The following is a 57,671-nucleotide window of genomic DNA, read 5'->3' as shown; positions in this document are numbered from 1 at the left end:
AAATAGATTAGGAATATCTCGAAGATAATGTTCGCAGAAATCCCTAAAATTCCCATTAATGAATTCCATTGTCCAAATGAAATTCCTATAATGATCATTATGGCAATGAGCTTGCCCCATTTCAGGTGCTTTTTAAAAGCGTACAAGGCTGTTTCCCCAGTAACCAGTGCAAAATTGCCATAAGCAAACATCAAGATTCCTGAGAACACACAACTTAAAAGCAAAACCCATAACAATTGCATACCGTAAGTGCTTCCTGCAACGATCATGGAGGTTACACTCCCCGTGCCAATAGTATAACCAATGGCAAATATTCCTGGGCCAAAGGCCAATACTAGTGCCAATATCTTTTTTAGAAACGATTTTTTTGAGGTCGGGGATTCCATACCTTTAGTTTCTTAGTTTTATAATAGAGACCAAGGTTTCGCGAACGGTATTTTCCAATCCTACAAAATCTTTTTTGTTCAATATATCCTTGCTGATAAGCTGGGAGCCCAGCCCTACGCAGGTTACGCCGGCATCAAACCACCCCTTCAGGTTGGAGGCTTCTGTACTTACTCCTCCAGTGGGCATAATACTTGTCCAAGGTTGTGGTCCTTTAATGGCCTTTACAAAAGAAGGGCCATAGGTAGATCCAGGAAATAATTTTACGATTTCGCATCCCATTTCCTCGGCTCTGTTAATTTCGGTCAGGGAACCGCAGCCCGGTGACCAAAGTACTTTTCTTCGGTTACAGGCAATGGCAATATCCTCCCTTAGGGAAGGGGTTACAATAAAATTGGCACCCATCTGCATATATAGTGATGCCGCTGCAGCATCTGTTATGGAACCAACTCCCATAATCATGCCCGGCAGTTCTTTAATGGCAAATTTGTTCATTTCAGAAAAGACTTCGTATGCGAAGTCGCCCCGTGCTGTAAATTCCATCAATCTGGCACCACCGTCGTAGCAGGCTTGCAACACTTTTTTACCAAGTTCTATATCCGGATCGTAGAATAAGGGCACCATACCTGATTCCTTCATTGCCGTTGCTACTTCTATTCTTGAATATTGTGCCATTCGCTTTTTATACTTTGTTTAATATCTTGTTGAAATCATAATCCGATGGATTATCCAAATAAACCTTTGCACGGTCATAATCTTTTTCCTCCAAATAATGTAGATTCTGAAAACAAAGTCGGATAAATTCGGAATCGATATCAACCAATCTAGGTGCTATTTTTCCATCCTTATCCTGTAGATCCGTCAAAAATAGTGGAGATACTTCTCCTCTAGAATTGGCAGTGACAATGCATCCGCTAAGGCCTTCATCGAATAATTTCTTGACTCCCAGACCCAAAAGAGTACATAATGTTAGGTCAAAGCCAATTGGTCTGCAACATCGGAGTTCATAGCCCAGTTCAACGGGCCTACTTTTAATATGTATATCCAGTTCTTTCAATTTCCTTTGCACCAGCATGTTAAAAATGTGGGATTTACTAACATTGCCCAGTTCGGGATGACCGTGATCGTCGTATGTAAAATTTATTCCACAATGTTTAATTTCTGAATCTGGCATGATATGGAATATGCCTTCACTGACAAGGGCAACGCCATAATTTATATTTTCTATTTTTCTTTTGACCATCGAGGAGATAATCATTCGGACTACCTTATCGAAGGTAATAATGGTTTTGTTGAACATTTCAGGAATAACCATCATTGGAAAATGACAGCTAGCTGCAATTCCAAGAGCTAAATGTCCAGCAGACCTTCCCATGGTGGACATTACGAACCAGTTTTCACTGGTACGTGCGTCTTCATAGGTAGTAGTGCCAATTCTTACTCCCTCATCTTTTGCGGAATGAAAACCAAAGGTGGGATTCCTGTCCGGTAAAGGAAGATCGTTGTCTATGGTCTTGGGAACATGAATGTTGGATATGACTATGTTTTCTTTCTTCAAATAACCCGTAATTCTATTGGCAGTAGAGGCTGTGTCATCACCACCAATACTCACCAATAGTTTTACATTGTTTTCGGAAAAAAGGGCAGTATTCAATTTTTCATTGCCGGGTTTGAACCGACTCATGATCAAGGTGGATCCACCTCTGCTAAAAATTCGATCGGCATGGGGGAAATCGAATTCTTTTATTTTGGGATGTTCTGAAAAGATTCCTTTAAAGCCCTCATGTAATCCAATGACCCTATAACCATCCTTTAAAAAAATTTTTGCCACTGTGCCTATTACAGCATTGATGCCGGGCGCAGGACCTCCTCCGCAAATAATTAATATGGATTTTTTTTTGGCCATTTTTATCTTTTTAGAACATCACTTGAATTACAGAGCCATTTTCACCCCACAATTTATTAAAATTGATACTACCCTTTTTAATCTGTTTAATGAGTTAAGTGTTGGCTAAATACTAGCCCATCATTATTATCATTATTGCTTAATGTCGGGAATGAAACCTTATCAGAATCAAGCTATGCTTCCAAGTCTACAACTTCCGTTGCACTGCCATATCTTAATAGGAGGGGCGGCAGCCACTTAGATGTTTGTTAAATCATCATGAAACTTGGAGGCAATCATTCCCATTTATTCTTTCTTTAAATTCCTAAACCTTGTCCTCCACCAATTTGGATAGTTTCGGCTGTAAGGAATGCAGCATCTTTGCCTGCCAAAAATGAAATTACAGAAGCTACCTCTTCAGGTTGCCCCAATCTTCCCAACAAAATATTGTTTTTCCAAGAAGCGAAAACTTCAGGCTTGGTAGATTTAATTTCAGTATGGAACGGCGTGTCAATGGTACCGGGGGATACTGCGTTTACTCTAATCCCATATTCAGCAAGATCTTTTGCCAATGCCCTGGTTATTGCATGAACACCCGCTTTGGATGTACCATAAATTCCAGCTCCAGGTCCTCCAGCATTCCAACCAGCAATGGACGTATAGTTAATTATAGTAGGTAGGTCTCCCTTTTTAAGATAAGGTATGGCAGCTCTTGAAGCGAAAAACACTGAATCAAGGTTTAATGCCATTACAAATCTGTAAAAATCCGTTGTCATTTCTTCAAACCTAGATCTTCCTCCCAGTCCACCTGCATTATTTACAAGAACATCAATCTTTCCATACTTTTTACCGATTTTGTTGATGTTTGCAGTTACTTCTTCTTCTTTTGTAACGTCAAATCCATAATATTCAGCGGTGATGCCTTCCGCGGTAAGCTCTTTTAATCTTTTGGCTCCTCCTTCATCATCGATACCGTTTAAAACCACGGTATATCCGTCTTTACCCAATCTCTTTGCTACTTCGAAACCAATTCCACCGGTAGCTCCGGTTATTACTGCTACTTTTCCGTTTGAATTACTCATATCTCTAATTGTTATTATATTTTGTTTAAATTATTCTACTGATTTTATATTTTTTGCGAAATAATAGATAGATCCTATTCCTAGCGGAACAAAAATGGCTATGGCTATAAAGATTGGTGTGTATGAAACCTTTGCAATTACGGGAACTAAAAAGTTCATAATAATTACAGAAAATACACCAACCATCCCACCTAAACCAGCCAGTGACCCTACAGATTTACCGCTAAAAAAGTCGCTTGGCAGTGTTTGGATATTACCAATGGCAAATTGAAATCCGAATAAAACTATGAATACGATCGCTACGAATTTTTCTGGTGTGTCCGCAAATAAGATTGTTGCAATTAGACCCAGCACCATAATGATTCCACCTATGAAAATAGTGGTTTTCCTACCTTTATTTATTGAATTGGTTTTTGAAATAATGACTCCAGAAACATAGCCGCCCGCAATACTCCCAATAGCTGCACCTACGTAGGGAACCCAAGCAAACATTCCCACTTCTTTTACATTAAAGCCATACACATCAAATAAATATATGGGCATCCAGCCTACAAATAGCCACCAGATAGGTTCTAAGAAAAATCTACTTGCAACAATGGCCCAAGATTCCTTATGGGAAAGTATTTCTTTAAGGCTAAGTCCTTTTTGGTCTTCAGTGGCATTTTGATCGGCGATACTTTGTCCTTCAGAAATAAATTTTTGCTCTTCTTCTGTTATCCAGGGATGCTTTTTTGGCCCTGCCTTATTAATTAAAAGCCAAGGAATAATCCACAAAAGTCCAATGGCTCCTACGATTATAAACGTAACCTCCCAACCATAGGCCACAAAAAGGAGGGCTATTAACGGTGGCGCTATAACAGATCCAATTGAAGCACCGGCATTAAACAACCCTTGGGCTATGGCACGTTCCTTTATCGGAAACCATTCTGCGTTACTTTTAACGGCACCTGGCCAGTTTCCTGCTTCGGATAAACCTAAAGTTGTTCTAAAAAAGGCCAATGATAAAAAACCTCTAACGGTTGAGTGTAATAAAGTAGATAAACTCCAAATACCTATGCTTATTACATATCCAATCCTAGTACCAACTTTGTCGAATAATTTACCTGAGAATAATTGTCCCAAGGCATACGCTACCATGAAAATGTTTAATATATAGCTGTAGTGATCTTTGGTTAAGCCCAATGAATGCGATATAGAACCTTCAACATTTTCATTACCCCACATAATGGAAAGAGCACTTCTGTCTATATAATTAATAACAGTTGCTAAAAAGATAAGACCGATAATGAACCAACGTAATCCTTTAATTTTCATAGTATTTTGCTTTGGTATGTTATTATTGTTGCTATGTTGTGTATTGGCAATAAAAAGTAAGCAGACGAAATGCCTGTGCTTATCCAGATACTTGAATTATAGCTAAAATTTCCGGGGGTATTTAATGGGGTATTTTAAATACGACGTAATTTTATATTATTATTCTAAGTATTATTTCCCTTCAGTTATGCGTCGAAAGCGATAAAACTGTGCAATTTTATCCCCTGCTAATTTTCTATTAATCATTAATGTTGTAACAATATTGGTATAACATTTTAAAATGAATTTTCATTTTTTCCTTGGCCAATTGAGGGTCCTGTTTTTTTATGGCCTCATAAATATCCCTATGTTCTTGTATGCCGATAAATGCAATATTCTTATCACAAACATGATATTTGGTGAAATTGGTGATGATCTCTGGAGTTATAATCAACATAAATGTATTTATGGTACTATTGCCACATGCCTTGGCTATGGCCAAGTGGAACAATAAATCTTCCTGTACGGCATCTTCCCCATTTTTTACCTTTTCGGCATAGGCCTCCAAAGCCTCCTCTATTTGTTTCAAATCTTCTTTGGTCCTTCTCATTGCTGCCAACCTTACCGTTTTCAATTCCAATAGTATCCTTGTCTCTACCAATGATTTGAAATCGGATTTTTCCAGCCTCAAAATATCCGAGATCATACCATTCATTGCTACGGGACCGATATCGGCAATAAAAGTACCGCTTTGCGGCTTTGATATTAGGAGTCCATAAAACACCAAGGTCTCAATAGCTTCCCTTACATTGCCCCGACTCACCTCAAATTTTTCAGAAAGTTTTCTTTCCGAGGGTAATTTGTCTCCAGGCTCCAGGTTCTTGTAATTAATATAATCCCTGATTTTGGAAATAATCTCTTTCTGTATTGTGTCGCTTTCGTTTTTGGGGATAATTTCTATTTTCATGCTAATCTTGTTTGCCTTAAATTGGTTAACCAAATTGGTTAGTCAAATCTACATAAAATCAATAACTGAACGAAATTTAAATAGTATACGATTCCAATATATAAGTTTAAGTATTTCAGTTTTAAGAAATTTACCGGCCAGACCTTGAGCCGGTAAATTCCAATTAAAAAACTAACTATCACTACTCGTATTTAAAATCTCTCTGATTTTTAGTAACCATCATTTTGTGTAATTATTCCATCACTCGCAAGAATTTCTGAGTTTGGTATAGGAAACACATTATAATTGCTGCTTATCGTTTCCCCCATTTCCACATCTACGGTACCCGTTCTCACCAAATCAAACCATCTATGTCCTTCAAGGGCCAACTCCACTCTTCTTTCATTTGCAATTGCTTGTCTAACGTCAGCTTGTGAACTTACTGTTCCAGTTAAACTAGTTAATCCCGCTCTGGTTCTTATGGGATCTAATAAGGGAAGCACAGTTGATGCAGGAGCGCTATTTTCATTAAGTGCTTCTGCGTACATTAGAATAACATCGGATAACCTCAGTTCTATATAGTCCTGTTCCAGAGCTCCAGTATATTTCTTACTTCCATTCATATTATCCGTATCAATGGTAAGCGCCTTTCTTAAATCCGTACCTCCACCACCAGCACTACTGGCGTCAAAAGCGGCAATTAAGCGTGGATCTAAAGGCGTAAGGGCTTTTGTGTCTGCCCCGGTAAACCATCCTACAAACGTGGTGGCCGATCCATATGCGTTTGGAACTGAAGTTGATAATTGGGTTGCAAAAAGGATTTCTGAATTACCGTCGACTACTACGTTGGCAAAGTCGCTTTCCAAACTAATCCCTGCTGCAGCAGCACCGCTTACAACAGCTCCAAGCATTGTTGCAGCTTCAGAAAAATTACCTCTATACAGATATACTTTTCCTAGAAAACCCTGAGCCGCAATTTTGGAAGCTCGCCCACTTGCCAATCCAGAATTGTCTAAAACTGCTATTGCCGCTTGAAAGTCTGGAATGATTACGTTGTTGTACACATCGGCGGCCGGATGTCTTTTTAAAATGGACAAATCCGATGGGCTGGGCGAAGGAGATAAATTCACAGTGACATCACCAAAAACCATCACCAATTTAAAGTAGGACAATGCTCTTAAAAATTTGGCCTCAGCTATCTCAGTGGGCTTCGTTGAATTTTCAATGACATTATTGGCACTTAAGATTGCCTTGTACAAATTGCTGTAGAAGGGTCGAAAAAATTGCTCTACCAAATCCAGACCAGCTAAATCTGCATTGTAGGTGTCAAATGCCGTATATGGGCTTTCCAGCATCAACATATTGTCAGCTCTAAAGTCGCCCATCGCACCTAGAGGTGTTGAACCACCGGTCTGATAGTAATACGCCGCATTTAAAACGGGTCCAAATTCCTCCAAACCACTGGATTCAAGTAACAAAGGTGGCGTTTGATCCAGGTCGTTATCACATGCTGCTACTAACAACAAGGATACTATTACTAAATATATAGATTTCATTTTTTTCATGATTTCTTTATTAAAAATTAACATTTACACCCAAAGTAAAACTTCTTACAATTGGGCTCGCACCTTCTTGGTATCCGTAGGTGGTTGGACCCGCATAGCCTGAATTTTCGATCTCTACACCTTCGGGGTTAAATGAGGTATAATTATCTGCCATTATGTACAATAAATTGGTAGCTGCAACATATACCCTCATAGAACCTATGCCAATTTTATCCGTTAAATCAGGATTAAGGGTATACCCTAAGGTTATGTTTCTTAAAGCGGTAAAGGAAGCATCTTGAATCCCCGAACCATGTGCATTTCTGGTCTCCTGATAAAACTTGCCACTGGCATCGGCAATACCGTCATTATTGGCGTCAAAACTGGATTTTAATCTACCGCCAAATTGTGATTTCCAGTAGATGGGGTCAATATTGTAAAGTTCTGCACCTTGAGATCCTTGGAACTGGAACGAAAAATCAAAATTCTTTATGTTCATGGAACTAGAAAGTCCCCAATAGAAATCCGGTGTTGCGGATCCCAACTTCACATAATCTCCTTCATAGGTAATTTCACCGTCACCGTTTTGATCTACAACATACCATTCTCCGGCACCAAATCCAACGCCTCTAGAAGGATCAGACATATGTATAGTTTCAACCTCTCCGGTTACTTCATACCCCCACATTTCACCAATTTCACCTCCTACATAGTTTCTAAACTCAGGACCTCTACCACTCGGTCCACCGTAAATTTGCCTGGGCAGTTCGGTCAATTCACCTAGATTGGTAATTTCTGATTTAGCAGTTGATAAATTGGCGTTGATATTCCAAGAGAAGTTTTGTTCTGTAATTATTTTTGTATTAAGTTCAAACTCCAAACCGGAACTGGTCACATCACCGCGATTAAGTTTTATAGCAGGTGTCCCAAGAACTTCAGAAACACTTTGATTGATCAACATGTCTTGAACATCGGACGTATAGTAATCTACACTCAATCTAAAACGGTTATTTATAAACCCTGTATCAACACCGTAGTTTGTCTCTTTATTGGTTTGCCAAGTTAAATCTGGGTTTGCTATATCCTCAGGAATTAGAAATCCTGTCCCGAAAGCGGTCGGCGAGGTACCCAAAATGCTTAATGAGTTGTATGAACCTAAGAAAGAAGCGGTTCCTAAAGACCCGGTACTAAACCTAAGTTTAAATAGGCTAAACGCATCGGCATTTCCGAAAAAAGATTCATTATGAATATTCCAGCCTAAGGATAGTGCAGGGAATACTGCGTATTTTTCATTGGCTCCAAATCGTGAATCACCATCCCTTCTAATGGATGCCGATAATAGATAACGATCATCAAAGGCGTAGGCAATTCTTCCAAAAAAACCATTTCTCGACTGGGTCTCATCTATCTCGTTGGTAATCACATCTGCGGGGTCAAAAAAATCATAATTTAAAGGCAGACCAAATGGCACGTTGGATCCATTGTTTACAATTCCCTTATAATAGGTATTAACAAACTCCATTCCAGCCACAGCGGAAATGTCGTGCTTATCAGCAAACACTTTTGCATAATTTAAAGTGGTTGTACTTAGAACGGTAGATTTTTTTATATTGGATATATCCAACTCTGTTTGATTGGAACGTTGTTGGCCATCAGACAATATTCCATGATATTCGTAGGTCTGTGTGTCTTCAAGATCTGCTCCGAAAACGGTTTTTATATTTAAACCCTCTATGATTTCATATTGTAAATAAGAACTCACGTTCCCAAAATATGTCTTTTTCCATCTTTGGGAATTATCAAACTTCGCCGCTACACCTGCATCTCCTGTTCCTCCAATACCGTTTTGGTTTCTACCGTATTGCCAATCGTGTACTACATCACCTGGTTGCAAATCATAGATACTTGTAGGATCCAGACCTATACCTCTATAATCTTGGTCAAATGATCTACCTATGTTATTTCCAGTAAATCCGGAATTAAATAATGCCTGTCTTTTTTGATCCAACTGTTGAACGAAATCTATTGAGGCTTGCGTATGGTATATAGGACTTATACTATATGATCTCAAAAGATCTCTCATTTCCCAAGGTACAATATCTTGTTTGCCATAATATCCATTCATACTCAAGCCGGCCTTTAATTTGGTACCCAAGTTGGCATCTAGATTCATACGTCCGTTATATCTTTCATAACCTTGCCCTTTTACTATACCTTCAGTGTTCAAATAACCAAGGGAGGCAAAAGCTTTTATATTTTCAGACCCTCCGCTCACGCTGAAATCGTGGCTAGTTGAACTACCATTTTTGAATAGCCAATCTTCTATACTTACTACATCAGGAGCATTAGCGAATGCATCTAGTCTGTAAGCCAATAAACCTGGGTCGGTTTCGGAAAGATCATAAGCATCAGTTTGTAACTCACTGGCCCATTCCCCTGCAGTCTTAAGCATTTCAATGTCCTTTACATACTTGCTTGAAGTGCTTGTATATGAATTGTAATTAAAATTGACCTTTCCTGCTTTTCCTTTTTTGGTGGTTACCAAAATAACACCATTTGCACCCAAAGAACCATAAATAGCAGCTGAAGCAGCATCTTTTAATACTTCTAAACTTTCTATATCGTTTGGGTTAACGGTTGCTAAATTACCTGAAATCGGATAGCCATCCACAACAATTAACGGCCCTGAGTCACCTGAAACAGATGAAGCGGCCCTTATTTGAATCTTTGGATCCGCACCGGGTTCTCCGCTTTGATTTTGAATTCTTACTCCAGACAATTTACCCGCCAGGGCATCATCCACACGGGCCACTTGAACAGCAGCAACCTCATCTCCTCCTACTTTTGCTACCGCTCCGGTAAGATGTGATTTTTTTATAGTACCATATCCAACTACAACAACCTCATCAAGTTGGCTTGCATCTTCTTGTAAGATGATATTCAGTTGTTTTTGGTTTGTAATTGGAATCGATTGGGTTACAAAACCCAAAGACGAGAACTGTAGTACATCCCCGTTTTTTACCTCAATTTGGTAATTTCCATCAAAGTCTGTTGCTGTTCCTGTAGTAGTTTTGGCAATAATAACATTTACTCCTGGCACTGGGACGTTTGCAGCGTCCGTTACCGTTCCGGAAAGCATAAAGCCATCTTGGGCGAACAGGGCAACATTAACGAGCAGTAATGCTCCTAAAATGAGTTTCTTTTTTAAATTCATTGGTGTTTGTATTGAGTTAGAATTGTCAATTTCGATTATCGAAATCAGATTTTAAATGTGCTTGTGCATTCACATTTTTCCCACTATTTACTAAATCACGCAATCTGTATACAAGTCAATGTATTTTTTTATCTTTGCAGTAGGCGTGTTATAATAAATTATTACATGTCTAGGTTATTACTTCCCTTCAGAATGAAGTAAACTTTTTACAAAAGGATGGGTGTGCACCCGTCCTTTTTTTTGTCAAATCTTATGGTCTATTTTCAAATATTTTTCTTTTAACATGGCTGGTATTGTTATTTTTTTACTGGTAAACCAAATTGGTTAACCAGTTTGGTTTACCAAATATATGTTATTTATTCCTTAAAAAAAAGAACAAATTAAAATTTAACATTTGGAGGGTTGTTTCGCTTGAAAATGAGGCGATTAGATTCCTGTTTATAGGCCTTTGGTGACTCTCTGATGCCTAGGAAAAGGCAAGTCCGCCCGTGATATCGCTTCCTTTATAAGTCTAAGCACTTCGTATTTTTTGTCTTCCTGAAAAGGGCAGTTTTTTTTATTATGACTGCTTATCTCCAAAATAAGATACCCCTCCACCGCTTAAGAAATCTTCCCTTACAGGACTAAACGTGTCAATTAGTATCCCTTCTTCCAAACAAACTGCACTATGCAACAGATTAGGTTCAATATAAACTCCATCTCCTGCTTCTACAATTTTCTTTTCTCCATTAATTTCAAATTCGAATTTACCTGAAACACAATAGGTAGCTTGTGTGTGAAAATGTTGGTGTGGGGAACCTAATGCCTCTTTTTCAAATTTCACTTTTACCATCATGATTTGGTTATCGTAACCTAAAAACTTTCTTGATACTCCTCCTCCAAGTTCTTCCCATTTCATTTCTTTTGAGATGATGTACTTTTCACTAAATCTTTTCATTTTTTTTATGATTTTAATATGTCTTTACTCTTTTATATGAATCAATTCCATTTATTTTGGTGGTGTACCCTTACCTACTGTTGCTTCCCTAAACCATACTTCCGTATAACAGCCATTTTCATATTGTTTGGCGATATCACCTCCATAGGTTTCCGCACCTGCAAACCAAACCATGTTGGTTTCTGGACTTTTTCCATTGGTCTGGTTGTACGCGCCTTGTTTAAAATAATTCAACTCTCCGCTATAAGCAGTGGCACGTTCAGTCGCATCTTGCCCTATGGGGACAAATAAATTCTTCATCTGTACAGGAAAGTCTGATTTTTTTACATATTCAGATGAGATTAGATTTTTGGTAAATGTTTTAGTTTCGTGATCTTCACTTTTGAAGGTTAGATACATGATTCCCTTATAAACATTTACTTCATAACTGAATTCTTCACCCAATTCTATTCCATTTTTAGGCTCAGCGGGATAGTCGTTTTTACCTTTTCCAATGACAGACATATCGTGCCCCCAAACAGCATTGGAATATTCCCACCTGCCCGAATTGTCATCACCAACTGGATTGATTTCATAATTCCAAAAGACGGAACCTTTAGTGTGACCAGGAAATTTCTTGTAGAATATTTTTAGTGGTTCATTTTCATGTCCTTCACCACTGTGAATTTGCCCGACAACAGTTGAATAAGAGGCAGCAACTCTGGCATCGCCTGAAATGGAGACCTGCATTACCTTGCAGGTACCTGTTAGTTTACCACCTTCTTTAGGGAGCCATTCTCTTTTTTCGTGTAGTTCGGTTCTTGTATTACTGGAGTTTTTTGAAGTAACACCAGAATTTGGAGTTTTGTAGACTACCCATCGTCTTGTCCCGTCAATCACAGTGTAGAAGAAATCTTTGTGTTCGAACTCGGTGATATCTTCCACCTCCGTACCGTCACCCAACATTATTTTAAATTTATCCATAAAAGGAATCACCTCATTTGGATAAACCGTCTTAGTACTTAAGCCATCATTCGCTTCGAAATAACCTGCATTCGAAATGGCATCATCGCTGATGGTGATTTCTGCTGACTTAAACCAAACCTCCGCGTAATTGCCATCTGCATATTGTTTTTGTATATCACCACCATGGGTTTCGGCACCAGAACACCAAACTTTATTAACCTTAGGGTCTTTTCCGTTCGTTTGGTTGTACGTGCCCAATTTAAAAAAGAGGCCCTCACCGGCATACCCTTCTTTACGCTCGAGGCCATCCTGACCTATGGGTACGAATAAATTCTTGACTTGCTCGGGCATGTCTGAGCGATTTGCAAATTCAGACGAAATAAGATTTTTAGTGAATGTTTTGGTCTCATGCCCATCACTAGTGAATGTTAGATGCATCATGCCATCCTTAACTTCCACTTCATAACTGAACTCTTCCCCTAAAGTAATCCCATCTTCAGGTTCTGGGGGATAGGTATCTTCATCAGTACCAACAACAGAAAAGTCATAGCCCCAAACAGGAGTGGAATAATCCCATCTTTTTGAATTATCATCACCTGCCGTATTGATTTCGTAATGCCAAAAGATAGAACCTTTTTTATGGCCAGGAAATTTCTTATAAAATATTTTAAGCGGTTCATTCTCGTGCCCATCTGCACTGTGAATCTGACCAACCACTACTGAATATGTCGAAGCAACGTGCGCATCGCCCGTAGTTGACACGTTCATTACCTTTAGAGTAGCTTTCATTTTAGCTTCGGTCATTGGTGACCACTTCTTTAATTGGGCCAATTCCGTTCTTGTATTATGCGAAGTACCATGGGTATTTCCTGCATTTGGAGCTTTGAATACGACCCAATCGCCATGGTCATCACTGGCAGTAAAAAAGAAATTTTTGTTCTCATAACCAATAGCCTTGCCTACATTGGAACCATCACCTAAGATCAAATTCCAATGTTGAAAAAATGGTATGATGTCGTTTGCACTACGACCTATCGCTACATTTTCAGTTTTGTCTGTAGATTTTTGTTTCTTTTTTTCTGTACAGCCAATAAATAGAAAAATGGTACTTATCATGAATAAATAATGTACAGAAACCGAGTTGAATACTTTAAAGTTCATATTATATGGGTTATGTTTACTATAAAAACCGTATAAAGTCAATTTTTTTAACGGCTAGGATAATTTCTTCACAATCTTAATCAAACGTTTTACGAGATGGTTTTACCTGCAATTCTACGATAACGAAAGCCACTAATAAACAAAGCGAAAATATATTTGTAAAATTGGTTAACCAGATTGGTTTACCAAAAATACGCAAATATTTGGAACCACCAAATATTTAACATTTAATCGACCTATTTTATCCCTAATTAATAATAAAACGCGGGTAAAATCAATAATTCGGTAAACGTAAATTTTACTTCGGGCGAATGTTGTATTAGGGGACTTAAAAAGGAATTTATAAATAAGATACTTACTTCTTAAAATCCGCTTTCTTCAGCCATTTTTACGACACCGACTGTTAGTATCAAATTAGCGAATCGGCGCTGTTCACCTGTTTGAATAATTAAAGTGGTGGCAGGTTCTCTGATTTTGTCGTAGAAAGCCCATCGTTCCATCTCGATCCACGATACTTCACCCAGTAATTTTTTATAGGCATCATGTATTTCTGCATTTGCTTCAACAGGCTTTTCCATAACGATTGCACCTTGAACAGGGCAGACTTCCAGTATGCCTTCAAGTACTGTGAGAGCATCCAATAGTCCTGGACGAAAGTTGAGGTGTACGGTCGTCGAGTTAGGGCCATTCATAGCACCGACTGGCAAATTTCCGTCTGCAATGACAACTTGTGCAAAATGACCTGAACGCGCAAGCACCTCCATGATTGTTGGGTGTATTATCGGTGTTTTTAGCATAATATTATTTTAAAAAAATGGGTGAATAATAACCACAAATAGCCAAATAATACCTAGTGTTTTCTTTTTTATAAAAATCAATTATATATGATTCAACAGAGAACTACATATTGTAAACGCCGCCGTTAATGTCTAGTGTAGCTCCAGTAATAAAGCCATCGTATTCTGATGCCAAATACAAAACTGCTCGTGCTACGTCAGCTGCGTTCCCTGCTCGTTGAATCGGAATACCTGCTGTTGTGGCATCCGCTGATTCTTTTGTTGTATGGGTGTTGTGAAATGAAGTACCCAGAATAAGCCCTGGCGCGACCGCGTTAACTCGAGTGCCTTGAGGTCCTAATTCTGCGGACAGTGCACGCGTGAATGTTAAAATAGCACCTTTGCTGGTAGAGTAAGCTAATGACCCTGGGTGCCCACCTTTGCGCCCAGCTAGCGATGCCAAATTAACAATACTACTGTTGTCATTTTTTGCTAGGTAAGGAGCTGCGGCTCGCGTTACAAACATCATGGATGTAAGGTTAATATCCATTACCTTGTGCCAAAACTCAGCCTCCATTTCGCTAAGCATTTTACGCGCTACAAGTGAACCTGCGTTATTGATCAGTATGTCTAGTCCACCAAATGCTTCTATTATTTTTTCGACCATTGCATTTGCATCGGCTTCGTTTGTTAGGTCACCAGCTATAGTAACCGCTTTTTGCCCTTTGCTGGTCGCGTATTCAACCAATTGGTTGGCTGTATCTGCACTGGAAAAATAGTGGATGGCTACATTAGCTCCACTGTTGATAAAGTGTCTGGTAATTGATTCTCCAATTCCTTGAGCACCAGCAGTTATGAGAACATTTTTGCCAGCTATTTTGTTATTGTTTTTCATTTTTTTTCTACATTAATTTATTTAATCATTTTTAGTGAAATAGCCTTCATTCGACACGGCCTCGTCACTTACAGATTTACTTGCAGCTGTTAAATATTAGGAAAAGACAAAGGACTACGAACATTGCTACTGAGGTGATAATTTTTTTATTCAGTTTTTATAGTTTGGATTCAATTTTATTTTTGATTCAAAACTCAATTTTCTATAGGCTTTGATACTTCAACTAATAATTTATTAGGTTTTTATTATTGTTTCATTCCTTTCAATTTGAAACATTGGATATAATGTATGCTAAGCGGCCTATTATTGATAGGGAAATGGGTTTAGTACAGTAATTTCATTTCTAAATTCTCCTCAACCCTGATTTCTCCGGAATTGTTGATCTGATTGTCCGAATGTGAATTGTTTTTAGCTCCCCAAAGTAAAGCCACCAGTTTTACCGGATTGCTTTTAAAGGTATTATTGGAAATATCGACATTTACAATGCCGTGGGAGTTAATCAGAATTCCATTTTTTTCCTGAGCTCCGCAATTGGTGAAGGTGCTATTGGTGACCAGCAGATTCCCACCAATGGTAGATTCGTCATAACCTCCACGATAGTAGTCGATCACATTACTTTTTACATTGGAGAACCGGCAATTATGTATCGTTAGGTATTCAGTGTTATAATCTCCTAGATCGTTAGTTTCTTCTGATAGTTCCAGACCATTATCACAATTTGATATTGAAGTATTTTCAAAGGTGATACGTTCTGCAAAGGACTCTTTATATACCTTTAAGACATAGTTAAAATCACTGATGTCACAATCGGCAACCGTTAACCCAAAATGTGTAAACATATTTTCATTTAAACTAGCGAATGCATATTGGGAATTATTTCCTTTTAAGGTCACGTTTTTCAGATTTAAAAACCCTTTAGGTTGCAGTTCAAAAAGAGGTGAATTTTCTCCTCCAGAATAATTTAGCACAACTTTTGACTTATCAGCGGATTGAATGGTCAACCTTTTATTAATTAGCAAGGATTTCTGGATTTCATAATTTCCTACTTCCAGCGAAATGATATCTCCGTTTTCAGCTTCGTCAATTTTGGATTGAAGAATTTCTGCCTTAGAAACAATTAAGGTCTTAGGTTCTTTTTCTTCTGCTTCGGCTGAATACCAACTTGGACCATATTTGGATCTATCCAAAATATTCGGGTCTTTAAAATCGGTATTTGTGAATGCTCCAATAGAATTGTTGTCAGTCCTAGGATTTCCAACTAAATCTGTCGATATATTTTCAAATTCGAAGCCTTGGTAAGGTTCAATATCTATCTTGGATGAGGGGATAAGAATATTTTTTCCAATTTCTTCAATGCCAAAATTAACAGCCTCCAATCCTTCATAGGCTTTAAAATCCACCCCTTGATTATTGATGACGTTGCTTTTAAAAGTTACACCATCTGCCTTATCGTGTTCAATAATTGGGGAAGCATCACCTTTTTCATTGTAAATTACGTTGTTGGCAATTATTGTCCTTATGGGTCTTGCCGAACGAATTTCCGAGGGAGGCAAAACGTCTTCTTGGTTTAAATTTTGACCAACTCCGAATTGCCAGGGGGAATCGCAATTTATGTAGGTATTGTAAGCGACCACTACATCTGTAACTTGATTGTATCTGTTTAAAGGTGATTTTGGAATTCCGTTCATTACGGCCAATGCACTTCTAAAGTTCTTTCCTTTTATATTGAAGAAGTAATTGTTGGTCACCCAATGTCCTGTATTGATAATTCTGATACCTCCTATGTTTTCATTTTTACCATCTCCAATAAAGTAATTACCATCAATAGTGCAATAGTTACCGTGTCTTGTTACCAAAGAACCTTCGCTTTTATAGAAGACATTATTTCTAAACTCATTGAAATTGGTTTTACTGGAAATAATTTCAACTTCGCCATTACAGGCTTCAAATAAATTATTGGCAACCATTGTATAACTTGGAGACATTGAAGAAAAGCTATTGCCAATTTGAATGGTCTCACCGCTAGCACCACCTTTGGGGGGTCTTGGTCCAAAATGGTTATTAAGGATTTGATGGTAATTATTTATGCTCTCATTGCCCTCTAAGTCCACCCTAATTGTTGGTCCGCGATTGGTTTTTCCGGCAATATAACTGTTGCTTAGCGTATTATGTCTTCCCCAGAATTGAACCCAGAGATCCGTATCATCACGATGCATTTTATTAAAATCCTCAATAATGGAATTGGTAATAGTACAGTGATTTCCTATAGTTTTTTCGTCTATTCTAAATTCCAAAACTGCTTCACTTGGCGAATAACCATTTCTGAAGTGCAGTCCATCGACCACTAAGTACTTCCCTCCAAATTTTAAATCGGACACTCCTTCAATAACAACTTTTCCAGGTGTTTCAGCTTTAATTGTAATAGGCTGGTCTTCCGTGCCTTCACCTATAAATTTAATTCGGACATCTTTCCATATACCATTCGCCAGCACAATGTTGTCCCCAGCCTCTGCATTTTTTATAGCTACTTCCAATTCTTCCGGAGTGTTAACCATTCTGGTATTCAGATTGATCTTGTCTGCACAAGCGCTTAGAATAAATAAAATGTACAGTAACGTTACTATTCTCCTCATAATTAATAGATTTTTTAGGAACAACTTCCAATTATAAATTGGTTAACCAGATTGGTTTACCAAAAATACGTATATTTGTAAGACTAACAAATTTTTAACATAAAAACTGTACAATAATCTAATAATCAGCACTTAATATGAAGAAGAATATTTCAAATTATGATAGACGGAATTTTATGAAACTTGCAACAATGGCGGGAGCTGCCCTACCGCTGATGGCATTTGATAAAGCAATGTTCAATTCTATTACGCCTTTTAAGAATTCCTTGGAAGTAAATTTGTTTTCAAAGCATCTTCAATTTCTGGACTATAATGATATGTCCGAAGCGGCGGCGGAAATGGGTTTTGACGGATTGGATTTGACGGTAAGACCCCAAGGGCACGTGTTGCCTGAGAAAGTAGCTGATGATTTGCCCAAGGCAGTTGCTGCCATGAAAAAATATGGTCTGAATCCTAAGATGATGACCACAAACGTTCTTGATGTTGAAAATAAGGAACAAAGAACTGTATTGGAAACAGCCAGTAAGTTGGGACTTTCCCATTATCGCACTGGATGGTTGACCTATCCTGAGAATAGGGAAATTTCGGAAAGTCAGACCATCTATGGCCAACAGTTTAGAAATTTGGAGGTGTTTAATAAGAATCTGGGACTTATCGGCTGTTATCAAAATCATGCTGGGAACCATGTAGGAGCGCCCATTTGGGATTTGCCACCCATTCTGGAAGCAACCAAAAATGTACATATGGGTTGTCAATACGATATAAGGCATGCCGTAGTGGAAGGGGGCAGTTCATGGGAACTGGGGTTGCGACTCATCAGACCTTTTATTAAATCTATCGTCATCAAAGATTTTAAATGGGGCACCGTCAACGGACAATGGAAACCAATAAATACTATGCTAGGGGAGGGCATGGTAGATTTTGATCGCTACTTTGCATTGCTTAAGAAATATAAAATCAACGTGCCAATATCCCTTCATCTTGAGTATGACCTAGGTGGTGCAGAACACGGTGCGACTAAGATAACCATAGATAAAAAAGTCGTTTTTGCTCAAATGAAAAAAGACTTGAAATTCCTTAAAGAAGCTTGGCAAAGAGCTGAATAAATTAAGATAACCAAAGATGAACAATATGGGTAATAAACCAAATTCCACTAAGGATAAATTAAGAAAAATTAGTACCGCTACGATTGCTACCTGTCTTTTTAAAAGAGGATTGAAAAAGCAATTCATTCAAGATATTAAGCCTTTAAAATTGGGCAGGCCTACCATGGTTGGAGAGGCGTATACCCTGCGCTATATTCCAGCACGTGAAGATTTAAACACCATTGAAGTATTTAAAGATCCAAAACATTTGCAGCGAGTGGCCGTTGAAGGATGTCCCGAAGGGGCTATTTTGGTAATTGATAGTAGAAAGGACGCCAGAGCTGCTTCCGCCGGCTCCATATTGGTTACGCGATTAATGGTCAGAGGAGTATCGGGAATTGTAACCGATGGCGGCTTCAGGGACTCAGCCGAAATTGCAGAACTGGATTTCCCATCCTATCACAACAGACCTTCGGCACCGACCAATTTAACCTTGCACCAGGCCATAGCCATTAACGAACCCATTGGGTGTGGCGATGTTGCGGTTTATCCAGGAGATATTTTGGTGGGTGATGATGACGGAGTAATGGTCATTCCGGCCGGAATTGCCGATGAGGTAGCTGATGAATGCTTAAAAATGACCTTGTTTGAGGAATTTGTCATGGAAAAAGTAAAAAATGGTCAGTCTATTATTGGACTTTATCCTTTGGTGGATAAAAAAATCGCTGTAGAATTTGAGGCTTGGAGGGCAAATAAAACTTAAAAATAATAAAACTATAGCATTCCTGAACAGTGGTAACTAAGCCATGGAACTGTCGTAATTCTAATGGGTTTTCGTTCGATTCTGGAATTATAATCCCAATTTCGCATAATGGGGGGAACCCCCTTGTTCCTACGGCAATGTACTTCTTAGATCCACAAAATGCGATTTTAGGGCATTGCGCTGGCAACCGGATCCAAAAAAACAGGGTTGCTTATAACTAATTTAACTGCTCTGAAAAAGGAATGGATTGTATGCCCTTAAATAATGGAATAATGTTTATTAAGATTCTTGTAAAGACTTTTAGCGGTAATGCGAAATTAAGTAATTTGTACTCCTTTTCAGTTTGCTTTAAAAAGAATCGACAAAACTTGAAACTATTTCCTATGATTTTGAAGTATACACATTGTATTATTCTTTTCCTAATTTTAAGTCTAACCGTTGGTGCAAGGGGTCAATCTAAACAACGACCCAATGTAATTTTGATCATTACAGATGACCAAGGGTACGGAGATTTGGGGATTACCGGGAATCCCCATGTAAAAACACCAGTAATTGATGCCTTGGCAAAGGAAAGTGTGCGGTTCAACAATTTTTACGTTTCTCCTGTTTGTGCTCCAACTAGATCCAGTTTAATGACTGGGCGTTATTCTTTGCGCACTGGTATGAGGGACACCTATAATGGCGGTGCCATTATGGCTTCGAACGAAGTAACTATTGCCGAAATGTTGAAACAGGCGGATTATAGTACGGGAGCATTTGGTAAATGGCATTTAGGCGATAACTTTCCGAGTAGGCCAAGTGATCAGGGTTTTGATGAATCCGTAATTCATCTTTCTGGGGGTATGGGTCAGGTTGGAGATATTACCACTTATTTTAAAGGGGATAGAAGTTATTTTGATCCTGTACTATGGCATAATAACCAGCAGGAGTCTTATGACGGGTATTGTTCGGATATTTTTACCGATCAAGCCATCAATTTTATAGATAAAAATAAGGAGTCCCCTTTTTTCTGTTATTTGGCATTTAATGCACCTCATACCCCTTTGCAAGTTCCTGATTCCTATTATCAAAAATACAAGGACATAGACCCCTCTTCTGGTTTTGGTAAGGATGGAAAGCCTTTTTCCGAAATGAGCGAGAAGGATAAGGAAGATGCTAGAAAGGTATATGCCATGGTCAACAATATTGATGACAATCTAGGGAAACTCTTCAAAAAATTGAAAGACTTGAAGCTCACCGAAAACACGCTTGTAATTTTCATGACAGACAATGGCCCCCAACAAACACGATATGTTGGTGGTATGCGTGGTCTTAAAGGAGATGTATACAATGGAGGTGTTAGGGTACCTTTTTATTTGAAATATCCAGCAATTACCAAGGGTAAAAAAGATGTTGAAACCATGACCGCCCATTTGGATGTCCTTCCTACCTTATCGGAATTATGCGGTGTAGATATGCCCAAAGACAGGATAATCGATGGAAAGAGTTTGCTTCCTTTAATAAAGGGTCAGCAGGTGGATTGGGCCGATCGGTCATTGTTTTTTTATTGGTCACGTCGTTATCCAGAGTTGTACAATAATATGGCCTTACAGAAAGGGGGGTATAAATTGGTGGGGAAAACCGATTACAATGCCGGAATTGAAGATTTTGAGTTGTTTCACCTCAATAAAGATCCATATGAACAGCGTAACGTGATAAGGGAAAATAAGGGATTGGCCTTTGACCTTAAAAAGGAATTGGATATAATTTACAATGAATTGATCAATTCGGAAAACCTTATTAATCCACCAAGAATTAGGGTAGGTACCCCAAATGAAAATCCAGTAATACTTAATAGGAACGATGCCGGGGGCGAAAGGGGTATATGGAATCAGGAAGAAATTTACGGTAACTGGGATGTGGAGATTGAAGAAGGGTATTATGATATTACCTATAAGTTTGTAAAACCTGTAATGGGCAATGGGAAAATGGTTTTGGAAGCGAATACCTTGGTTAGACAGATGGAGAATAAAAATGACAATACCGATATTATTCAAATGAAGAAGGTCTATTTTCCTAAAATGATGGGTAATCTTATACCTTTTTATGCAGTTGATAATAAGAATATATTCCCTTTTTGGATGGAAATGGAAAAAGTGGATTAGCCACTTTTGTTATTAATTCAAGCTTTTTAAGTAGCTGTTTCCATTAACTTTAGGCCTTGAATTATCTTAATGCAACTGCGGCAATATTTGTTGTACGATACCTTTATTGGTGTACCTTCGCACAAAAAAAATTAATGTCCATAGAACGTAGGGTAAAAGCCGTTGAGGTGTTATTCGCTGGCTTAGATCAGGAAATCGCTACTTTTCAATCCCAAACGGGTCTGGGCTGTAAGGCTGGTTGTGGCAAGTGTTGTACCCATCCCGATATTGATGCTTCCCCCTTGGAATTTTTGCCTTGGGCTTTCAATCTTTTTTTAAGCGGGAAAGCAGAAACTACTTTGGAAGAATTAAAGGAGGGTAAAAGTTCCATCTGCCATTTATATCGTCCATTATCAGTTTTGGATAGTAATAGTGGGAAATGTGGCGATTATAAATACAGGGGACTAATATGCCGACTATTTGGATATGGGGCAAGTAGGGACAAATTGGGGGAACTCAGATTGGCCACGTGCAAGATTATCAAAGAGAATCAGGCCGAGCGCTACGAGAACTCCAAGTTGGCTATGAAAAATGGACTATATGTACCCATTTTTAGCGACTACTATATGAACCTTAATCAAATCGACTTCAGGTTGGGCAATAGTATTCTTCCAATCAATAAGGCCATGAAGGCCGCTATTGAGGAAGTCCTTCAGTATTATGCCTACCGTCCTTTTCCAGAGGGGTACAAGGTTATTGCATAATCTCTATTTTTTATTTATTTGTGGTATTCTAAGTCTTTTGTGACGGAAAAATCTATTTATATCACTCGGGACTCATTTTGTATGGTTTATTAACTGTGTTTTGTCTTTTTTACCTAGTTTTGAAAATGACATCTAAAGGGGAGATGGAATGTGTCTCTTCTTAAAAATTGGTATACATCACCTAACTAATTATTAGAAAAGATTCAAAAGACAATTGTATAAAATGAGACGAATTTTGACTGTGCTGGTAGTTCTATTTACTGTTATAAGTGCATTTGCATCACAGGTAGATACTTTATATGTCAAGAGCAAATCCATGAATAAATCCATTACCAATCTGGTAATTTTACCAGATAGTTACACCATGAAAAAGGAAGGTCTCCCAGTACTCTATTTGCTGCATGGGGCAGGAGGGAATCATAAGGATTGGGCAACAAAAGTTTCTGCTATAAAGGATTATGCTGATACCTATAATATTATTATTGTTTGCCCTGATGGAGGCAAAACAAGTTGGTATTTTGATAGTCCTATTGAAAAGGATATGCGTTACGAGACTTATGTGTCCAAAGAACTTATAGGTGCTATGGATGCTAAATACAACACCTTGGCCAAGAGGGAGTCAAGGGCCATTACTGGTTTGAGTATGGGCGGTCATGGCGCATTTTATTTAGCCTTTAGGCATCAGGATGTTTGGGGTGCTGCTGGAAGTATGAGCGGGGGTTTGGATATACGTCCTTTTCCTGAAAATTGGGACCTGTCCAAACGCTTGGGCGATTATGCCGAAAATCCTAACCATTGGGAGGATAATACGGTAATCAATATGGTGCATTTGTTAAAAGGGGAGAATTTGAAGCTTATATTTGATTGCGGGATAAATGATTTCTTTTATGACGGGAATAAAAGAATGCACCAAAAATTGATGGAAAGAAATATTCCTCATGATTATATTGAACGCCCGGGAAGTCATAATTGGGATTATTGGGCAAATGCCATTCAATACCAATTATTGTATTTTGATGCCTTTTTTAAATCTTGAATTTGGCCGTAGATTTTTATAAACCTTGCCCATTTTGATCGTTAGGAATTGAGTTAGGACGTTTAGGCCTTTAAATCTATTTCCTTTAGACTCTCAATTCGGTTGCGCACCAAGAAAGCATCAATGGTCTCGAAATGTTCTATTACCCGTTTGTCCTTGAATTCGAAGACTTTTTGCGAAAGTCCTTGTAAAAAATCCCGGTCGTGGGATACCAATATCAATGTGCCGTCAAAAGCGAGAAGTGCTTCTTTAAGTACGTCCTTGGATATTAGATCCAAATGATTGGTAGGCTCATCCAAAATTAAAAGATTTACAGGTTCCAAAAGTAATTTTACCATTGCCAATCTTGTTTTTTCTCCGCCGGAAAGTACACTCACCTTTTTTTCCAGGTCATCTCCACCAAACATAAATCGGCCTAAAATATTTTTGATCTGCGTACGCACGTCTCCTTCTGCCACTTCATCTACGGTCTGAAAGATTGTCAGTTCAGGGTCCAACAAAGAAGCCTGGTTTTGTGCAAAATAGCCAACCTTTACATTGTGTCCCAAACTACATTTGCCTTCTACCTCAATTTGACCCAAAATGGCCTTGATCATGGTAGATTTTCCTTCACCATTCCTTCCCACAAAAGAAACCTTTTCTCCGCGAGAAATAGAGAGGTTGGCATCTTTGAAAACCACATGGTCGCCATAACTTTTGGAAAGTCCTTCGGCGGTTACGGGGTAGTCACCGGAGCGTATAGAAGGAGGGAACCTCAATTTTAGTGCTGTCGTATCTATTTCATCAATTTCTATAATCTGTAATTTCTCCAACATCCTTTCCCTTGACGTTACCTGATTGGTCTTGGAATAGGTGCCTTTAAATCGATCAATGAATGCCTGGTTGTCGGCTATAAATTTTTGCTGCTCCTGATAGGCCTTTATTTGATGGCTTCGTCGGTCTTCCCTCAATTGCAGGTAATGGCTGTAGTTGGCCTTGTAGTCATAGATTCGACCCATGGTTACCTCAATGGTTCTATTGGTGATATTGTCTATAAAGGTCTTGTCATGGGAGATTACCACAACTGCCTTGGCCTTATTCAATAAGAAATCCTCCAGCCATATTACAGATTCAATATCCACGTGATTGGTGGGCTCATCCAAAAGTATTAAATCGGGCTTTTGCAATAATATTTTTGCAAGCTCTATCCTCATACGCCATCCGCCACTAAATTCGCTGGTAAGGCGATGAAAATCTTCCCGTTTAAATCCTAGGCCCCTTAGTGCCTTTTCAACCTCTGCCTCATAGTTTATTTCCTCCAAGGCATAGAATTTCTCCCCTAAATCCGAAACTTTTTCAATGATGGACATATAAGCGTCCGATTCATAATCGGTGCGGGTTTCCAATTCTTTGTTCAAGCGTTCCATTTCGTCGCGCATGCTAAAGATTTCCTTGAAAGCCTTGGAAGCTTCTTCAAAAACCGTGCAGCTATCATCCGTTAGTAGATGCTGGGGCAGATATGCTATTACGGCGTCCTTTGGAAAACGAATATGGCCACGGGTAGCTTTTTGTTCCCCCGCAATAATCTTCATCATGGTAGATTTTCCAGCCCCGTTCTTCCCCATCAAGGCGATCTTATCGTTTTCGTTGATAACGAAGGAAACGTCACTGAACAAGGTATCTCCACTAAACTCTACCGCAATTGCATCTACAGAAATCATATTTCAATTTTAAGTTTGCAAAACTATAAAAAAGCGGGATACCAAGGACATTTAATTAGCGACTTGGAAACATTGTTGTTTTGAGGCTTAGGGGTTGGATAATTTTAATTCGGTGCAATATTAAGGTATGCCCCAATGTTATTCCTTTCTTAATCATCAATAAGTCTAAGGTGTATTACTTAGGTGATTACTGGAACGGAGCTATTATGCGATAATCGGCTGAGAATACTTGGATATTGGGTTTCTAACCAAAATTAAATACTAGTGAGCGGTAAGACTTAATTCTGAATGATTATTTAGTCCTTGTCCGTTTCCTGAGTTTGGAAATTCGGTTTTTGTAGTACGACTTTAATTCATCCACAAACGTCAGTGGATTTTCGTATTCAGTCAATATTTTATAAGTGTGCCTGTTTTTGGCCAGCGATAATTCCTCCAGTACTTTTTTACGTTCCTGTAGTAAATATGCACGCCCTGAACCTTTGGTTTGTATAGGCTTGCCCAAAGGTTGTAATGAAGTGTTTCCATTAAAAATATGTGCGTGATAGGCCTTAAGGGATGCCAAATCTCCGGATTGATATATTTCTATTAGTTTTGCAGTTATTTCGGTAGCCAGGTCCAGTTTGTCCTTTTGCATTGAAAACTTGTCAGGATGCACATGTAACATGGCCTCACGGTATAAGTGCTTTTTCTGTAGTTGTTCCTTTGAGTTTTTTTCAGGAAACACTGTTCTTTTCGTTGTTTGGATGCCGGTAGATTCCTGATAGTTTTTACCAAGTTTTCTCTGGATCTGCCTTTTTTCCTTCTTTGCTTTTTTCTGTAGTTTGTATAATTGGGAAAGTTCTTGTTCCTCTATCAATTCATCTTCAATTTTTGAACGAAGAATGTTTTCGAAAGCCGAGGTTTTTTGTACAATTTCATTAACTTCAAGTCGCAGGGAATCTATCTCTTTCTGTAAAAGTTGAATTTGGGTAGGAAGTTCTATAGGGAGATATTTTTTACTCATGGTTTCCGCTGAAATTGTATTCCTTTTTTTGATGGCAATTTAAACAATAAAAAATGGCCATTGGGAGTTCTTATATTGGTATAAGCTTAAATGGTATGAGTATAAAATAGATATTGGAACTCCGTTGAAAGTGAATTATTAGTAAATTTAGAGGTCATTAAAGTTATTGTTATTTAAAAAAAATAGATAGATGGGAAATTTTAAAGGAATTATCAAGATTGGATTTTTGGTATGTACCATGCTGATGGGTTTTTCTGCCATGGCTAATGCAGATGTAAATCAATTGGATGTTGGGGTTGTTAATGATGCCAATCCTTTTGGTGAGGAAAATTTTATAGGTAATTGGAAATACTCGGCCGAAAATGTTCCTTATGAGTATGCCAGGGGAATTCTGTTTATTTCTAAAAAAGAAGGTTCACTAAAAGTACTGGTCGCCTTACCTGGTGGTGAGCGCAAGGCTGATGACGTTAAAGTGAAGGATAATACATTGACATTTTCCCTTAATCTTGAAGGGCAATTGGTCTCCGTGAGTATTACGGTAGAGGGTGATAAAATAAGTGGAAAAGCCAGTTCTGAGGACGGTATTTTTAAATTGAGTGGGGAGAGGCGATTGGACCCGGAATAAGATTTACTATTAAAAGATATTGTTGAGTGCCTGTATCGACAGGCTTGATCATAAAAAAAGCCGAAGTTCTGAACTTCGGCTTTTTTTTATTTGTAGACCAGCTTTCTTTTAAAAAGTGATAGGCAAGGAAACCCTGGTGTTTCCCCATCCAAGTACCATATGGGTGCCATTGTCTACATCCTTGTATGCAATTGAAAAAGCATCCAATGATTCGGAAGCATTGCTAACACTGGCAGGAACACGGACTACGTCATCACCTTCCTGATAGGAATAAGCGCCCCATTGATTTAAATTTTTGTTCAAAATTACTGTCCATTCCTTATCGCCCGGGATAGTGAATAGGGAATATGTACCGGCGGCAACAGATTTTCCTCCCACAGTAGCATCCTTATAAAAAATGATTTCCGGGGCTTCATTGGCTCCTGTTCTCCATACTTTTCCGGCTGGAGCAAGTTCGGATATTGACCGTCCTTTTAATTGTGGGCGACTATAAGTAATTCGAACTAATTTTTGGGAAACTTTATAATCAGTTGGATAAGAGGCAATGTCTGCAGGACTCTTGTCCAATCCACTGAATTTCTGTGCTGTTGCTTCAGAACTGAAGGCCAAAGCAATAACCATAAGTGTAATAGTAAATAAGTTTTTCATTTTTTTCATTTTTAGAGATTGTCAAATTTAAGTAGTATTCCTTTTATTCTGAATTAAAAGTCGGTAATTTTTGGACAACTTACAAAATAGTGGGTTGCTGTAAGTGAAATCCCTTATATGGTAATAGATTGTTATTATAATTGATTTTAAGGTTTCATTTTATAATTAATAATGTATTTTATATTTTATTATGTATATATAAATCTGATATTTGCTTTAAAATTGACATAAATATTATTGTATGTGTGGAATTGTATGTGCATTTGATGTAAAGGAGAGTACAGAGGTATTAAGGCCTCAATTATTGGAGATGTCTAAGAAAATTAGACATAGGGGACCTGACTGGAGTGGGATATATGCTAACGATAAGGCTATTTTGGCGCATGAACGTTTGTCTATTGTTGACCCAGCATCAGGGAAACAACCATTATTTAGTGAGGACAAAAAATTAGTACTTGCGGCAAATGGTGAAATTTATAACCATAGAGAGTTGCGCAAGCAATTTGACGGAACCTATAATTTTCAGACACAATCGGATTGTGAAGTGATTTTAGCCTTGTATCAAAAAAAAGGGGTCGACTTCTTGGATGAGATGAATGGCATCTTTGGTTTTGCTATCTATGATGCTGAAAAAGATGAGTACTTTATCGCTAGAGATCATATGGGAATCATTCCCTTATATATAGGATGGGATGTTAATGGTACTTTTTATGTGGCTTCCGAATTAAAAGCGTTGGAAGGAACATGTACCAAAATACAGTTGTTTCCTCCGGGGCATTACTTGCATAGCAAGGATGGGGAATTTAAAAGATGGTATTCACGTGATTGGATGGAATATGATGCAGTAAAGGATAACGAGACCAGTATTAAGGCTATTAAAGAGGCCTTGGAGGCTGCTGTCCACAGACAATTAATGTCAGATGTTCCTTATGGTGTTCTTCTTTCAGGGGGATTGGATTCTTCGGTTACGTCTGCCATTGCAAAGAAATACGCCCAGAAAAGAATTGAATCGGACGATACTACCGATGCTTGGTGGCCACAATTGCATTCCTTTTCGGTTGGTTTGGAAGGATCTCCCGATTTGGCAGCGGCACAAAAGGTGGCGAAACATATCGGTACGGTGCACCATGAGATAAAATTTACAATTCAAGAAGGATTGGATGCGATAAAAGATGTAGTTTATAACCTAGAAACCTATGATATAACAACAATTAGGGCCTCCACACCAATGTATCTTATGGCGAGAGTAATAAAATCCATGGGTATTAAAATGGTTTTATCAGGCGAAGGGGCGGATGAATTATTTGGGGGTTATTTGTACTTCCATAAAGCACCTAATGCCAAGGAATTCCATGAGGAAACGGTCCGTAAATTGGACAAGCTACATATGTACGATTGCCTAAGGGCCAATAAATCTTTGGCAGCTTGGGGTATAGAAGGGCGTGTACCATTTTTGGATAAGGAATTTATGGACGTGGCTATGAGAATCAATCCGCAGGATAAGATGATCAACGGTGAACGTATGGAGAAATGGGTAGTGAGAAAGGCATTTGAGGATATGTTGCCAGAAAGTGTTGCCTGGAGACAAAAGGAACAATTTTCGGATGGAGTTGGTTATAGCTGGATAGATACCTTAAAGGAGGTTGTTAAGAACGAAGTTACGGATGATCAATTGGCAAATGCCAAATACAGATTTCCTTTACAGACCCCTACCTCCAAAGAAGAATTTTATTATCGCTCAATTTTTGAGGAACATTTCCCTTCAGATGCAGCGGCACTGTGCGTGCCACAGGAGCCATCGGTTGCCTGTAGTACTAGAATTGCCCTGGAATGGGATGAGGCCTTTAAAAACATGAACGATCCCTCCGGTAGGGCTGTTTCAAAGGTTCATTCGGATGCTTACGTAAAATAATCTTTCAGGATTAGGTAGCAAGAATTCGATTAATTAAGTTTTTAGTTTATTTAGTACGTAAGAGGCACTCTTTAAGGGGTGCCTCTTTTGTTTAGGGAAATCCTAAGGTATCTTGGTAGGTATTTGGGTTATTGTGTTACTGTTAAATGCTAGAGGTAATTGAAGTTTAGTTATTTAAACCTGATTGCTGTTCCGCCGAAATATTAAATAGAGGGCAACTATGTTTAGTGTAGGGGAATTAGGGGTTCAATTATTATGTTATAACAAGCTACTTGAGCAACCCTAATTACAAGCTTTATTTTGGGTTTTTTATTTTGATTTTACTCCAATTGCTTCATAGTTTATTAGGTTGTTTAACTTTGTCCTGGCCAAATCGCCAAAGGCAGGAAGAACACTCTTGGGCAACCTATATATCGATTGGTATTTTTCCACAATTTTTGTTGATAACTTAGTGACTAATATTAGCCATCAACCCCATATTTCATGGGGTATTGCCTATATTTGTAGGATTGCTAAAATTATAATGAAATAAGTATTTATTTATGAGCGAAGAAGCAAATAAAGACGAGCAAAAAAAGAACAATTATTCCGCAGATAGTATCCAGGCACTGGAAGGAATGGAACATGTGCGCATGCGCCCATCCATGTATATTGGGGATATTGGTGTGCGAGGGTTGCATCACTTGGTTTATGAAGTGGTGGATAACTCCATCGATGAAGCTATGGGAGGCCATTGTGACGCTATTCACATTACTATTAATGAGGATAATTCGGTCACGACTAAGGATAACGGAAGGGGTATTCCAGTAGATTTACATAAAAAAGAGGGTATTTCCGCTTTAGAGGTGGTCATGACCAAAATTGGAGCAGGGGGTAAATTCGATAAGGATTCCTATAAGGTTTCCGGTGGACTCCACGGTGTTGGTGTTTCGGTAGTGAATGCACTATCCAACCATTTAAAGGCCACTGTTTATAGGGATGGAAAAATTTGGGAACAAGAGTATGAAAGAGGGAAATCGTTATACCCAGTAAAAAGTATAGGTGTTTCAGATGATCGTGGAACCGAGGTTACCTTTCATCCTGACGATACCATCTTCACCCAAACCATAGAATTTAGCTATGAGACCTTGGCAAACAGGATGCGCGAACTTTCTTTTTTGAACAAAGGGGTGACCATTTCCTTGACGGATAGACGTGTAAAGGATGAGAAGGGGGAATTTCTTTCAGAAACCTTCTATTCAGATGAGGGATTAAAAGAATTTGTCCGCTTTTTGGATGGCAATCGTGAGCAATTGATTCGCAATGTTATCTCCATGGAAGGAGAAAAGAACGATATTCCTGTGGAAGTAGCCATGACCTACAATACCAGCTATACCGAAAACTTGCATTCCTATGTAAATAATATCAATACACATGAAGGGGGTACGCATTTGTCAGGTTTCCGTAGGGGTCTGACTACTACCTTAAAAAAATATGCTGATGCATCGGGAATGCTCGATAAATTAAAATTCGAGATTCAAGGTGACGATTTTAGGGAAGGACTAACCGCGATAGTTTCTGTCAAGGTTGCCGAACCACAATTTGAAGGCCAGACGAAGACTAAATTAGGTAACAGGGAGGTTTCCGCGGCTGTAAGTCAGGCAGTTTCCGAAATGTTGACCAATTATTTGGAGGAAAATCCCGATGATGCCAAGGTTATTGTCCAAAAGGTAATTTTGGCGGCTCAAGCCCGTCATGCGGCTACCAAGGCACGTGAAATGGTTCAACGAAAAACCGTGATGAGTATTGGGGGACTGCCAGGGAAACTATCAGATTGTTCAGAACAAGATCCTAGCTTGTGCGAAGTGTTTCTTGTCGAGGGGGATTCGGCGGGAGGTACTGCTAAGCAGGGAAGGGATAGGGCTTTTCAGGCCATTCTGCCGCTTAGAGGTAAGATTCTGAATGTTGAAAAGGCCATGCCGCACCGAGTATTCGAAAATGAGGAGATCAAGAATATTTATACAGCACTTGGAGTAACTATAGGTACCGAGGACGATAGCAAGGCCTTGAACTTGGATAAATTGCGCTATCACAAAGTAGTGATTATGTGTGATGCGGATGTGGATGGTAGTCACATTGAAACCTTGATACTTACCTTTTTCTTTAGATATATGCGCGAATTGATTGAAGGTGGACATGTTTACATAGCAACGCCACCTCTTTATTTGGTAAAGAAAGGAACTAAGAAAAGATACGCATGGAGCGATAAGGAACGTGATGAAATTGCCGAGAGTTTTAATGGAAGCGTGGGTATTCAGCGCTATAAAGGTCTAGGAGAGATGAATGCGGAGCAGTTATGGGATACTACAATGAATCCGGAATTTAGGACCTTGAGACAGATAACCATTGATAATGCTACCGAGACAGATCGCGTATTCTCTATGTTGATGGGTGATGAGGTGCCACCACGAAGAGAGTTTATTGAGAAAAATGCCGTCTATGCAAACATTGATGCATAAAAAATAGTGTTTACACAACAAAAACTCGCACCACTGGTGCGAGTTTTTTAGTTTTAACCAAAATCTATTAGTTATGAAGTATTTATTTTTGACAGGTATTTTGTTTTTAAGTGCAATTGGATATTCGCAATCCAATGTGAATGAATTATTTGCAGCAGGGATTAATGATGCGGAAAAATTTTCCGATAATTATTTCGGACCTGTATCGGAAGGTGCAATCTATAGTTTGGCCAACGGTTGGTACAATTCTGCGGATTCAAAACCTTTAGGGGGTTTTGAGATTTCGGTTATAGGAAATATGACTTCGTTTAAGAATAAGGAGGATAAAAAGTCCTTTGTATTGAATACGGCCGACTATGAAAATCTTCAATTCGTAGATGGTAGCAGTTCCAAGCCAGTATCAACCGCTTTGGGGGATTTGGAAGGCATACGTGTCTTTGTGGAAGGGGAAGTTGGTCCTCTTACTACACGGGAAGAATTTGAATTGCCGACGGGACTAGCTTCTGAAAACATTAATTTTATACCTACTGCTTTTTTGCAGGTAAGTGTGGGATTAATAAAAGGGTTGGAGGTTAAGGCAAGGTTTTTGCCTAAAATAGATACGGATGATGTTGCTATTGGATTATATGGAGTAGGCCTTCAATATGATTTTTCTAAATTGTTGCCTGCCGATAAAATATTACCAGTTGCACTTTCTGGGGTTATTGGTTTTACCCAATTGAACGCTACCTACGATTTTACCAATAGTAATATTGTTGACGGTAGTGATCAGAAGATAGATGTTGATATGAATGTTTTAACATTTCAGGCAATTGCCTCCACTAAACTTCCTGTAATTAATTTTTATGGAGGTGTTGGATATGTATCCGGAAAATCTACGACAGATGTTTTAGGGACATATAGAGTGCAATCAGGTCCTTTTCAAGAAACCTATGTAGATCCTTTTTCTTTGACCAGAAAGGCAAGTGGAGTCTCGGGAACTGTGGGGGCCAAGTTAAAACTTGGATTCTTCAGGCTGCATGCCGATTATTCATTGGCCGAATTTAATAACCTTACCATAGGAGTAAATTTTGGATTTAGATAAATCCAAAATTTACCCTTTGTTTTTTATTCCCTAATTGCCAAAACGTTGCCTTCGTTGTCGGCCAGTATTATTCCGTTTTCAGACTCGGTCATAAGTACTACATCCTCTTCTTTTTCCAAACCAGGATAGGAGATAATGTATAGGCTGTCTTTCCGAACCCATTTAAAATCAGAAATAATAGTTAGCTTTTTGTTCTGATAGGTGTGGTATCTACCTAAATAGGCATCGTTAAAAATCCACTCCTGTCTAAGGGTCTGTTTTTGGGTGGTGCCACCATCTGTCGAGAGATGGGACCATATCCCAATGACCGGGTCATTGTTCTCTGTAATTCTAGTGCAATTGCTGGCAAGTAGGATGCCAAGTATTGCAAAGAATGAAAATACTTTTTTCATTTTGTAGGATTTTTCTTAAGATTTGGTACTTAGTATTGAACGCCTACCCTTAACTATCTATTGTATAAATTCGATGTATGGAACAGTATTTTAACTTTTTTCGATAAAAGGTCTTTTTATTACGTTCAGTATAAAATGGTAAAGACCACATTTGGCCATTCAATTTTGTACACCCTTAAGAAAAATTGATAAAATCTAACTTCTAATAAAAATTAGGTGGTTTCTAAGCATATGGTGGTATTGTTCTGTTAAAATTCAGTATTTTTGGGCATAAAATTTAACTTAAAATAACCTTATAATGAAAGTTACCGTTGTTGGGGCAGGTGCTGTTGGCGCAAGTTGTGCAGAGTACATTGCTATAAAGAATTTTGCATCAGAAGTAGTTGTGTTGGATATTAAGGAAGGTTTTGCTGAAGGTAAGGCCATGGATTTAATGCAAACAGCTTCATTGAATGGTTTTGATACCAAAATAACAGGAGTCACAAATGATTATAGTAAGACCGCTGGAAGCGACGTGGCTATTATTACATCAGGTATTCCTCGTAAGCCCGGAATGACGCGTGAGGAGTTGATCGGAATAAACGCGGGTATTGTAAAAACGGTATCTTCAAATTTAATTGAACATTCTCCTAATGTAATTCTTATTGTAGTTAGTAATCCAATGGATACCATGACATATTTGGTGCACAAAACTACCGATTTACCAAAGAATAGAATTATAGGTATGGGTGGTGCTTTGGATAGCGCAAGGTTTAAATACAGATTGGCCGAAGCATTGGAGGCTCCTATTTCCGATGTAGATGGTATGGTAATTGGCGGTCATAGTGATACTGGAATGGTACCTCTTACGGCCCATGCCACAAGAAATAGTATTAAGGTATCCGAATTTTTGTCGGAAGATCGATTGGCCCAAGTTTCTGAGGATACCAAAGTAGGTGGGGCTACCCTTACTAAATTGTTGGGTACAAGTGCTTGGTATGCGCCGGGTGCAGCTGTTTCTTCTATGGTACAGGCTATTGCTTGCGATCAAAAGAAGATGTTCCCATGCTCTGCTTTCCTGGAAGGTGAGTACGGTTTAAATGATATTTGTATAGGTGTTCCGGTACTTTTGGGTAAAAATGGTATCGAAAAAATTGTAAAAATAGATTTGGCCGATGCTGAAAAAGCAAAAATGAAAGAAAGTGCAGAAGGTGTAAGAAAGACAAATAGCTTATTGGCCCTATAATTCATTGGGGTTGACAAATATTTAGGGCATCCGTCCCATTTGTTTCCGAGTAACATCGGAACGGGGCGGATGCCCTCATTTTATAAAACTGATAAATATATTGTTAGTTCCTATGGGAAATAATATATTTGCACGCTATTTAAGAATACCATTTTAAAATAATATAACCAATGCAAAATAAAGGACTTATAAAGCTTTTCGCTTTTTTGTTTGGGCTAGTTAGTATTTATCAGCTATCCTACACTTTTATCACCAATAAAGTAGAAAAGGATGCAACTGTCTTTGCTACGAACAAAATTTCAGAATCTGAAGAAGATTACCTTGAGAAAAGGGAGGCGCTGGAAGCAAAATATTTAGACTCTATAGGAGGTAATTCCATTTTAGGATTTACCACTTATGATGAAGCCAAGAAAAAGGAACTAAATAAAGGTCTGGATTTAAAAGGCGGTATAAATGTTACCCTTCAAATATCTATCAAGGACATTTTAAAAGGTCTTGCCAACAATACAAAGAACCCGGTTTTCAACAAAGCCTTGGCAGATGCCGATAACGCTTCTAAAAGTAGTGATGCAACCTATATAGATTTGTTTTTTGAATCTTTTGATAAGATAAAGGGAGATACCAAATTGGCTTCACCTGATATATTTGCAAATAAAGGTCTTAGTGATGTCATTAATTTTCAAATGACCGATGATCAGGTAAAACCAATCATTAGAACAAAGATCGATGAGTCTATTGTTTCTGCTTTTGAAGTACTTCGTGAGCGTATAGATGGTTTTGGTGTTACTCAGCCCAATATTCAGCGTGAAGGAAATTCTGGTCGTATTTTGGTCGAATTGCCCGGTGCAAGGGATATTGGACGTGCGCAGGATCTATTATCCAGTACCGCTCAATTGGAGTTTTGGGAAACTTATAAGCAAAGTAATCCTAGTTTAAGCTCTTTTATTCAGGCGGCCAATGAAAGATTAAAGACTTTGGTCGAGGTACAGAAACCCGAAGCGGCAGTAAAGCCGGAATCGGAATTGGATTCCTTGTTGTCCGATGTTGCCCAAGATTCATTGGACTTTTCCCAAGATGTTAATCCTTTGTTTAGTTTGTTGATACCAGCAAACCCTAACGGAAATGCATTGGTTAGTGCAGCTATTCAGGATACTGCTAAAATAGGGGAATACCTTAGAATGAAAGAAATCCGTCGTTTAATTCCGGCAGATATACAGTTCGTTAAATTTGTATGGGAACGTCCAACTGAAGGTTCGGAAGTTGTTGAATTATATGCCTTGAAATCAAACAGGGACAATACTCCAAGAATCAGTGGAGATGTTGTTTCCGATGCTTCGGATACTTTTGATCAATATAACAAACCTGCGGTTTCAATGACCATGAATACCAAAGGGGCAAAGGAATGGGAGAAATTAACCGGTGATGCTTTTAATAATCAGACTGGTATAGCCATTGTTTTGGATAATAAGGTATATACTGCTCCTGGAGTTTCTTCAGGACCAATTTCTGGTGGTCGTTCAGAGATTACAGGAACTTTTACCATTAATGAGACCAAGGATATTGCCAACGTCTTAAGAGCTGGTAAATTACCTGCTTCTGCCGAAATCATTCAATCTGAAATTGTAGGACCTTCCTTAGGACAGGAAGCCATCAGCAGTGGATTCTTTTCCTTTATGATTGCAATGGCTATTGTATTGGTATGGATGGTTTTTTACTACGGTAAAGCGGGGATTTTTGCAGATATGGCCCTGCTTCTAAATATCTTGTTGATTTTTGGAGTATTGGTTAGCTTAAATGCGGTATTAACCCTACCGGGAATTGCCGGTATTGTATTGACCATAGGTATGTCGGTCGATGCCAACGTACTTATTTTTGAACGTATCAAGGAGGAATTGGCAAAAGGTAAAGGACAGAGTCAGGCTATTGCAGATGGTTTTGGAAATGCACTTTCCTCTATCTTGGATGCCAACATCACAACTGGTTTAACGGCGCTTATATTATTTGTTTTTGGTTCTGGACCCATTAAAGGTTTTGCCACTACTTTATTAATAGGTATTGTTACCTCATTGTTTACTGCTATATTTATTACTAGACTTTTGGTTGATTGGTATGTTAGCGGAAAAGGAAGAAAATTGGATTTCTCAACTACAATGACCAAGAACCTGTTCAAGAATATCAGTATCGATTTCTTATCCAAGAGAAAGATTGCTTATATAGCTTCTTCTGTTTTGGTGGGTATAGGTCTCTTTTCATTATTTACCCAAGGTTTACAACAAGGTGTCGATTTTGTTGGAGGTCGTTCTTACACGGTAAGATTTGAGAAAATGGTGAATCCATCCGAGATTGCTTCTGAGTTAAATACTGTTTTCGGAAGTGGTACCAATGTTAAAACATATGGAGAGGCCAATCAAATAAAAATTACTACTCCTTATAAAGTGGATGTGGAGGGAATAGAAGTAGATAACGAAATACAAAATAAGCTTTATACTTCCCTTCAGAAATATTTGCCGGATGGTACCAGTTTTGAGAATTTTACCATCGGTAGTGGTGAAAAATCCATAGGAATCCTTCAATCTGTTAAAGTGGGTCCAACCATAGCGGATGATATTAAAAAGAATGCCTTCTTGGCCATTATTGGTTCTTTGGCGGTGGTATTCCTTTATATTCTTTTAAGGTTCCGTAGATGGCAGTTCTCCTTAGGTGCGGTTGCAGCTGTATTCCATGATATATTGATCGTATTGGGCGTGTTCTCCATCTTTGGTAAACTAATGCCTTTTAATATGGAGATTGATCAGGCCTTCATCGCCGCAATATTAACGGTAATCGGTTATTCATTGAATGATACGGTGGTAGTATTCGACCGTATTAGGGAAATTATTGCCGAGAAAGGATGGAAAGCAGGGGAGAATACCAACTTGGCCTTGAACAGTACCTTAAGTAGAACCTTGAATACCTCCATGACTACCTTAGTGGTATTGTTGGCGATATTCATTTTTGGAGGTGAATCCTTAAGAGGATTTATGTTCGCGATGATTATTGGTGTCCTTGTAGGTACCTATTCATCTTTGTTCATTGCAACTCCTGTTATGTTCGATACATTGAAAGGAAAAACACAAATTGGTGAAGAGGAAAAATAAGTGACCTACCAATCACAATATAAAAAAGGCCGCTGTTCAGCGGCCTTTTTTTATATCATTTTTCCAATGGAACCTTCGGGGGACATTTTTAATTCGTAGATATATTTGGGTTCCAATCCGGGTTCTTTCCTATGGGATACAAAAACGATGGCGGTTTTGCTTTCCCTGGCTATTTTATTTACAAGAGATATAAAAAGCATGGCGCTTTCATCATCCAGACCTGCTGTTGGTTCATCCAAAATTAGTAATGGTGGATGTTTTATCATGGCCCTGGCTGTCATGATCATACGTTGTTGGCCCGTTGATAGGTCGGCGAAATAAACATCCCTTAGGTGCCACATATCCAAAATAAGCAACCATTCTTTGGCAAGTGCTCTTTGGTTTTCTGTTGCCAATAAATAGAGTCCAACTGAATCGTTCATCCCAGAAATGACCATGTTCAGGGCGGAATGCAGACCCGAAAACTTGTCGGTCATGGAAGGGGTGTAATATCCAATTCTTTTTTTTATATCCCAAACACTTTCCCCAGTTCCCTTTTGTTGGCCAAAAAGGTAAAGTTCCTGTCCGTATCCTTTATGGTTGTCGCCTGTAATCATGGATAATAACGTTGATTTTCCACTTCCATTTTGTCCTATAAGTTGCCAGAATTCACCTTTTCTTATGGTCCAATTAATATTGTTCAGAATATTTTTATCCCCATAGGCCACGCTTATGTCCCGGCAATCTATTAAAACGGATTCTTCATAATCCGTAGGTATAATGGGCCTTGGTATTCTACCCGAAAAGGAAGAATTTAGTGATGTAGTGCCCTTTTTAACTTCGGTTAAACCATTGGAAATAGGTTTTATTGTGGATTTATCCAAAATCATCCTATGGGTTATAAAAGGTAGTAAATCGGCTTTTCTGCTAATTAGTTGGATAATAAATGCGCTCTTGGAAATAAGATTTAGGGAGGCTTTTAAGTCCTTTTGGGAGTCTTTGTCCAAATTGTCGAAGGGATTGTCCAAAACAATAAAATCTGGCTTTAAATGAAAGATATATTTCAATAGCGCCTTTTTTTGTTCTCCGCTGGACATGGACTTTAAGCTTTGCTGTGCATTCTGATTAATTATCTTGATGCCATGCCTTTCCTCTTCGTCTATATACTCATTTAAGGAAGTTTTGGAAAATAGGGCTCCCTTTAAATCTTTAAGGCCTTCAAATCCTTCTGGAAGTGGCCCCTCCAATAATTTTTTTATGAACTTATCTTTTTGGGAATTGTTATTTATAAATACTGCCCAATGTATTTTGCGATTCATTTTTAATGTCTTTTTGTAAAATTTAAAAGAAAATGATTAATGGTTAGAGTCTTGTTGGTTTACCGAGTTTATTTGTTGAACCAATAAGTGAATTTTAAAGTCAAGGCCCAATTTCTCCCTTCAAATGGTGCTATAAGGTAGTTGTTGCTATACACTAAAAATAAGTCCGAGGCAGGCTTATAGCGCCATTGAAAACGAGAGTTAAGGTTGAGGTTCTTAGATTGTTCATTGTATTGAAACAAAGTGGCAAAGAATAGTTTGTTGGTAAAGGTAACATCAACCTCTGAACCAATTAGCCAAAATTCTGTATTGTTCCACGGCGCTGGTAAGTTGATGTTATTATAACTTAAATTAGTGCTTAAGCTTACAAAGGGTTGAAATCGATAACCCACCTCACTGATAAGACTGGTTCTGTTGCCTCCTGAATAATATCCTCCGAAACGGCCGCCGAGGGAATAGGTAAACATACTTTGGGGTTTAGAAACAAAATCCATAGTATAGGCATTCCAATGATGTTGGGTGCCAATATCCAAGGATTCTTTGCCTGATCTTGTAGGGTCAAAAGGGGATAGTAGTTCCACATATTCATCCGTTACGCCAAGGTTTAATTTGGAACGGTCCCGAAAGTCGAGCAGATACTCAAAAAGGTTTATATTGTCTGTACGCTCCAATTTTTCATTGAAGAAATAGCTGGTACTAAATTTGGGACCATGACTTAAAATGGTGCTTTTCTTTGGAAAAAATAACTGCCCTACGTAAGAGGTTAAATTAACATACCCATTTCGAGGCACAAAACCAACCTCTGCAGTATAGTCGTCTTCTACAGATTCCTCCTGTATTCGCCAATTCCATTTACGACTTTTATACTCCAAATGGGCCGCTTGGGTAATGCCGTTTCCGCTTTTGTTGGGAGCGAACGACTTTAGGAAAAAGGCTTTTCCTGTCCATTGGTTATTGGCGGAAGCTAAATTATATTCCAAACCCACATTCCGATTAAACTTTGGGAAAACGGTTCTCAGGGAATCCGTATCCTGTGGGTAATTAATAGATTCCTTGTTTACAAACATGAGACCAATGCTAGACCTTGCAAAAACTTTTCTTTGTAGTGAGAGTACACCAAAATTCTGACTAGGTAACCCAGTTTCATCTATGCTTGCCGTTTGCATATCCATTAGGCCTAAACGCCATTTTTTATTGAGGTTTCCACTAACTCTGGCACCAGCTCTTATGGGTACCCCCAATCCTATTCTTCTTGAGAAGAAAGGGCGTATGGTGGCATATCCAAAGTTGGCAAACAGATCTCCGTTCTCTAAAAAAAATTGTCTTTTTTCGGGGAAAAAAAGTTCAAATCGGTCTAAATTGGTTACCTGGCGATCTACTTCTACCTGTGAGAAATCTGGATTAACAGTGAGGTCCAAATTCAAGGAAGTACTTAGGCTAAATTTAACATCACCGCCAATTTTTTTATCAGACTGGGTCTCGGTGTTATTTTCCATGTCCTCGCTAATTCCGCCCAAGACATAAGGGATAATGGAAAAATTTGTTTTCGGGGAGGGAGGAGGGGAGTCCCAGACCAAGGTGCCGGTATAGGCTAGGGAGGCTGTGGGGAATTGTCGCGGGATGGGTGTCCAGCTCGATTTCTCTCCTGATTTTAAATCCAACCTGCTAAAATTGATGCCCCATTCCGTAACTCCGTCTTCATATCGAATGGATTTGAATGGGATTGCCATTTCAAATACCCATTTTTCATCATCACTTGTTACTGCCGAAATCCATTTGCTGTCCCAGTTTAAATCTACGCTGCCTCCACCGTACATAGTTCCGTCCCATTGGGCTCCTGCAGCGTTAGATCCAAAGGAGTAGCCAGTAGTCTGATTGTTAAAGGGGTCCATAAACAACAAAAAGTTGTCATTTTTTCCAAAACTAAAATCCCTGCGTAAAGATTCTACATAGTAAGGGCCTTTGGTGGCGTTATAAAAAGTAGCTAAAAGATAAAGGTTGTTTTCGTCATAGGCCATGCGAATTTCAGATGGTTCATTGGCCATTCCGGTATCCATGGGCAATACCATATAGAAGTTTGTTGCCACATCAGTGTCTTGCCAGGCCAAATCATTTCCAATTCCATCTATTTCAATGGGTGCGGTGGTCTTGCGAATATTTAGTCGGAAGGCCTCGTTTTTTTTCTGCGCTGTAGTGGGTAGGGCTAAGGCAAAGATTAGGAAAGTTAAGTATACTCTTTTGGTGGCTGGCAATGGAATGGTCTTTTGTTGGTTGAACTCACTAAATTAGGCATTTTATGAGAATCAAATTCTTAAGGCATAAACTACTTTTTAAGCCAACCTCTAATCTTTCTCGTAGGATATGGAATCCCCAAGTTCCAAGGACCACTTATCGGACATTCCTGCATTTACTTCCAGAACGTACTTTACAGGAACTTTGGACGATAAACTATTTTCGTTAAGGGGTTGTGCATTTTTTTGAAAGCTGGCAATCTTCATTTGATCGTCAACAAAGATTAGGTCCAAAGGGAACTCCGTGTTTTTCATATAAAAATAATGCATGGATACATCATCAAAAACAAATAACATTCCTTGATTAGGTTCCATGGAGCTACGGTACATTAGTCCTGTTTCCCTTTCGTAGTCGGTATCCGCTATCTCAATGTCCAAATTGATAACAAGGGAATCCGACTCCTTTTTTAGAATGCGAAGCTTACCTTCTTTTTTAAAGGTAACGGGAGCTGTTTCTATAACTTTCTTGTTTTCCTCCTTGCAGGACAGCTGGATAATAAAAATAACAACTAAAATTAGATAGATTTTATTATTTCTCATTTTGCAAAGGCTCTGAGTTATTTGTGCATCTTTAATTCTACGGTGTCTACTGCCTTGAGGTTCCTGATTTTGGTCTAAGAATATAATAGAACCCCACCAGAATAAATGGTATGCTCAACCATTGTCCGGTAGATAATAATCCAAGAGACTCCTCAAAACCTCCTTGACTCTTTTTCACGTATTCCACAAAGAAGCGTACAGTCCATAATAAAACCAAGAATACACCAAAAAGATATCCAAGCTTATCCTTTTTATCTGTTTTCCAATAAAGAAAATACAAAATAGCAAAGACGAAAATATAACATAACCCTTCGTATAATTGGGCTGGATGCCTATAGGGTATGGCCTCCAAATACTCTGAGAATCTCGGGTCTTTCTCAATAAGGTTATAGGCGGCATTCACGGTTTTTTCTTTGGTAATGGACAATGCCTTATAGGCGGGCATATCATCGGAATCGCGCACGAACCTAGTGGCTAGGGCGAAAGATTTTTCTACAGGTTTTCCGTTGATCTCGGAATTGAAAAAATTCCCTAATCGAACACAGAAAGCCCCAATGGACACGGGTATAACGATGCGGTCCAAAATCCAGAGTATCTTAAACTCGGGATATTTTCTGGTATAGAGGTACATGCCTATTATAATTCCGATGGCCGCTCCATGACTAGCCAGGCCGGTAAATCCTGTAAACTCATAACCCATTATAAATCCGAAAAGTGTGCTCTCTGCACTTTCCCTTATAGGCAGTAAGATTTCCAACAAGTGGTTCTGGTAATAGGGCCAGTCGTAAAAGATTACATGACCCAATCGTGCACCCAACATGGTAGCTAAAACGGTATATATAAAAAGGGAGTCTAACTGCTCAAGGGATTTTTTTTCTTTCAAAAAAATCTTCTTCATAATATACCAGCCCAATGCGAAGGCAATTATCCAAAGAAGATTGTAATATTTTATTTGTATTACCCCAATTTTAAAAAGTGTATCGGCGGGATTCCAAGTAAAGCCTAAAAAGTACATCTACAATTTTTTAAGGGACTAAGATAAGTAAATACTGGAAAGAAAAGTGGACGGAAATGTTTAAATATGTTAAATAGAAATCAGGTGATGTCTAATTGTGTTATTGTGCAAGTGTTGACGCAGGGATTTAATTTTAAAAACCTAAACTAGAGTCAAGAGTCAAGAGTCAAAGGTCAGGGGGAAGGAACAATAAAATATGAAACCATAAACTAGAAACCGGTGAAAAGGGGAATTAGGGAACTGGGTCGTAACCACTACCTCCCCAAGGGTGACAACTAAAAATTCTTTTTAGGGACAGCCATCCTCCTTTGAACAAACCATGTTTTTGCAGTGCTTCCAAGGTATATTGCGAACAGGTGGGCGAATAGCGACAAGAGGCAGGAGTAAGAGGGGAGATGAAATTCTGATAAAATTTCACCAAAAATATAAAGGGGGCAATTAATATTTTTTTCATCTATTTAAAAATTTTGAATTAATCTGAAGATGAACTTAATAAAAAATATCCGCATAGATGAATCACTTCGTTTTTACATAAAAAAATTAATTATTTCAATCTGTAAGTGAAATATTAATTTAATTTATGATTATTTCAAAAATGCTATTTTTTCAGGATACTACCCTATTTAAGAGAGGCTGAAAGTGGTGCCGTCCTTACCGTCATTTAATTGAATGCCCATCTCTGCCAACTGGTCCCTTATTTTGTCCGATGTAGAAAAATCCTTATTAGCACGCGCTTCATTCCGCAACTGAATTAAAAGTCCAACCACATTGCCTAATTTATCCGAATTCTGTACTGCATTATTTTGATCTTCCAACCCTAATATGTCAAAAACAAAATTGTGCATGGTTTCTTTTAAAAGCTCTTTGTCTTTTTCGGTTATGGTTTCCTTGCCTTCTTTTATTAAGTTGATATGTTTTACGGCTTCAAATAAATTGGCCGTTAGCATCGGGGTGTTAAAATCATCGTTCATGGCATCGTACCCCTTCTGTTTCCATTCCTCCAGGTTAAAGCTGGATGATGAAGCCGTAGGTAGTTTTTCCAAATTGCCAATTGCATCCATTAGTTTTTGATACCCTTTCTCTGATGCCAAAAGTGCCTCATCGCTTAGGTCCAAAATACTGGTATAGTGTGCCTGCATCATGAAAAAGCGTACTGCAGATGGTGTGTATGGTTTGCTGAGTATGTTATTTTCTCCGGAAAACATCTCATTGGGCAAGATGTTGTTGCCGGTAGATTTGGCCATTTTTTTGCCATTCAAGGTCAGCATGTTTGCGTGTAACCAGTATTTTACCGGAGCATGCCCGTTACAAGCCTCAGCTTGGGCAATTTCACATTCATGGTGTGGAAATTTAAGATCCATACCGCCACCATGTATGTCAAAAGTTTCTCCCAGGTATTTGGTGCTCATCGCCGTGCACTCCAAATGCCAGCCGGGAAAACCATCTCCCCAGGGTGAAGGCCAGCGCATGATATGCTGAACTTCCGCCTTTTTCCATAAAGCAAAATCCTGTGGACTCTTTTTTTCGTCTTGTGCAGCCAATTCACGGGTATTGGCGATCATATCTTCCAATTTCCGCCCGCTTAGTTTGCCATACTCATTGGTTTTATTGAATTTTTCAACATCGAAATATACAGAACCATTAATTTCATAAGCATATCCCTTTTCTAGAATATTTTTTATGATTTCAATTTGCTCGATAATATGTCCCGTAGCAGTAGGTTCAATACTGGGTGGTAAAAAATTGAATTTTTGCAGAATGTTATGGAAATCCAAGGTGTATTGTTGTACCACTTCCATGGGTTCCAATTGTTCCAATCGCGCTTTTTTGGCTATTTTATCCTCACCGTCCTCTGCATCATTTTCCAAATGCCCCGCGTCTGTAATATTCCGGACGTAGCGTACCTTGTAACCCAAATGCTTTAAATACCTGAAAATCATGTCGAAAGACATGAAGGTTCGGCAGTTGCCCAAGTGAACATTACTGTAAACGGTAGGTCCGCAGACGTACATGCCTACATGTCCCTCGTTTAACGGTTCAAAATCTTCCTTTTTTCCTGAAAGGGAATTGTAAACTTTTAATTTTTGAGTTTGGTACAAAGGCATTTTTAGGCGGGACGATTAAAATTTAGTATCAATGTTTATATAGTCCAGAAATTCTCGTCTAACGGCCTCGTCTTTAAATTTTCCACCGTATTCGGCTGTTACCGTACTGCTTTCAATATCGCGTATGCCTCGGGAATTTACACATAAATGTTTGGCGTCTATAACACAGGCAACATCTTCCGTACCCAAAACCTTTTGAAGTTCCCGCACAATCTGAATATTAAGTCGCTCCTGTACCTGAGGTCTTTTGGCGTAAAAATCTACGATCCTGTTCATTTTGGACAAGCCTACCACGGTGCCTTTGGAAATGTAGGCTACGTGGGCTTTGCCAACTATAGGTAGCAAATGGTGTTCACAGGTAGAGTAAAGTGTAATGTTTTTTTCAACCAACATTTCACCATACTTGTATTTATTATCGAAGGTGGATGATTTTGGCCGACGTTTTGGATTTAGTCCCCCAAAAATTTCTTGAACGAACATTTTGGCTACCCTATTCGGAGTTCCTTTTAGGCTGTCGTCTTCAAGGTCGAGGCCCAAAGTCAGCATTATTTCGTTTACGCTGCCCCTTATACGAGCTATTTTTTCTTCATCACTTAGCACAAATGCATCCTTACGTAAAGGTGTGTCTTCAGCGGCGGAAACGTGATCGTCTCCTAGCTCTTCAAAATGCTTTTCCAATGCGTTATCGATTTTCATTAAAATATTGCTTTTTAAGGCAGCAAAGATATACATTATATGACACTTTATACCATGTTTGCCTTGTTACACAACATAAATTAGTGTTAAGAGGATTAGGGGGTTACTTTTGAAATTCCCAAATATTGTAGGTATTCATGAACAGGTTGGTTGTCATTTTTGGTGTTATTTGGTATCTAGGTACCGCTTTGGCCACGGCCCAAGTGGCTTCGGATTGTTCAAATGCTGTGCCAATCTGTAATAATACTCCAGTTAATGGAGGTACTAATGGTTTTGGGGCCGACGACTTTAAAGGAGCCGCCAAATCCGGTTGTTTGGAAAAAACACTTTCAGGGGCAATTGAATCAAACGCTGCTTGGTATAGATTTAGGACAGGTGCTTCGGGGCAATTGGGGTTTAATATTGGCTTTGATTCCAGTGAAGATTGGGACTTTGCGCTTTATAAAGCCAGGGATTGCAATTCCCTTGGCGACCCAGTTAGATGTAATTTCTTTGATAATAGGGAGGCCAATAGCTTTATTGGTGTAGGGGAGGACCCCAAAGGAGATGTCAACAATGTGCAATATGAGGAATGGTTGGAGGTTTTGCCGGGTGAGGATTATTATTTATTGGTCAATAACTTTAGTAATATCAATTCAGGATTTTCTATTCAATTCACAGGTCAAATTTTTGTCACCAACCCTTATGATGCATTGGACTGCTCAATAGTAAGTAACCTTTTGGGACCCCCAATTGCGGCTTGTGATAACGAAACCATTGTTTTGGATGCTACTACAGCTGATGTGGTGAGTTATACGTGGTACAAGGATGTTGGAAATGGTTATGCCTTAATTTCGGGAGAGGTTTCTGCTACTCTTACGGTCTTGGATGCTGCCTTTTACAGGGTGGAAGTTATTACCCAATCCCAGAATAATATAATTAGCGATGTTCAGGTTGGTTTTTCTGTAGCACCTACAACATCTCCGGTAAGTGATGAGAACACCTGCCTGGATGCCGAATACTTTAATTTAAGTCAGAAGGACCAAATAGCCTTGGGCGGGCAATCCGAAGAAGAGGTGATTATATCATATCACGCTACTGCCGCTAATGCAGATGCAGGGTTAAATGCACTGCCTTTGGAATACAAATTGATAATAGGTGAACAACAGATTTACATTAGGGCCACCTCTGTGCAGAATCCTAGATGTTATGATGCCTCCCAAGACTTTACATTAACAGTGCATGAACCTTTGGCACCAGAATTTCCTATGGAGGTGTTTCTGTGTGAAGGGGAACTTAGTGCTGTTATAGGAGAGACGTCCCCGGATGTAAACTACGATTACCAATGGAGTACGGGCGAAATAACTTCCAGTATTACAGTTGTTCAGGGTGGGGAATATTCCTTGACAATAAGCGATAAACTAGGTGTTTCTATCTGCGACAATACTTTTGTAATTACCGTCTTTGCCTCCAAGACACCGCATATTAAGGAGGTTATTGTTGACGATTTACAGGAGAGCAATACCATTACGATTATACCCGATAGGGAAGGTGATTTTGAATATCGCTTGGATGACGGGACGTATCAGTCTGAAAATACATTTTATGACGTACTTCCCGGTGCGCATAAAATAACTTTAAACGATTTGAATGGTTGCGGGACTGCCACCGAAAGCATTGTTGTAGTGGGGTTTCCTAAATTTTTCACTCCGAATGGGGATGGAGCCAACGACGTATGGAATGTTGTAGGTATTTCCAGTTTGGAAGAGGCTATGCTCTTTGTATATGACCGATATGGAAAGTTACTTAAACAACTGTCCCAAAATAGTATGGGTTGGGACGGAACCTATAATGGTGTGGCTTTGCCTTCCGGCGATTATTGGTTTAAATTGAGCTATCTGGATCAGAATGGGCAACGCACAATTGCAAAATATGTGAATAATCATTTTTCTTTAAAACGGTAGTGGGAATGGGTTAAAGGCCTCGGCCAAATTGCTTTTTAGTCGCGGTTAAAATTGAATCGGCCTGGGCAGGTAAAACACAGCATCTTTAGATTAGGTACCTGAGAATGTTTCTGGCTTTTAAGTTGAATTAGGGATGGCTCCTATTTTGTGATAAATTATACCCTATTTATACTAAATCTTTTTCATAAGAGTTATTATACTTGACTTAAGTATATTTAGCCCCAATACCTATGCGAACACTTGCCTGTTCTATTTGTCTAATATTTCTGTTTTTCAGCAATATAGGTGCCCAAAATTCACCTGATTGTAGGACTGCGATTCCGGTTTGTGCCGACATACTCCCTATTTTGGGTACGGCAGATGGTGGAGGTATTGATGATTTTGACCCGGACGTGGTTCGCCAAACGGGATGCCTGGAAAAAGGGAGTAATATCTCGGCTAATATAGAGAATAACACCTCATGGTATGTTTTTAGGGCCGGAACAGACGGTCAGATAGGGTTTGATATTGAAGCTTTACCGGTGACAGGCACTACGATTACTGCGGAATGGGATTTTGCAGTATATGGGCCTGACGTGGATTGCCTTGGAATAGGTGCTGGTAATATAGAGCCCATACGTTGTAATTATGAAGCTAATAATACACGCTTTACAGGGATCGGTATTAATCCAGAGAATGGTGATGTTGGAGCTCCTTTTTTAAAACAAAGCCAAAATACTTATGATGAGTGGTTGGATGTAAAGGCGGGAGAAATCTATTATATCCTTATAAATAACTGGAATACTAATTTTGATGATGAACCCGAGTCTTTTGAGTTAACCTTTACAGGTAGTTCTGTAGATGCGGACCAAAATAATGCTTTGGATTGTACTCTAAGGGATGAATTTTTGGGATTGGATATTGTGGCTTGTGAGGATGATGATCCTATTGTTTTGTCTGCACGTAATTCTCCAGCTGGTCCTGATATTGCCAACATTACATGGTTGGTTGATTACGAGGATGATGGTGTTATAGATAATCCAAATCTGGCTTCGGGGCCTACAGAGTTTGAGTATACGGTAACTAGCCCCAATTCAGGTCGATATTTTGTGGAGATTACAACGGCATCAGGAACTCCCCCTACGGTAATTGATGACGGGGGCATTTCAATCACATTTTTCGGAACACCTGTCTTGCAGGAGGTGATTGTCAGAGACGACCTTTCTGATAATAATATTGTAGAAATAGTGGTGGCCAACCCTGATGGAAGTTACGAATACGCATTAAACGGAGGTGAGTTTCAGGATGATTCTGTTTTTAACAATGTTCCGCCGGGTATAAATACGGTAATCATAAACGATAAAAATGGCTGTGGTACTACGGAACCCATAGAATTCTTGGTGGTGGGTTACCCTAAGTTCTTTACGCCCAATGCCGATGGTATTCACGACCGTTGGAACGTATATGGTATTTCGACTTTGATCGACCCCGTAGTTTTTATATTTGATCGATATGGAAAACTGTTGAAACAGATAGATGAAACTACTATTGGGTGGGACGGTACCTTTAATGGGAGGCCTATGCCGTCATCGGACTATTGGTTTAGGATGGACTATTCCCGTGACGAAGATGGTATTATAGTGGCACGATCTATTAGGACCCACTTTACATTGAAGCGATAAACAGATAATTATAAAACAAAAAAAGACGGGACTTACCCGTCTTTTTTTGTTTGTAAATATTGTATTTGTTAGAAATTAAGGGTGTATCCTAAACTTACTACCGAATTCTTGTTGGTAATGCTTGCCGGCGTAGGAAGCCCAACATCATAAAGTTGTTTGTTTATATCTTGCGTGGCGTAGTTGTAGGATAGGTCTAACCTACTTCCTCCGAAATTATAACCAATTCCTCCGGAATAACCATTTAAATCGCCTATGGTTCCTCCATTGGCATACGGACTTTGTTCAAATCTGTATCCTGCCCTTAAGCTAAGCGCTTGAATGCGGTACTCCCCACCTAATCTAAAAGTGGATACAGTACTTAATTTATCTGATATAAAGTTATTTTCCGAGGCAAAACTTGCGTCTGAACCAGGTCTTAATTCGGCCTTGGACATATCTTGATATCCATAGTCGAAACTTATTAATCCATCCTGAGCAAAAATAATGGCTAAACTACCAGTTAGTTTAGCAGGTATTTTTATAGTGTAATCCTCAAAAACGTTAATGATATTAAAATTGATAAATGAAATATCACTATCTGCCAGATCTGAATTTATTCTTTGTGAGGTTTCATCCGATAATCGGTACCAGGTAGGGGATTGATAACTACCACCAATCCTGAAAGTCTCATTTAATTTCCCAATGGCTCCTACGCTAAAGGAGAAACCGCTTCCTTGAGTTCTTAAAAAGTTGTCGAAGGTTATAGTTTGAATTTCCGAATCGGCATCGAAACCTCTTTCTGTCAATTGAGTGAGTTTGTCCAGAAATACACTGTGTATGTTCATGGAGGCTCCCAAATACAAATTGTCTCCATACTGCGAGGCCAGGTTGGCCGTAAACTTGCTGTTATATCCAGAACTGCTCTGTGAGTAATTCTGGTTAACATTACTGTATTTGGCGTTGGAGATGTAATCGGTATTGTTGTCGTCCGAGAAATCTACAGGGTCTATAATTCCACCGTAGTACCCTAAAAACGCCTGTTGGTCCACAAACCCTAAATTAGAACCTATGTCCAGATAGGCTTCCTCAATAAACTCATCATCCTGGATTAAAAGTGGTCCAAATGGCACACCATTGGCTAAATCCAAAAAGTAATTGTCGATACCCTGATTGCTATTGCCAGTAACAAAGAGGTCATCGTCAAAACTTTTAATTAGGTCATAATTAAATGCCAGGGCAACTTTTCTCCAAGGTGTACTGCTATTGGTACTTTTAAAAACGAAAACCCCGCCTATTTGGTTAAGGTCTACAGAATTTAATGAGGTGCTGGAGCCGCTATTGAAATAAGCGGCATCATTTTTAACGTTGTAATTTGAACCTGTTAAGGATAGCAGGCTGTTATTGAAAACAGCAGAACCTGCCGGATTTATATTTAAGGATGATAAATCCCCACCCAATGCGCCAAAGGCACCATTTAATCCTTGGAAACGAGCGGTTCCGTAAGAACTCTCCCCGCTCAACCTTAAAACATCATTAATGTTCTGGGCACTGGCGAAGGCACATACCAATAGTAGAATGAAAGTGTAGTTCCTTTTCATTTTATTTATTTTAGAAAGTTTTTATTGAAATTAGGGCCATATTGTCTAGTTTCGTCTACCGCTACTTCTACTGCTTGAAGATGACGACGATCTTGAAGAAGAACTGCTAGAACTTCTTACGCTACCGCTGGAACTTCTGGAGCTGCTGGAGCTTCTTACGTTACCACTGGACGATCTTGATGGAGTACTACTAGAATTACTTCTGTAAGTTCCACTTGATGAACGTGTTGGGCTAGAACTTCTGTAGGTTCCGCTGGACGATCTTGAAGGTGTGCTCCCGGAACTTCTATAAGTAGAAGTCCTTGGGGCGGTACCTTTATAGGTGCTCCTGTTAGGCGTACCGCTTTTATAGGTCTGATTACTTCTAGCGCTACTATTGTAATTAGGAACTGTCCTAGTACTTCTACTGGTACGATAAGATCTATTTCTTTCCAAGGCATCTACCCCTACATTGCTCCTGGAGGTGGAGCCATTTCTGTTGATATTGCTCCTCGAAGTTGTGCTTCTATATCTGTCCGAACTAGTTCGGTTTGCTGAGCTTATATTAGATCTACCTCTTAGGGCAGTGCTTCTTAAATTGGAATTGGAGTTGTATACGCCCCTTCTGCTGGCATTATAAGCATAACTTCTGTTGTAGTAATTATTGCCATATCTATTTCGTGAATAGTAATAAGGATAGTGGCGATAAGGGTTATAATAATAAGGAGAGTAGTAATATGGGCTATAAAATCCACCCCAACCATATGAATAACCGTATCCGCCCCAGCCCCAGTTATTCCATCCATATCCATAACCGTTCCATCTCCAAGGGTTGTGGTATCCGTAATAGCCACCATAGTAGCCTCCGTAAAAACCACTGTATCCCCATCCATATGGTGAACCGCCCCAGCCCCAGTTGTCATGAATGTTTATATTTACAGTTGTTGCGTTGTCTCCCCAAGAACCATATCCGTTATAATCATTATAGTTACCATTGTAGCCCAAGTCCTGGTTATTGTTAAGGCTGTCGTTTTGAACATCGCTATAATATCCATCAACATCGGTGAATACCTCGCTGTCCAAAATTTCCCCGTACTCATCGGCTTTTTGGCCAAAATAATCTCCATAGGTATTTTGTTTAGGGGTAACTTGCTGCGTTCTTGGCTGATTGTTAACACGAACCTGCTCTGTTCTGTTGGTATAAATGCCATCATTATCGTAATATGAGGCTTGTTGGTAAGATCCGCAAGATGCCAATACTATACTAAGGAGTACAACAGTAGCTGCTATATGTATTCTTCGGTGGGGTAGAGAATGTATCATCGCTGTAAATTTAATTGTTGAACATTGTAAAAATAGTTAGTTTTGCCGAACTATTTCATTTAAATATAAGGTCGCAAGTTTTGTGCCAAACTTACTAGTATGGGTAAAAATTTAACGAAAAGAGCAGAGGATTATTCCAAATGGTATAATGAACTTGTTGTAAAAGCGGATTTGGCTGAAAATTCGGGAGTTAGGGGTTGTATGGTCATTAAACCCTATGGTTATGCCATTTGGGAAAAGATGCAGGCCCAACTGGATATAATGTTCAAGGAAACGGGTCATGAGAATGCCTATTTTCCATTGTTTATACCCAAGTCCTATTTGAGCAAAGAGGCAAGTCATGTGGAAGGTTTTGCAAAGGAGTGTGCCGTAGTTACCCACTATAGATTAAAGAATGCCGAGGATGGGAGTGGAATTATTGTAGACCCTGATGCCAAGTTGGAGGAAGAGCTTATTGTAAGGCCAACATCGGAAACCATTATATGGGATACCTATAGAAGATGGATCCAATCATATCGCGATCTACCTCTTTTAATCAATCAATGGGCCAATGTGGTGCGTTGGGAAATGCGTACACGTCTTTTCTTGCGAACGGCAGAATTTTTGTGGCAAGAGGGGCATACCGCTCATGCCACGGAAAAGGAAGCTATAGCCGAAGCAGAACAAATGATGAACATATATGCGGAATTTGTGGAGGATTACATGGCAGTGCCCGTTATAAAAGGAACCAAAACGGCCAGTGAACGTTTTGCCGGAGCTTTGGAGACCTATTGTATTGAAGCTTTAATGCAGGATGGTAAGGCGTTACAGGCAGGTACTTCCCATTTCTTGGGCCAAAATTTTGCAAAAGCTTTTGATGTAAAGTTTGCGACTAAAGAAGGGGTGCAGGAATATGTATGGGCAACCTCATGGGGAGTTTCCACAAGATTGATGGGGGCATTGATCATGACCCATAGTGATGATAACGGACTGGTTTTGCCTCCAAAACTAGCTCCAATACAAGTGGTAATTGTTCCTATATATAAAGGAGAAGATCAATTGGATGCCATTTCAGAAAGAGTGGCTCCTTTGGTAAAGGAATTGAGGTCTAAAGGAATCTCAGTGAAATATGACAATAGGGATACCCATAAACCTGGATTTAAGTTTAATGAGTACGAACTGAAAGGAGTGCCAGTTCGGTTGGCCATTGGGCAACGGGATATGGATAATGGCACTTTTGAGGTGGCAAGAAGGGATACTTTTGAAAAAGAAACCGTAAAGGCCGATGAGGTAGTGGCTAAAATTGAATTTTTGATGGAGGATATTCAGACAAATATTCATAATAAGGCCTTGGAACATAGAAGAACTCACATTACCGAGGTGAATTCTTATGAGGAATTTAAGGAAGTGTTGGAAAATAAAGGTGGATTCTTGTCGGCTCATTGGGATGGAACTCCGGAAACGGAAGAATTGATCAAAGAGCAAACAAAAGCTACTATTCGCTGCATTCCTATTGATGTTAAAAAGGAGGCAGGTGTCTGTATGGTAACAGGAAAACCATCCTCAAATAGAGTGCTTTTTGCCAAGGCGTATTAAAAGATTTTAAAAAATTTTATTTAGGTCTTGCGATAGTAAAAAATATTTGTATTTTTGCATCCGCAATTATGCGATTTAATGGTCCGTTCGTCTAGGGGTTAGGACGCCAGGTTTTCATCCTGGTAACAGGGGTTCGATTCCCCTACGGACTACTAAGGTTATTTTGAAATTTTGGTGTGTTGATTTCGACCTTAAAATTGTGTCAATACGTAAAGCCAAAAAATGGTCCGTTCGTCTAGGGGTTAGGACGCCAGGTTTTCATCCTGGTAACAGGGGTTCGATTCCCCTACGGACTACACAGTAGATTTCGGGGTTTATCCCACTAAAAAATTAATTAAATAGAAAATGGCAAATCATAAGTCAGCATTAAAGAGAATTAGAAGGAACGAAGCAGTGAGGTTACGTAACAGGTATCAGCATAAAACAACCCGTAACGCGATCAGAAGATTGCGTACAGAGGAAGATAAGAAAGCTGCCGAAACTTTGTTGCCAAGTGTGGTAAGTATGATCGATAGATTGGCTAAGCGCAATATTATCCATTCCAATAAAGCTGCAAACTTAAAAGGCAAGTTGACTAAGCAAGTAGCTGCACTATAAGTTTTATAATTTATAATATGGAACGCCCTTCGTAAGAATGGGCGTTTTTTTGTTTTTTGATATCCCCCATATTTCTCGTATTACAAAAGTGTTTTATATAGGATAAATTATGGGGGATATCAATTTGGGTTAAGATATTTAATGAAATTATCAAGATACCGTAAGCTTAGAGATATGCTTCTGAAAACCGTAGGTAATTCAATGAAATCATATTATATTCGGATTTAATTTTTTTTAATCCAATCGAATTGAAACAGAAAGTAATAGGAAAACTAGGCTTTACACAAAAATTAGGGTTTATTTTATTCATGATTCTCTTAGGCTGTAAGTCGCAACAGGAAAAAGTACCATATAGTCACTCCCATGAAACTGGGCACTTTCATTCCCATACACATAGCCACTATCCGGAACATGATTCCATAACGGCCCATAAATTAATGTTTCCTTCCAGGGTACCGGACAGGGTAATCGCCAATTTAACTACGGATCCAGCTCATAGCATGGCCGTGAATTGGAGAACGGATCAAAAGGTGGAAGCTGGATTTGTTGAAATTGCCGTGGCGACCGATGGACCAGAGTTTTTGTTGAAAGATGTAAGACGAGTGGAGGCGAAAAGTGAAATTTTTCAAAATCAGAACAGAAAGGAGCCCATTGTAAAAGCGGTATATCATTCAGCGGTAGTGAATAATCTACAGCCAAAAACTACCTATGTCTATAGGGTAGGCAACGGAAAGGAAGGCAACGATGGTTGGAGTGAATGGTTTCAATATACCACAGCCAGTGACACTTCGGGAGATCCTTTTAGTTTTATTTATTTTGGGGATGCCCAAAATAATGTGAAATCGCTCTGGTCCAGGGTAATACGAAATTCTTACCGAAAATTTCCAGAAGTGAATTTTATGTTGCACGCTGGTGATCTAATAAATGACAGGGATGCCAATCTGGAATGGGGCGAATGGTTTTATGCGGGTAGCTTTATTCATGCCACGGTGCCTAGTGTTATGACGCCGGGTAATCATGAATATAGGGATGGTGTATTAACCTCTTTGTGGAAACCACAATTCACTTTGCCCGAAAATGGACCAATTGAGGAATTAAAAGAAACGTGTTTTGCAATTGATTATCAAGACATGAAATTGATTTCTATCGATAGTGAAGGTTATGATGAAAGTTTGGAAGCCCGTTCGGCACAGATAAAATGGCTAGATTCCGTATTGCAATCAAACACTAAGAAATGGATAACGATTTTTACGCATTATCCTGTTTATTCTACCAAAGAAGGGCGAGACAATTGGGAGCTGAGAGAAGGTATAAAACCCTTGATCGATAAATATAAAGTGGATTTGGTTTTGCAGGGGCATGACCATACCTATGCCAGAGGTTATGCTGATAATGAAGGTAAAGGGTTAACAGTGTTGGATGATGCAGGTACTGTTTATGCAGTTTCAGTAAGTGGCCCTAAAATGTACGAATCCCAGGACCAGGATTGGATGGTGCGAAGGGGGGAATACACCCAATTGTTTCAAATAATTACCGTTACCAAAGATACCATTAAATATGAGGCTTATACGCCTATAGGTAACTTGTATGATGCCTTCGATCTTATTAAGATAGACGGAAAAAAACAGCTGATCAATAGGGTGCCCCCAAGCGCTATTCGATTAAAAAAGGACTTTGTGGAAGAGGATAAGAAGTAATTTCGGTTACTAGGGTAATATTGGTCTTAAAGCAACTCTATTGTTATCGCGTCAGCATTTCTTGGGGTTAGAATCCAGTGTATTATGACTTTGGATAAATTGGATAAAATAAAAAACTCTATTGACTTTTCTTCAGGCAAATAAAATCTAATTAAATCTTTGGGAGCGATATTCTGTTGGGGTTATCCCTTTTATTTCTTTAAATTTTCTATTGAAGTTGGCTATGGTTCCAAATCCGCATTGTTCTGAAATATGGGAAATGGAAAGGTCCGGGTCGTTGTAAATTAGTTTACAGGCATTTTCGATACGAATTTCAATTAAAAACTGAAAAAAGGTTTTGTTGGTCCGCTTCTTGAAATATCTACAAAACGAATTTTTGTTCATATGGGCCTTATCTGCAATTTCTTCCAATGTAATAGGTTCATGAAACATTTCCATAGCAAATTTAAAAACATCGTTCATCCGTTTTCCTTCATCGTCAGTATATTTCTTTTTGTAAACGAAGGAAGAAAGTGGAGTGGTTTCGGCGGCACTTATTAAACTAATTATTTTTAAAAGCGTAGCTATCCTATCTATCTTATTTTGATTGTTTAGTTTCTTAAATTGTTTAGTGATTTTCTTTTTATTGGAAAGTACCTTCATGCCGTTTTCTGAAGCTTTAAAAAAATCCTTGGCTTCGGCCATATCCGTCAATTCGAAAAAATGTTTTCCAAAAGAACTTTTGTTAAAAAATAAGGAATACATGATGGATTCATCACTTTTGTTTGAATCACTTTTAAAGACATGGGGAACGTATCCTCCGATTACTAAAATATCGTTCTCTTTATATTCGTTTATGGTGTCGGCTACTACAAAAGATCCCGCCCCTTTAACGATAAGGCTTATTTGTATTTCTTGATGTTGATGTAATTGGCCATAAAATATCCTTTCCCGATCTTCTTGGTAGATGAGCGCTTCGTTTTTTGGTTTGGGTATTTTAAAGGGCAGTACTTTCAAGACTTGTTTTTTGCAAATATTGATATAAATTTTTACATGTATTGGTATTGGGGGTAATATAGTATAATACTATGTTATTCGGGAATAAATTTAATATCTAAAAATATAAAGAGCTGTAAAAAAATAATCCCCATCAAATATTATAAATTCAACAATTGTTATTGGGTATGTCAATAGAGATTCATGGGAACAGTGAATTGGTCTCGATGGTATTTGTTCCTGCAGATGCTTAGAGCTCCGTCTTGTAAATAAGAAACCACGTCTAAAAAAAAACGTGGTTTCTTGCTTGTGGTGACCTCGACTGGATTACCTTCGGTTTTCCATTGAGCTCCGTTTTGCAAATAAGAAACCGCGCAGCTATTGCTGGCGGATCTTTTTTTATTCCAAAATTCTGAGCAAGCTCAATTTTTCCAAAAAAAAAGAACCACGTCTAAAAAAACGTGGTTTCTTGCTTGTGGTGACCTCGACTGGATTACCTTCGGTTTCCATTGAGCTCCGTTTTGCAAATAAGAAACCGCGCAGCTATTGCTGGCGGATCTTTTTTTATTCCAAAATTCTGAGGGATCAATCTCAAAAGTTGGGTCTAAAGAGAAAAATAATTTTCTTTGTGCTTTAAATTACATTGATGAATAAAGGCACTGAGTTATCCTTGTTAAGTTTAATATTACCAGAAGGAATATTAGAGTAT

Annotated in this window: 43 protein-coding genes and 2 tRNA genes (1 of these 45 running past the window's edge); 18 read left to right on the top strand and 27 right to left on the bottom strand. The window is 38.8% G+C overall.

Annotated elements, in window-relative coordinates:
• The 13 genes from H4O18_RS03370 to H4O18_RS03310 all read right to left on the bottom strand — a co-directional run.
• Positions 1-386, bottom strand: partial view of an Nramp family divalent metal transporter gene (locus H4O18_RS03370; RefSeq protein WP_187581705.1) — the beginning only. 889 nt of this gene lie to the left of the window's left edge; 386 of the gene's 1,275 nt are visible here — the first part of the coding sequence; the start codon lies at positions 384-386; its stop codon lies off the left edge, out of view.
• Positions 387-390: 4 nt separating this feature from the next.
• Entirely contained in the window at positions 391-1,059 is a 669-nt protein-coding gene (locus tag H4O18_RS03365) for a bifunctional 4-hydroxy-2-oxoglutarate aldolase/2-dehydro-3-deoxy-phosphogluconate aldolase (RefSeq protein WP_187581704.1), read from the bottom strand.
• Positions 1,060-1,066: 7 nt separating this feature from the next.
• Entirely contained in the window at positions 1,067-2,290 is a 1,224-nt protein-coding gene (locus tag H4O18_RS03360; RefSeq protein WP_187581703.1) for a 6-phosphofructokinase, read from the bottom strand.
• A 296-nt stretch (positions 2,291-2,586) separates the two neighbouring features.
• Positions 2,587-3,351 carry an SDR family NAD(P)-dependent oxidoreductase gene (locus H4O18_RS03355; RefSeq protein WP_187581702.1) on the bottom strand — a complete coding sequence of 255 codons (765 nt, stop codon included), beginning with the start codon at positions 3,349-3,351 and terminating at the stop codon, positions 2,587-2,589.
• Between the two features lie 30 nt (positions 3,352-3,381).
• Positions 3,382-4,665 (bottom strand): MFS transporter, encoded by a 1,284-nt coding sequence (locus H4O18_RS03350; protein ID WP_187581701.1) that lies wholly within the window; start codon positions 4,663-4,665, stop codon positions 3,382-3,384.
• A gap of 238 nt (positions 4,666-4,903) precedes the next feature.
• The gene (locus H4O18_RS03345; RefSeq protein WP_187581700.1) at positions 4,904-5,611 is read right to left on the bottom strand and encodes a FadR/GntR family transcriptional regulator; all 708 of its coding nucleotides are present in this window, start codon (positions 5,609-5,611) and stop codon (positions 4,904-4,906) included.
• A 209-nt stretch (positions 5,612-5,820) separates the two neighbouring features.
• Positions 5,821-7,155 carry a RagB/SusD family nutrient uptake outer membrane protein gene (locus H4O18_RS03340; RefSeq protein WP_246473952.1) on the bottom strand — a complete coding sequence of 445 codons (1,335 nt, stop codon included), beginning with the start codon at positions 7,153-7,155 and terminating at the stop codon, positions 5,821-5,823.
• A gap of 10 nt (positions 7,156-7,165) precedes the next feature.
• Positions 7,166-10,348 carry a SusC/RagA family TonB-linked outer membrane protein gene (locus H4O18_RS03335; RefSeq protein ID WP_187581699.1) on the bottom strand — a complete coding sequence of 1,061 codons (3,183 nt, stop codon included), beginning with the start codon at positions 10,346-10,348 and terminating at the stop codon, positions 7,166-7,168.
• A 559-nt stretch (positions 10,349-10,907) separates the two neighbouring features.
• The gene (locus tag H4O18_RS03330) at positions 10,908-11,285 is read right to left on the bottom strand and encodes a cupin domain-containing protein (protein ID WP_187581698.1); all 378 of its coding nucleotides are present in this window, start codon (positions 11,283-11,285) and stop codon (positions 10,908-10,910) included.
• Positions 11,286-11,336: 51 nt separating this feature from the next.
• Entirely contained in the window at positions 11,337-13,391 is a 2,055-nt protein-coding gene (locus H4O18_RS22450) for a polysaccharide lyase family 7 protein (RefSeq protein WP_187581697.1), read from the bottom strand.
• Between the two features lie 362 nt (positions 13,392-13,753).
• Positions 13,754-14,188, bottom strand: coding sequence for an RbsD/FucU domain-containing protein (locus H4O18_RS03320; protein WP_187581696.1), 435 nt, complete (start codon positions 14,186-14,188; stop codon positions 13,754-13,756).
• A gap of 103 nt (positions 14,189-14,291) precedes the next feature.
• On the bottom strand, positions 14,292-15,062 hold the full coding sequence (locus H4O18_RS03315; RefSeq protein ID WP_187581695.1) for an SDR family NAD(P)-dependent oxidoreductase: 771 nt from the start codon (positions 15,060-15,062) through the stop codon (positions 14,292-14,294).
• A 323-nt stretch (positions 15,063-15,385) separates the two neighbouring features.
• Positions 15,386-17,695: a chondroitinase-B domain-containing protein gene (locus H4O18_RS03310; RefSeq protein ID WP_187581694.1), complete on the bottom strand. Its 2,310-nt coding sequence runs from the start codon at positions 17,693-17,695 to the stop codon at positions 15,386-15,388.
• Positions 17,696-17,832: 137 nt separating this feature from the next.
• Here H4O18_RS03310 and H4O18_RS03305 point away from each other — a divergent pair, with 137 nt between their 5' ends.
• The 5 genes from H4O18_RS03305 to H4O18_RS03285 all read left to right on the top strand — a co-directional run bounded on the left by H4O18_RS03305 (position 17,833) and on the right by H4O18_RS03285 (position 23,466).
• Positions 17,833-18,801, top strand: coding sequence for a sugar phosphate isomerase/epimerase family protein (locus H4O18_RS03305; protein WP_187581693.1), 969 nt, complete (start codon positions 17,833-17,835; stop codon positions 18,799-18,801).
• 25 nt (positions 18,802-18,826) lie between these two features.
• On the top strand, positions 18,827-19,543 hold the full coding sequence (locus H4O18_RS03300; protein ID WP_187581692.1) for a ribonuclease activity regulator RraA: 717 nt from the start codon (positions 18,827-18,829) through the stop codon (positions 19,541-19,543).
• Between the two features lie 383 nt (positions 19,544-19,926).
• On the top strand, positions 19,927-21,687 hold the full coding sequence (locus H4O18_RS03295; RefSeq protein WP_187581691.1) for an arylsulfatase: 1,761 nt from the start codon (positions 19,927-19,929) through the stop codon (positions 21,685-21,687).
• 134 nt (positions 21,688-21,821) lie between these two features.
• The gene (locus tag H4O18_RS03290) at positions 21,822-22,430 is read left to right on the top strand and encodes a YkgJ family cysteine cluster protein (RefSeq protein WP_187581690.1); all 609 of its coding nucleotides are present in this window, start codon (positions 21,822-21,824) and stop codon (positions 22,428-22,430) included.
• Positions 22,431-22,653: 223 nt separating this feature from the next.
• The gene (locus H4O18_RS03285) at positions 22,654-23,466 is read left to right on the top strand and encodes an alpha/beta hydrolase (protein ID WP_187581689.1); all 813 of its coding nucleotides are present in this window, start codon (positions 22,654-22,656) and stop codon (positions 23,464-23,466) included.
• A 62-nt stretch (positions 23,467-23,528) separates the two neighbouring features.
• Here the strand turns inward: H4O18_RS03285 and H4O18_RS03280 are convergent, their stop codons facing one another.
• Together H4O18_RS03280 and H4O18_RS03275 are read right to left on the bottom strand one after the other, a co-directional pair.
• On the bottom strand, positions 23,529-25,166 hold the full coding sequence (locus H4O18_RS03280; protein ID WP_187581688.1) for an ABC-F family ATP-binding cassette domain-containing protein: 1,638 nt from the start codon (positions 25,164-25,166) through the stop codon (positions 23,529-23,531).
• A gap of 292 nt (positions 25,167-25,458) precedes the next feature.
• On the bottom strand, positions 25,459-26,169 hold the full coding sequence (locus tag H4O18_RS03275; protein WP_187581687.1) for a hypothetical protein: 711 nt from the start codon (positions 26,167-26,169) through the stop codon (positions 25,459-25,461).
• A 190-nt stretch (positions 26,170-26,359) separates the two neighbouring features.
• Here H4O18_RS03275 and H4O18_RS03270 point away from each other — a divergent pair, with 190 nt between their 5' ends.
• On the top strand, positions 26,360-26,794 hold the full coding sequence (locus H4O18_RS03270; RefSeq protein ID WP_187581686.1) for a hypothetical protein: 435 nt from the start codon (positions 26,360-26,362) through the stop codon (positions 26,792-26,794).
• Between the two features lie 108 nt (positions 26,795-26,902).
• Here H4O18_RS03270 and H4O18_RS03265 read toward each other — a convergent pair whose 3' ends face one another.
• Positions 26,903-27,442, bottom strand: a complete 540-nt coding sequence (locus H4O18_RS03265; protein WP_187581685.1) for a DUF2911 domain-containing protein — start codon at positions 27,440-27,442, stop codon at positions 26,903-26,905.
• 241 nt (positions 27,443-27,683) lie between these two features.
• Between H4O18_RS03265 and asnB the strand changes: the two genes are divergently transcribed.
• The 3 genes from asnB (at position 27,684) to H4O18_RS03250 (ending at position 32,936) form a co-directional block, all read left to right on the top strand.
• A complete protein-coding gene (gene asnB, locus H4O18_RS03260) occupies positions 27,684-29,354 on the top strand; it encodes an asparagine synthase B (RefSeq protein WP_187581684.1) in 1,671 nt (556 codons plus the stop codon).
• A 542-nt stretch (positions 29,355-29,896) separates the two neighbouring features.
• Positions 29,897-31,852, top strand: coding sequence for a DNA topoisomerase (ATP-hydrolyzing) subunit B (gene gyrB, locus H4O18_RS03255; RefSeq protein WP_187581683.1), 1,956 nt, complete (start codon positions 29,897-29,899; stop codon positions 31,850-31,852).
• Between the two features lie 73 nt (positions 31,853-31,925).
• Complete coding sequence (locus H4O18_RS03250) at positions 31,926-32,936, top strand: DUF6588 family protein (protein ID WP_187581682.1); 1,011 nt, start codon at positions 31,926-31,928, stop codon at positions 32,934-32,936.
• A gap of 23 nt (positions 32,937-32,959) precedes the next feature.
• Here the strand turns inward: H4O18_RS03250 and H4O18_RS03245 are convergent, their stop codons facing one another.
• Positions 32,960-33,328, bottom strand: coding sequence for a hypothetical protein (locus tag H4O18_RS03245; protein WP_187581681.1), 369 nt, complete (start codon positions 33,326-33,328; stop codon positions 32,960-32,962).
• Between the two features lie 298 nt (positions 33,329-33,626).
• On the opposite strand from H4O18_RS03245, the gene mdh reads away from it, so the two are divergent.
• Both mdh and secDF read left to right on the top strand, forming a co-directional pair.
• On the top strand, positions 33,627-34,553 hold the full coding sequence (gene mdh, locus H4O18_RS03240; protein WP_103440350.1) for a malate dehydrogenase: 927 nt from the start codon (positions 33,627-33,629) through the stop codon (positions 34,551-34,553).
• A gap of 170 nt (positions 34,554-34,723) precedes the next feature.
• A complete protein-coding gene (gene secDF, locus H4O18_RS03235) occupies positions 34,724-37,690 on the top strand; it encodes a protein translocase subunit SecDF (protein WP_187581680.1) in 2,967 nt (988 codons plus the stop codon).
• Between the two features lie 50 nt (positions 37,691-37,740).
• Here the strand turns inward: secDF and H4O18_RS03230 are convergent, their stop codons facing one another.
• The 7 genes from H4O18_RS03230 to folE form a co-directional block, all read right to left on the bottom strand.
• The gene (locus H4O18_RS03230) at positions 37,741-38,988 is read right to left on the bottom strand and encodes an ATP-binding cassette domain-containing protein (RefSeq protein ID WP_187581679.1); all 1,248 of its coding nucleotides are present in this window, start codon (positions 38,986-38,988) and stop codon (positions 37,741-37,743) included.
• Between the two features lie 68 nt (positions 38,989-39,056).
• On the bottom strand, positions 39,057-41,240 hold the full coding sequence (locus tag H4O18_RS03225; protein ID WP_187581678.1) for a DUF5916 domain-containing protein: 2,184 nt from the start codon (positions 41,238-41,240) through the stop codon (positions 39,057-39,059).
• Between the two features lie 90 nt (positions 41,241-41,330).
• Positions 41,331-41,819 (bottom strand): DUF192 domain-containing protein, encoded by a 489-nt coding sequence (locus H4O18_RS03220; RefSeq protein WP_187581677.1) that lies wholly within the window; start codon positions 41,817-41,819, stop codon positions 41,331-41,333.
• Between the two features lie 46 nt (positions 41,820-41,865).
• On the bottom strand, positions 41,866-42,834 hold the full coding sequence (gene lgt / locus H4O18_RS03215) for a prolipoprotein diacylglyceryl transferase (RefSeq protein WP_187581676.1): 969 nt from the start codon (positions 42,832-42,834) through the stop codon (positions 41,866-41,868).
• Positions 42,835-43,066: 232 nt separating this feature from the next.
• The gene (gene yidD / locus H4O18_RS03210) at positions 43,067-43,288 is read right to left on the bottom strand and encodes a membrane protein insertion efficiency factor YidD (protein WP_187581675.1); all 222 of its coding nucleotides are present in this window, start codon (positions 43,286-43,288) and stop codon (positions 43,067-43,069) included.
• A 169-nt stretch (positions 43,289-43,457) separates the two neighbouring features.
• Positions 43,458-44,939 (bottom strand): cysteine--tRNA ligase, encoded by a 1,482-nt coding sequence (gene cysS / locus H4O18_RS03205; RefSeq protein WP_187581674.1) that lies wholly within the window; start codon positions 44,937-44,939, stop codon positions 43,458-43,460.
• Between the two features lie 15 nt (positions 44,940-44,954).
• Entirely contained in the window at positions 44,955-45,635 is a 681-nt protein-coding gene (folE, locus tag H4O18_RS03200) for a GTP cyclohydrolase I FolE (protein WP_187581673.1), read from the bottom strand.
• Positions 45,636-45,772: 137 nt separating this feature from the next.
• Between folE and H4O18_RS03195 the strand changes: the two genes are divergently transcribed.
• Together H4O18_RS03195 and H4O18_RS03190 are read left to right on the top strand one after the other, a co-directional pair.
• Positions 45,773-47,578 carry a T9SS type B sorting domain-containing protein gene (locus H4O18_RS03195; RefSeq protein ID WP_187581672.1) on the top strand — a complete coding sequence of 602 codons (1,806 nt, stop codon included), beginning with the start codon at positions 45,773-45,775 and terminating at the stop codon, positions 47,576-47,578.
• Positions 47,579-47,808: 230 nt separating this feature from the next.
• Positions 47,809-49,239, top strand: a complete 1,431-nt coding sequence (locus H4O18_RS03190) for a T9SS type B sorting domain-containing protein (RefSeq protein WP_187581671.1) — start codon at positions 47,809-47,811, stop codon at positions 49,237-49,239.
• A gap of 68 nt (positions 49,240-49,307) precedes the next feature.
• On the opposite strand, the gene H4O18_RS03185 is transcribed toward H4O18_RS03190, so the two are convergent.
• On the bottom strand, positions 49,308-50,816 hold the full coding sequence (locus H4O18_RS03185; RefSeq protein WP_187581670.1) for an OmpP1/FadL family transporter: 1,509 nt from the start codon (positions 50,814-50,816) through the stop codon (positions 49,308-49,310).
• A gap of 45 nt (positions 50,817-50,861) precedes the next feature.
• A complete protein-coding gene (locus H4O18_RS03180; RefSeq protein ID WP_187581669.1) occupies positions 50,862-52,118 on the bottom strand; it encodes a hypothetical protein in 1,257 nt (418 codons plus the stop codon).
• A gap of 99 nt (positions 52,119-52,217) precedes the next feature.
• On the opposite strand from H4O18_RS03180, the gene proS reads away from it, so the two are divergent.
• The 5 genes from proS to H4O18_RS03155 all read left to right on the top strand — a co-directional run bounded on the left by proS (position 52,218) and on the right by H4O18_RS03155 (position 55,987).
• Entirely contained in the window at positions 52,218-53,693 is a 1,476-nt protein-coding gene (proS, locus tag H4O18_RS03175; protein ID WP_187581668.1) for a proline--tRNA ligase, read from the top strand.
• Positions 53,694-53,773: 80 nt separating this feature from the next.
• A tRNA-Glu gene (locus H4O18_RS03170) sits at positions 53,774-53,845 on the top strand.
• Between the two features lie 72 nt (positions 53,846-53,917).
• Positions 53,918-53,989: transfer RNA gene (locus H4O18_RS03165), tRNA-Glu, on the top strand.
• Between the two features lie 49 nt (positions 53,990-54,038).
• Complete coding sequence (gene rpsT / locus H4O18_RS03160; RefSeq protein ID WP_187581667.1) at positions 54,039-54,290, top strand: 30S ribosomal protein S20; 252 nt, start codon at positions 54,039-54,041, stop codon at positions 54,288-54,290.
• Between the two features lie 248 nt (positions 54,291-54,538).
• A complete protein-coding gene (locus tag H4O18_RS03155) occupies positions 54,539-55,987 on the top strand; it encodes a purple acid phosphatase family protein (RefSeq protein ID WP_246473950.1) in 1,449 nt (482 codons plus the stop codon).
• 147 nt (positions 55,988-56,134) lie between these two features.
• On the opposite strand, the gene H4O18_RS03150 is transcribed toward H4O18_RS03155, so the two are convergent.
• Complete coding sequence (locus tag H4O18_RS03150; RefSeq protein ID WP_187581666.1) at positions 56,135-56,983, bottom strand: AraC family transcriptional regulator; 849 nt, start codon at positions 56,981-56,983, stop codon at positions 56,135-56,137.
• Positions 56,984-57,671: the final 688 nt, after the last annotated feature.

Source organism: Arenibacter arenosicollis, from assembly GCF_014397245.1.
GTDB lineage: Bacteria > Bacteroidota > Bacteroidia > Flavobacteriales > Flavobacteriaceae > Arenibacter > Arenibacter arenosicollis.
This window is presented reverse-complemented; position numbering and strand designations above follow the sequence as displayed.

Coding starts and splice junctions, on each gene's coding strand:
- H4O18_RS03270 (WP_187581686.1), top strand. CDS start 26,360: ATGGGAAATTTTAAAGGAATTATCAAGATTGGATTTTTGGTATGTACC.
- folE (WP_187581673.1), bottom strand. CDS start 45,635: ATGAAAATCGATAACGCATTGGAAAAGCATTTTGAAGAGCTAGGAGAC.
- H4O18_RS03280 (WP_187581688.1), bottom strand. CDS start 25,166: ATGATTTCTGTAGATGCAATTGCGGTAGAGTTTAGTGGAGATACCTTG.
- H4O18_RS03185 (WP_187581670.1), bottom strand. CDS start 50,816: ATGAAAAGGAACTACACTTTCATTCTACTATTGGTATGTGCCTTCGCC.
- H4O18_RS03190 (WP_187581671.1), top strand. CDS start 47,809: ATGCGAACACTTGCCTGTTCTATTTGTCTAATATTTCTGTTTTTCAGC.
- H4O18_RS03355 (WP_187581702.1), bottom strand. CDS start 3,351: ATGAGTAATTCAAACGGAAAAGTAGCAGTAATAACCGGAGCTACCGGT.
- gyrB (WP_187581683.1), top strand. CDS start 29,897: ATGAGCGAAGAAGCAAATAAAGACGAGCAAAAAAAGAACAATTATTCC.
- H4O18_RS03365 (WP_187581704.1), bottom strand. CDS start 1,059: ATGGCACAATATTCAAGAATAGAAGTAGCAACGGCAATGAAGGAATCA.
- H4O18_RS03295 (WP_187581691.1), top strand. CDS start 19,927: ATGATTTTGAAGTATACACATTGTATTATTCTTTTCCTAATTTTAAGT.
- H4O18_RS03285 (WP_187581689.1), top strand. CDS start 22,654: ATGAGACGAATTTTGACTGTGCTGGTAGTTCTATTTACTGTTATAAGT.
- H4O18_RS03250 (WP_187581682.1), top strand. CDS start 31,926: ATGAAGTATTTATTTTTGACAGGTATTTTGTTTTTAAGTGCAATTGGA.
- H4O18_RS03275 (WP_187581687.1), bottom strand. CDS start 26,169: ATGAGTAAAAAATATCTCCCTATAGAACTTCCTACCCAAATTCAACTT.
- H4O18_RS03335 (WP_187581699.1), bottom strand. CDS start 10,348: ATGAATTTAAAAAAGAAACTCATTTTAGGAGCATTACTGCTCGTTAAT.
- proS (WP_187581668.1), top strand. CDS start 52,218: ATGGGTAAAAATTTAACGAAAAGAGCAGAGGATTATTCCAAATGGTAT.
- H4O18_RS03265 (WP_187581685.1), bottom strand. CDS start 27,442: ATGAAAAACTTATTTACTATTACACTTATGGTTATTGCTTTGGCCTTC.
- lgt (WP_187581676.1), bottom strand. CDS start 42,834: ATGTACTTTTTAGGCTTTACTTGGAATCCCGCCGATACACTTTTTAAA.
- asnB (WP_187581684.1), top strand. CDS start 27,684: ATGTGTGGAATTGTATGTGCATTTGATGTAAAGGAGAGTACAGAGGTA.
- H4O18_RS03350 (WP_187581701.1), bottom strand. CDS start 4,665: ATGAAAATTAAAGGATTACGTTGGTTCATTATCGGTCTTATCTTTTTA.
- H4O18_RS03340 (WP_246473952.1), bottom strand. CDS start 7,155: ATGAAAAAAATGAAATCTATATATTTAGTAATAGTATCCTTGTTGTTA.
- H4O18_RS22450 (WP_187581697.1), bottom strand. CDS start 13,391: ATGAACTTTAAAGTATTCAACTCGGTTTCTGTACATTATTTATTCATG.
- H4O18_RS03245 (WP_187581681.1), bottom strand. CDS start 33,328: ATGAAAAAAGTATTTTCATTCTTTGCAATACTTGGCATCCTACTTGCC.
- H4O18_RS03310 (WP_187581694.1), bottom strand. CDS start 17,695: ATGAGGAGAATAGTAACGTTACTGTACATTTTATTTATTCTAAGCGCT.
- cysS (WP_187581674.1), bottom strand. CDS start 44,939: ATGCCTTTGTACCAAACTCAAAAATTAAAAGTTTACAATTCCCTTTCA.
- H4O18_RS03320 (WP_187581696.1), bottom strand. CDS start 14,188: ATGCTAAAAACACCGATAATACACCCAACAATCATGGAGGTGCTTGCG.
- H4O18_RS03290 (WP_187581690.1), top strand. CDS start 21,822: ATGTCCATAGAACGTAGGGTAAAAGCCGTTGAGGTGTTATTCGCTGGC.
- H4O18_RS03300 (WP_187581692.1), top strand. CDS start 18,827: ATGGGTAATAAACCAAATTCCACTAAGGATAAATTAAGAAAAATTAGT.
- yidD (WP_187581675.1), bottom strand. CDS start 43,288: ATGAAAAAAATATTAATTGCCCCCTTTATATTTTTGGTGAAATTTTAT.
- H4O18_RS03220 (WP_187581677.1), bottom strand. CDS start 41,819: ATGAGAAATAATAAAATCTATCTAATTTTAGTTGTTATTTTTATTATC.
- H4O18_RS03315 (WP_187581695.1), bottom strand. CDS start 15,062: ATGAAAAACAATAACAAAATAGCTGGCAAAAATGTTCTCATAACTGCT.
- mdh (WP_103440350.1), top strand. CDS start 33,627: ATGAAAGTTACCGTTGTTGGGGCAGGTGCTGTTGGCGCAAGTTGTGCA.
- H4O18_RS03180 (WP_187581669.1), bottom strand. CDS start 52,118: ATGATACATTCTCTACCCCACCGAAGAATACATATAGCAGCTACTGTT.
- H4O18_RS03360 (WP_187581703.1), bottom strand. CDS start 2,290: ATGGCCAAAAAAAAATCCATATTAATTATTTGCGGAGGAGGTCCTGCG.
- rpsT (WP_187581667.1), top strand. CDS start 54,039: ATGGCAAATCATAAGTCAGCATTAAAGAGAATTAGAAGGAACGAAGCA.
- secDF (WP_187581680.1), top strand. CDS start 34,724: ATGCAAAATAAAGGACTTATAAAGCTTTTCGCTTTTTTGTTTGGGCTA.
- H4O18_RS03230 (WP_187581679.1), bottom strand. CDS start 38,988: ATGAATCGCAAAATACATTGGGCAGTATTTATAAATAACAATTCCCAA.
- H4O18_RS03330 (WP_187581698.1), bottom strand. CDS start 11,285: ATGAAAAGATTTAGTGAAAAGTACATCATCTCAAAAGAAATGAAATGG.
- H4O18_RS03305 (WP_187581693.1), top strand. CDS start 17,833: ATGAAGAAGAATATTTCAAATTATGATAGACGGAATTTTATGAAACTT.
- H4O18_RS03195 (WP_187581672.1), top strand. CDS start 45,773: ATGAACAGGTTGGTTGTCATTTTTGGTGTTATTTGGTATCTAGGTACC.
- H4O18_RS03345 (WP_187581700.1), bottom strand. CDS start 5,611: ATGAAAATAGAAATTATCCCCAAAAACGAAAGCGACACAATACAGAAA.